A 46,124-nucleotide genomic window follows, 5' to 3' on the forward strand; every position below is an offset into this window, starting at 1 on the left:
ACGGGCCGGGCGGGGCTTGGGGACCGGCGGGCCGGCCACCGGCCCGCCGGGAACGGGGGTGTCTACCGTGCGGTGCACCATCAGCCAGGCGGTGGCCTGGTCGGCCGGGAGGGCGGCGGACACCAGCCACCCCTGCACCGCGTCCACCCCTAGCCCGTGCAACTGCTCCCAGGTCTCGTCGTCCTCGACGCCCTCGGCGACCACGGTCAGCCCGAGCGAGTGCGCCAGCTCGACCGAGCAGCGGACCACGGCGGCGTCGTGGTCGTCGGCGACCATCCGGGAGACGAAGGAGCGGTCTATCTTCAGCTCGCCGACCGGCAGGCTGCGCAGCCGTACCAGCGAGGAGTGCCCGGTGCCGAAGTCGTCCAGCGACATGCCCACGCCGTACCTGCGCAGCTCGGCGAGGGTGTCGGCGGCTAGCCGGGAGTCGTCCAGCAGCAGCCGCTCGGTGATCTCCAGTTGGAGGGCGTGCGCGGGGACCTGGTGCCGGTCGAGGTGGGCGGCGACCCGGCCGGCGAAGCCGGGGTTGAGCACGTCGCGGGGCGAGACGTTGACCGCGACCTGGACCTGGAGGCCCTGGGCCCGCCAGGCGGCGAGCTGGCCGACGGCCGCCTCGAGCACGTAGTCGGTGAGCCTGGGCATCAGGCCGCTGGACTCGGCCAGCCCGATGAACTCGTCCGGCGGCACCTTGCCCTGCCCGGGCCGCTCCCAGCGCAGCAGGGCCTCCAGGCCGACCACCCGGCCGTCGAAGGCCACCTTGGGCTGGTAGTGCAGCAGCACCTCACCGGTCTCCAGGGCCCGGCGCAGGTCGCCGAGCAGGCCGATCCGGTACGGGGTGTCGATGTCGCGGGCCTCGTCGTACTGCTCGACGCCGCTGCGCCGGTGCTGGGCGTGGCCCATGGCCACGTCGGCGCGGCGCAGCAGGGCCTCGGCGTCCTGCGCGTGCTCGGGGTAGACGCAGACCCCGGCGCTGGCCTCCAGGACGAGCAGCAGGCCGTCGAGCCTGATCGGCGCGGCGAGTTCGGCGATCAGCGCCTTGGCCACCCGCTCCAGGGTCTCCGGGCGGCCGACGCCGGGCAGCAGGACGGCGAACTCGTCGCCGCCGAGCCGGGCGACCACCGGCCGGCCGCCGTTCTGCATGGTCGGCGGGAGGCTGGAGAAGACGTCGTCCGGGTCGTCCCGGCCCGGATGCCCGCCGTGGTGGTGGGAGCCGGTGCGGAGCGCGCGGTGCAGCCGGCGGGCGATGTGGACCAGTAAACGATCGCCTGCGGTATGCCCGAGCGCGTCATTGAGCGATCGGAAACGGTCCAGATCGAGCAGGATCAGCCCAACGCTGTAGTCCTCCTCGCCATCGTGCTCGGCGATCGCCTCCTGGGCCGCCAGCAGCAGCGCATGGCGGTTCGGCAGATCGGTGAGCGGGTCGGTGAGCTGGTCCCGGGCGCGGTCTCGGGCCATCCGCCAGGCGGCGACCAGCACGGCCAGCGGCACCGCGAAGAGCGGCAGCAGCTCGGGCTCGTACCGGTAGACCAGCACGGCCAGCGGTATGAGCGGCGCGGCGCCGGCCAGCAGCACGCCGAGCAGCAGGACCGCACCCGCCACCCCCTGCGGCGGGCGTGTGGGCGCACCGCCGGTCGTACGATCCATATGCCCTGTCCTCCGTCGGGCCCGCCCCGTCAGGCCGCCTTTCGGTGCGGCACCTGCTGGTGCCGGTGGGCGCCAGTTGACGGGGCGTCCCCTGCGGAACCGGCCTGGAAGTCCGGTGCCGCCAACCCCTGCTGACACTCTGTTGCGCACCAGGGTATGCCGGTGTACGCCGGGAGGGCGGACTTTCGGACATCCCTGAGCGCGCCACCCGTCGATGGATGCCACTCAGTGACAGAATGCCCTCTTTCCTGAGCAGGAACCCGGGTGACGCGACATCAGGACGGTAACGGAGGTCAGCTCTCCGGGGCCTCCTCGGCCGGGGAGGCCAGCCCCAGGTGCGCCCGAGCGGCCTCGGGCCCCTGGTCGAGCAGGACCGCGAAACCCGCGTCGTCCAGCACCGGAAGGCCGAGCTGGACCGCTTTGTCGTACTTGGAGCCGGGGTTGTCACCGACCACAACGAAATCTGTCTTCTTCGAGACAGACCCCGTCACCTTCGCACCGCGTGAGGTCAGTGCCTCCTTGGCGCCGTCCCTGGTGTGGCCGGCCAGCGTGCCCGTCACCACCACGGTGAGGCCCTCCAGCGGACGCGGCCCCCTGGCCTCGGCCGCCTCCTCGGTGAAGCGGACCCCGGCGGCCCGCCACTTCTCCAGGATCTCCCGGTGCCAGTCCTCCTCGTACCACTCCCTGATGGAGCGGGCGATGATCGGGCCGACCCCCTCGGTGGCGGCCAGCTGCTCCTCGCTCGCCGCGAAGACCGCGTCCAGGTCACGGAACTCGCGGGCGAGCGCCTGGGCGGCGACCGGGCCGACGTGGCGGATCGACAGGCCGTTGAGGTAGCGCCAGAGCGGGCGGTCCTTGGCCTTGTCGAGGTTCTCCAGCAGCAGGCCGGCGGTCTTCTTCGGCTCGCCCCTGAGATTGGCGAAGAAGGTGACCACCTTCTCCTTGCCCGTCCGGTCGTCCAGCTTGGGCATGCCGGACTTCTGGTCGCGGACCATCACCTTGATCGGGAGCAGCTGCTCCTGGCTGAGACCGAAGATGTCCCCCTCGTTCCCGACCGGCGGCTCGGCGGGCTCCAGCGGCTGGGTGAGCGCGGTCGCCGCGACGTAGCCCAGGCCATCGATGTCCAGCGACTCGCGCCCGCCCAGGTAGGCGATCCGTTCGCGGATCTGGGCCGGGCAGCTACGGGCGTTGGGGCAGCGCAGGTCGATGTCGCCCTCGGACATCGGGCGCAGCTCGGTACCGCACTCGTGGCAGTGCGAGGGCATCACGAACTCTTCCTCGGTGCCGTCCCGCAGGTCCTCCACCGGGCCGAGGATCTCCGGGATCACGTCGCCCGCCTTGCGCAGCACGATGGTGTCGCCCAGCAGCACGCCCTTGGCCTTGACCACCTGCTGGTTGTGCAGCGTGGCGTACTGCACCATCGAGCCGGCCACCTTGACCGGCTCGGCGAGCACCGCGTACGGGGTGGCCCGGCCGGTGCGGCCGATGCCGACCTGGATGCTCGCCAGCTTGCCGGTGACCTCCTCCGGCGGGTACTTCCAGGCGATCGCCCAGCGCGGCGACTTGGAGGTGGCGCCGAGCCGGCCCTGCAGGGCGATCTCGTCCACCTTGACCACCACACCGTCGATCTCGTGCTCGACCGAGTGCCGCCGCTCGCCGTAGTGCTTGATGAACGCCCTTACCTCGTCGAGGGTTTCGACCACCTCGTTGTGCCGGGCGGTGGGCAGGCCCCAGTCGTGCAGCAGCTGGTAGGCGTGCGACTGGCAGTCGATGTCGAAGCCGGCCCGGGCGCCGATGCCGTGCACCACCATGTGCAGCGGACGGGACGCGGTGACCAGCGGGTCCTTCTGGCGGAGCGAACCGGCCGCCGCGTTACGGGGGTTGGCGAACAGCTTGACCAGGGCCTGCGGTCGCCTGCCCTCCTTGGCGCGCTGCTCGTTCTCCTGTCTGCGCCGCTCGTTCTCGGCAGCGAGCGAGGCGTTGAGCTCCTCGAAGGCCTCGGTGGGCAGGTAGACCTCGCCGCGGATCTCCACCAACTCGGGGATGTTGTCGCCCCCCAGCTGGTGCGGGATCTCCTTGATGGTGCGGACGTTGGCGGTGATGTCCTCGCCCACCCGGCCGGTACCCCGGGTGGCGGCCTGGACCAAGCGGCCCCTCTCGTAGGTGAGGTTGACCGCCAGGCCGTCCACCTTGAGCTCGCACAGATAGTGGTACTTCAGGCCGTCGAGCTCCCGGGCGACCCGCTCGGCCCAGGCGGCCAGCTCGTCGTCGTCCATCGCGTTGTCCAGGCTGAGCAACCGCTCGCGGTGCTCGACCTTCGCGAAGCCCTCGGCCGGCGCGCCACCGACCTTCTGGGTGGGCGAGTCCGGGGTGACCAGCACCGGGTGCTCGGCCTCGATCGCCTCCAGCTCGCGCATCAACCGGTCGAACCCGGCGTCGCTGATCGTCGGCGCGTCCTGCTCGTAGTAGCGGACGCGGTGCTCCTCGATCTCGACTGCCAGCTCGGCGTGCCGCTTGCGCACCTCCACCGGCACGTCCTCCCAGCCCTCGACAGCCACCACGCCGCCCTCCTACGTCTCAACTACCGTGCTACTCCGGGTTGTCCACCAGGCTCTGCGCCGCCTTCACACTGAGTGACAGCGCCCTGCGCGCGTACCCGGGAGAGGCCCCCGCCAGCCCGCAGGTCGGTGTCACCAGCACCCGGCGGCCCAGCAACTCCGGAGCGAACCCGAGCCTGCGCCACAACGTCCTGACAACCTGGACACTACCGGCCGGGTCCGACAATCCCGCGTCGGTGGACGGCACCACACCGGCGAGGATCGCCGTGCCCGCCTCCACCGCCTCGCCCAGGTCCTCGTCCTCACGCTCCGTCAGCAGCGAGAAGTCCAGTGACACCCCGGCCACCCCGGCCCGGCGCAGCAGCGCCAGCGGCACCTGCGGGGCGCAGCAGTGCACCACCACCGGCACGTCCAGGCCGCGGACCAGGCCGCGCAGCTGCTCCTCGGCCACCTGCCGGTCCACCGCGCGCAGCCGCTGGAAGCCGCTGGCGGTCTTCACCGCGCCCGCCAGTACGGCGGGCAGCGAGGGCTCGTCCAGCTGCAGCACGGGCCGCGCGCCCGGCACCCGCTTGCGCACCTCGGCCAGGTGACGGCGCAGTCCCTCGGTGAGCGACTCCGTGATGTCCCGGCAGGCACCAGGGTCGGAGAGCGCCTTCTCGCCGTGCCTCAGCTCCACGGAGGCCGCCAGCGTCCACGGGCCGACCGCCTGCAGCTTCAGTGCACCCTGGTACCCCTGGGTGAACTCCTCCAGGGCGTCCAGGTCCTCGCCCAGCCACGAGTACGCCCGCCGGGTGTCGCGGCCCGGCCGGTCGACGAACCGCCACCCGCTCGGCTCCACCTGCGCGAACAGCTCGACCAGCAGGCCGGCGCCACGGCCGATCATGTCGGCGCCGGGCCCCCGCGCGGGCAGCTCAGGCAGGTACGGCAGCTGCTCCAGCGCGCCTACGGCGGTCTTCGCGGCCTCACGGGCATCGGTGCCTGGCATCGATCCGACGCCCGTCGCGGCGCCGATCAGCTCGGGAAAGGAGTACTCGCTCACGAGCACGAGCCTAGGCCAGGAACCCGGAGCCGTTCAGACCCGCCCGCGGCCGCGCGGGCCTACCGGCCCGGACGGACCGTGATGTCGGTGATCTCGGCGTCGCGCGGCAGGTCGAGCGCGGTCAGGACGGCGGTGGCCACCGACTCGGGGTCGATCCAGCGGGAGGCGTCGTACTCCCTGCCCTCCTGCTGGTGCACCGAGACCTGCATCGCGGTCGCCGTCCGCCCCGGGTACACCGAGGTGACCCGCACCCCGTGGCCGTGCTCCTCCTGCCGCAGCGAGTCGGCGAGCGCCCGCAGCCCGTGCTTGCTGGCCGCGTACGCGCCCCAGTTGGCGTTCGCGTTCAGTCCGGCGCCGGAGTTGACGAACACCACGTGGCCCTTGGCGAGCCGCAGCGAGGGCAGCAGCAGCCGGGTCAGCTCGGCGGGTGCGACCAGGTTGACGTTCAGCTGCTCCTGCCAGGCCTTGACCGGCAGTTCGCCGATCTCGCCGAGCTGGACCACACCGGCGATGTGCAGCAGCGAGTCCAGTTCGACCGGCAGCTCCTGGTGGCCGAACGCCCAGGACAGCTTGCCCGGTTCGCCCAGGTCGCCGACCAGGGTGCGGGCGCCGGGGAAGCGCCCGCGCAGTTCGGCGGCGCGCCGGGCGTCGCGGGCCAGCAGCCACAGCTGCTCGCCGCGTTCGGCGAGCCTGGCGGCGACGGTGGCTCCGATGCCGGAGGAGGCGCCGGAGATCAGGTGTGCACCCATGGCAGGGCTCCTTGCTGGTGTTGGAGGTCAGGCTTCGAGGTGGGCCAGGGCCTCGGCCGGATCGGCGGCGAAGTGGATCAGCTCGGCGAGCGGGCGGGGCAGGAAGCCCTCGACGTCCATCCGCTCCAGCTGGGTGCGCAGCCCCTGGTAGAAGCCCTCGGTGTCGAGCACCACGACCGGCTTGTCGTGCAGGGCGTGCTTCTTCAGCTCCAGCACCTCGGTGACCTCGTCCAGCGTGCCGAGGCCGCCGACCAGCACCACCACGGCGTCCGCGCGCTCCAGCAACCGGGCCTTGCGCTCGGCGAGATCGCGCGTCATCACCAGCTCGTCGGCGCCCTCGTAGGACTTGTGCGCGAGCAGCTGGACCGAGATCCCGACCAGCCGGCCGCCGGCCTCCTTGACGCCGTCGGCGAGCAGCCCCATCAGCCCGGCGTGCGAGCCGCCCCAGACCAGGGTGTGGCCGCGCTCACCGAGCAGGCGGGCGAACTCGGCGGCCGGGGCGGTGTAGCGCTCGTCGAGGGAGTACGCGGAACAGAAGACGGTGATGTTCATCTGATACCTCCGAGCAACCCGGGGGGCCACTCATCGTGATGGGTTGGTCACACTGACGCGGAGCGACGACCGGGCTTCGGGCCGGTCTGCCGCCGGGCTGGCGGGAAGTCAGGTCTGTGGAGCTGGTGCAAGACCGATGGGCGGCACGGCGTCCCCTGCCGGTGGTCCAGGTCGGCAACCGGCCGTGAAGCAGAAAGGCCGACCCGCGAGGGTTGGGATCCTCCAGCCTCAGCCGGAGGCTGATGTCGAAGTGGTCACCAGGTGCACCACCTCGCGGACCCGCCGGGCACAGGGGTTTCGTCCCGCGCCCGGCGGCGGCGTGTCACACGTCGACGGGGCGCCGCTCGGTGGTGGCGATGGTGGCCGAGCCGACCACCCGGGTGCCGTCGTAGAGCACCACGGCCTGACCGGGCGCGATCCCCCGGGCCGGGGCGGCGAGGCGGACGCGCAGCTCGCCGCCGGTCATCTCGGCGGTCACCGGGACCTCCTCGCCGTGGGCGCGCAGCTGCGCGGTGTACTCACCCGCACGGACCGGCTCGGCCCCGCACCAGCGCGGCTTGATCGCGGTCAGCGCCAGCACGTCCAGCCCCTCGGCCGGGCCGACCGTGACGGTGTTGTTCACCGGCGAGATGTCCAGCACGTAGCGCGGCTTGCCGTCGGCGGCCGGGCGGCCGATCCGCAGGCCCTTGCGCTGCCCGATGGTGAACCCGTACGCGCCGTCGTGCTCGCCGAGCTTGGTGCCGTCGGTGTCGACGATGTCGCCCTTGGCGGTGCCGAGGTGGCGGGCCAGGAAGCCCTGGGTGTCGCCGTCCGCGATGAAGCAGATGTCGTGGCTGTCCGGCTTCTTGGCCACCGCCAGACCGCGGCGCTCCGCCTCCTCGCGGATCACGTCCTTGGTGGTGTCTCCGAGCGGGAACATCGAATGGGCGAGCTGGTCTGCGGTGAGCACGCCGAGGACGTACGACTGGTCCTTGGCCATGTCCACCGCGCGGTGCAACTCCCGCTCGCCGGAGGGGAGATCGACGATCCTGGCGTAGTGGCCCGTGCAGACCGCGTCGAAGCCCAGCGCGATCGCCTTGTCCAGCAGCGCGGCGAACTTGATCTTTTCGTTGCAGCGCAGGCAGGGGTTCGGGGTACGGCCCGCGGCGTACTCGGCGACGAAGTCGTCGATCACGTCCTCGCGGAAACGCTCGGCGAGGTCCCAGACGTAGAACGGGATGCCGATCACGTCGGCCGCGCGGCGCGCGTCGCGGGAGTCCTCGATGGTGCAGCAGCCGCGGGCGCCGGTCCGGAACGACTGCGGGTTCGACGAGAGCGCCAGGTGCACCCCGGTCACCTCGTGCCCCGCCTCGGCGGCTCGGGCGGCGGCGACGGCGGAGTCCACCCCGCCGGACATCGCGGCCAGCACACGCAGTCGACGGCCGTCATTGGGACCAGTGGGGGCGCCAGGGAACTCAGTCATGATGCACCCAAGCGTACGTGCTCGCGCACCCTCGGGGGCGCGGGGGAACTACCCGCGACCGAGGGAGCGGCCTGCGCCGAACCCCGGCGGGCACGCTGACGCGCCAGGGGCGCGTCAGCGCCGCGCCGCGGCCGCCAGACCGGCGTTGCGGGCGCGCCGGACGGCCGGCTCGATCGCGCCGAGCAACGCCGTGACGTCGTCCAGGGCCGAGGTGTGGCCGAGCGAGAACCGGAGCGAGGCCCGCGCCAGCGCCGGCTCGGCCCCCATCGCCAGCAGGACGTGGCTCGGCTGCGGCACCCCGGCCGAGCAGGCGGAGCCGGTGGAGCACTCGATGCCCTGGGCGTCCAGCAGCATCAGCAGCGCGTCGCCCTCGCAGCCGGGGAAGGAGAAGTGCGCGTTGGCGGCCAGCCGCCCCTGGGCACTCGGGTCCCCGTTGAGGACGGCGTCGGGTACGGCCGCGCGCACGCCCGCGATCAGTTCGTCCCGCAGGCCCGCGACGAACTCCGCGTGCTCCTCCCGCCGTTCCACCGCGATGGCCGCGGCGGCGGCGAAGCCGGCGGCGGCGGGAACGTCCAGCGTGCCGGAGCGGACGTCGCGCTCCTGGCCGCCACCGTGCAGCAGCGGCACCGGAGTTGCGCTGCGGGACAGCAGCAGCGCGCCGACCCCGTACGGGCCACCGATCTTGTGCCCGGTGATGGTCAGCGCGTCCAGCCCGGACTCGGCGAACGAGACCGGGACCTGGCCCAGCGCCTGCACCGCGTCGGCGTGCATCGGGATGCCGAACTCGCGGGCGACGTCGGCGAGTTCGGCGATCGGCTGAATGGTGCCGACCTCGTTGTTGGCCCACATCACGGTGATCAGCGCCACCGACGCAGGGTCGCGCTCGATCGCCTCGCGCAGCGCCTCGGGGTGCACCCGCCCGTAGGGGTCGACCGGCAGGTACTCGACCTGCGCGCCCTCGTGCTCGGAGAGCCAGTGCACCGCGTCCAGCACCGCGTGGTGCTCCACCGGGCTGCACAGCACCCGGCGCCGCGACGGATCGGCGTCCCGCCGGGCCCAGTACAGGCCCTTCACCGCGAGGTTGTCCGATTCGGTACCGCCCGCGGTGAGGACGATCTCGCTCGGCCGCGCCCCCAGCGACAGCGCCAGCGACTCACGGGACTCCTCCACCACCCGCCTGGCCCGGCGACCGGCGGCGTGCAGCGAGGACGCATTACCGACGACCCCGAGGTGTGCGCTCATGGCGGCGATCGCCTCGGGCAGCATCGGGGTGGTGGCTGCGTGGTCGAGATATGGCATAGCGCAGTCCAGTGTAGGGGCATCCCCGCAACCTTGATCCCGACGCCCGCGTGCCGGAGGCGATTTGACCGTTGCACGCCCGGGAACGCGCCGTTAGCCTCCTGCCCACTGCCGGGGGCACTGAGGGGTGGGCGGAATGTCTCAGACGGTCGACCGGGCGTTGACGATCCTCGCCTCGCTCGGCGACGGGCCCGCCTCGCTGGAGCAGGCGGCGGCCCGGATCGGAGTCCACAGATCGACGGCGCTGCGCCTGCTGCGCACCCTGCAGGAGCACGGCCTGGTGCACCGCCAGGCGGACCACCGCTACCGGCTCGGCGGCCGGATGTTCGCGCTGGCCCGGCAAGCGCTGGACGGGATCGACGTCCGCCAGGTCGCGGCGCCCTACCTGGCCGCGCTCAACGAGCGGTACGGGCACACCGTGCAGCTGGCGGTGCTGGAGGAGGGCGAGGTGCTCTACCTGGACACCGTGGAGAGCCACCGTCCCGGGCGTCCCTGCTCCTGGCCCGGCCCGGCCGGGCGGATCGGCTGCCGGGTGCCCGCGGTGTCCACGGCGGTCGGCAGGGTGCTGCTTGCCGACCTGCCGGAGGACCAGCTGACGGCCTACCTCGAACTCGTGGACCTTCCCGAGCACCCCCTGGGCGGCATCCGCTCCGCCGGGGAGCTCCGGAGCGAGCTGGCCGCGGTCCGGCGCCAGGGGTGGGCGATGGACCGGGGCGGGCACCGGGAGGCGGTCGGCTGCCTGGCCGCCCCGATCGTCGGCACCGAGGGCCGGGCGATCGCGGCCTGCGCCGTGCTGGCCCCGGTGGGGCCGGCCCCGACCGGCGAACCGGGCCGTCTGCTCCCCGAGCTGCTCTGCACGGCCGAGGCGATCTCGCTGGCGTACGGCGGCTCGCCTACTCCTCGCTGGTGCGAGAACCGTTGCGGTGCCAGGCACGCGGCGCGCGCCAGCCGTACTTGAGCGCCAGCATCCGCAGGCCGAAGGCGGTCAGCGCGGCGGCCGAGGCGGTGGCGGTGCTCAACCGCCCGATCGATATCAGGATCGCCACCAGCGCGGCGCCGACCAGCGCGGGCACCGCGTAGATCTCGCGGTCCCAGCGCAGCAGCGAGGGCGTCTCGGTGGCCAGGACGTCCCGGATCACGCCGCCCCCGGCCGCGGTGAGCATGCCCAGGGCCACCGCTGCGACCGAGCCCAGGCCGTAGTCGTGCGCCTTGGCGGTGCCGGTGACGCAGAACAGGCCGAGGCCCAGCGCGTCCAGGGTCTGCACGCTGCGGTTGATCCGCTCCACCTGGGGGTGCAGGAAGAACACCACCAGACCGGCCACCAGCGGGGTCACGAAGTACCCGAGATTGGTGAACGCGACCACCGGTGTGGCCCCGATCACCAGATCGCGCATGACCCCGCCGCCTAGTGCGGTCGCCTCGGCGAGCACACAGATGCCGAAGATGTCCATGTTCTTGCGAACGGCCAGCAGGCCGCCGGACAGGGCGAAGACGAAGATGCCGACGAGGTCCAGCGCCTGCTGGACACCGGGCGGGAAGAGCTGCGAGGTCACCGTCAATTCTTACCTGGGCCGGAACCTTTTCTCGCACACGCTCTCGACCAGGGCACCCGAGGCAGCGGCCCGGCGCCCGGGCCCAGGGGCCGGGGACGCCTTCCGGCGGGGCCGCGCGGGGAGCCCCGCGACCCGGCGGCGGGCCGTCGCGCGGCTCCCCGCGCCCCTGAGCAGCCCTGATCGGCGGGGTCCCGGCCCCTTACTCGGGCGAGCTCTCCGGGAAGTGGCAGGCCACCTGGTGCCCGGCTTTCGCCGTCGCCAGCGGTGGCTCCTGGCTCGCGCAGACGTCCTGGGCCTTCCAGCAGCGGGTGCGGAAGCGGCAGCCGCTGGGCGGGTTGATCGGCGAGGGGACGTCGCCGGTGAGCAGGATGCGCTCGCGGCGCTCCTTGCGGCGCGGGTCGGGCACCGGAACGGCGGACATCAGGGCGTTGGTGTACGGGTGCATCGGCGCCCGGTACAGCGAGTCCCGGTCGGCGATCTCGACGATCCTGCCCAGGTACATCACCGCGACCCGGTCCGAGACGTGCCGGACCACCGAGAGGTCGTGGGCGATGATCAGGTAGGTCAGGCCGAGCTCCCGCTGCAGGTCGTCCAGCAGGTTGACCACCTGGGCCTGGATGGAGACGTCCAGGGCGGAGACCGGCTCGTCCGCGACGATCATCTTGGGCTTGAGGGCGAGCGCGCGGGCGATGCCGATGCGCTGGCGCTGGCCGCCGGAGAACTCGTGCGGGTAGCGGTTGTAGTGCTCGGGGCTGAGGCCGCAGAGCTCCAGCAGGTCCTGTACGGCCCGCTTCACCCCGTGCTCGGTCTCCACCTTCTGGAGCCGGAACGGCGCGCCGACGATGGTGCCGACGGTGTGCCTGGGGTTCAGCGAGGAGTACGGGTCCTGGAAGATCATCTGGATGTCGCGGCGCAGCGGACGCATCGCGTTCACCCCGAGGTGGGTGATGTCCGTGCCCTCGAACTCGATGGTCCCGCCGGTCGGTTCGGCGAGGCGGGTGACCAGTCGGCCCATGGTGGACTTGCCGCAGCCGGACTCGCCGACCACGCCGAGGGTCTCCCCGGCGTTCACGGTGAAGTCGATCCCGTCCACGGCCCGCACCGCGCCGGTCTGGCGCCGCAGCAGGCCCTTGGTGATCGGGAAGTGCTTGGTCAGGCCCGTCACCTTGAGCAGCGGCTCACGATCCGGGGCCGGCTCGGGCGCGGTGACCTCCGCGCTCTGACTGTCCGTCATCGGTGTTTCTCCTGAGGGATGGTGCGGGCTCACAGCCGGGGCGCGATCTCTTCGGTGAAGATCCGGTGCCGTTCGCCGGCGGACAGGTGGCAGGCGGCGAGGTGTCCCGGCGCGGCCTCGGTCAGCACCGGGAGTTCGCTTTTCGACCTGCCACCGGTCAACTCCGCGTACGGGCAGCGCGGGTGGAAGGCGCAACCGGGCGGCACGTTGATCAGGCTGGGCGGGGTTCCCCTGACCGGGACCAGCCGGTCCTGGAGCTCGCGGTCGAGCCGGGGCATCGAGCCGAGCAGGCCCCAGGTGTAGGGGTGTTCGGGCGACTCGAAGAGGGTGGCGGCCGGGCCCTTCTCCACCGGCTTGCCGCCGTACATCACCAGGATGTCGTCGGCCAGTTCGGCCACCACGCCCAGGTCGTGGGTGATGATGATGACGGCCGAGCCGAACTCCTGCTGGAGGTCGCGGATCAGGTCCAGGATCTGCGCCTGGACGGTGACGTCGAGGGCGGTGGTCGGCTCGTCGGCGATCAGCAGCGAGGGGTCGTTGACCAGGGCCATGGCGATCATCGCGCGCTGGCGCATCCCGCCGGAGAACTGGTGCGGGTAGTCGTCGACGCGCTTGTCCGGCTGGGGGATTCCCACCCGGGCGAGCATCTCGACGGCGCGCTTCCTGGCGTCCTTCTTCTTCACCTCGGGGTGGTGGACCTGGTACGCCTCCACGATCTGCTGCCCGACCGTGTAGTACGGGTGCATCGCGGTCAGCGGGTCCTGGAAGATCATCGACATCGCGCGGCCGCGCAGCCGGCGGACCCGGTCCGGGTCGGCGGCGACCAGTTCCTCGCCGTCCAGCCAGATCTCGCCGCTGATCCTGGCCCGCTTGCTGCGGTGCAGGCCCATGATGCCCAGCGAGGTGACCGACTTGCCGGAGCCGGACTCGCCGACGATGCCGAGGGTCCTGCCGCGCGCCAGGTCGAAGCTGACCCCGTCCACCGAGCGGACCAGGCCGTCGTCGGTGTCGAAGTGGATCCGCAGGTCTCGGACGGACAGGAAGTGCTCGTCCGAGGGCTTGGCCGCACCGGCCTTGTCGAGCAGCTCGGTCATGACAGCCTCACCCGGGGGTCGACGGCGGCGTACAGGAGGTCAACCAGCAGGTTGCAGATGACGACGAAGAAGGCGGCGACCAGGGTGACCCCGAGGATCCGCGGCAGGTCGTTGTCGGAGATCGCGGAGACCGCGTAGAAGCCGACGCCCTGGAGCGAGAAGACCTGCTCGGTGATCAGGGCACCGCCGAGCAGCAGGCCCAGGTCCATGCCGAAGATGGTGAGGATCGGGGTGAGCGCCGAGCGCAGCCCGTGCCGGACGACCACCTTGCGCTCGACCAGGCCCTTGGCCCGGGCGGTGCGGATGTAGTCCTCGCTCATCGTCTCCAGCATTCCGGCCCGGGTGAGCCGGGCGTAGAGCGCGGAGTAGAGGAAGGCCAGCGAGACCCAGGGCAGCACCAGGTTGCGGGCCCACATCAGCGGATCGTCGGTGAAGTTGACGTACTGCAGGTTGTCGAAGATCGGCCACTGGAAGCTGAACAGGGTCAGCAGCAGCGCACCGGTGAAGAAGATCGGCAGCGAGACGCCGGCCAGCGCGACGCCCATGGAGAGCCGGTCGAAGACCGACTTGGGCTTGAGGGCGGAGATCACGCCGGTGGTGACGCCGGAGACCAGCCAGAGCACCGAGGCGCCGATGGCGAGCGAGACCGTCACCGGGATCCGGGAACTGATCTGCGGCCACACCTCCTGGTGGTTCTTGAAGGAGTAGCCGAAGCACGGCACGTGGCAGGTGGCCGCGTCGGGGCCGAACTTGTAGTCCGCGCCGGCCACCAGGCCCTTGAGGAACCGCCCGTACTGGACGTAGATCGGCTGGTCGAAGCCGAGGTTCTGCTTGACCACGGCGATCGCCTCGGGCGTGGGGCTCTTCCCGATGTACTGGGCCGCGAGCTGGTCGGTGGTCTCCCCGGCGATGCGGGGCAGCAGGTAGAAGATGCCGAAGGTGACGGCGCTGACGACCAGCAGCAGCACCACGGCGGCAGAGGTCCTGCGGATGATGTAGGCAAACACAGTTGGGCGGCTCCGACGGCCCGCCGCCGCCCGTGGCCCGTGGGTGTCACGGACGGGCGGCGGCGGGTGCCGCTGCCTTCACCTGCCTTCGATGGTGTGGAGCCAGGCTCTTACTTGTCGGTGCCGATGTTGAGGTAGTCGTACTGACCCGAGAACGCGGCCGTGGAGACCATGTTGGTGGCGCCGGCCGGCCGGTACAGGAAGACCTTGCCGTAGGTCAGCGGCACGTAGGCCGCGTCCTCCATGGTCTTCTTGTCGATCGCCGCGTAGTCCTTCTCGCGGGCCGACTGGTCGGTGTTGGTGGCCGCGTCGTCGATCAACTTGTTGACCTCGGGGTCGTTCAGCTGGGCCAGGTTGCTGTTGCTCGCGTCCTTGATCGCCCGGCCGTCGGTGATCTGTTGCAGGAAGCCGTAGCCGGTCGGCCAGTCGGCGCCCCACTGCATCATCATCAGGCCGACGTTCTTCTCGTTGATGAACTTCGGGACACCGGCGTAGTCGGTGAAGTACTTGCCCTGCGGGTACTGCTGGATGTCGACGTTGATGCCGACCTTCTTCAGCGCCGCCTGGATCGAGGTCGCGGCGGCGATCTCCGGGCCGCGCTCGGTACGGGCGGTGATCGTGGTGGAGAAGCCGTCCGGCTTGCCGCAGGCCTTCAGGGCGTCCTTGGCCTTGGCCTCGTCACCCTTGTTGCCGTCGGTCGCGTAGAGGTCGAAGTCCTGGTGGCCCGGGATGTCCGGGGGCAGCATGGTGCTGGCGATGGTGCCGCGGATCGGCCCGCCGAGCGCGGTCTGCACCGAGACCTTGTCGATCGCGTACTCGACGGCCTTGCGGCAGTCGATGTTGTCGAACGGCGCGACCTTGGTGTTGATCGCGGCGTAGATCAGGCGGCCGCCGAACGAGTTGTCGGTCTGGCCCTTGAGCTTCTGGTCCTGCAGGACCTTCGCCTGGGTCTGCGGGTCCATGCCGAGGCCGACCAGGTCGACCTGCGCGTTGCCGGCCATCAGGTCCTGGTCGACGGTGGCCTGGTCGATGTTCATCTTGACCACGACCTTGTCCGCGACCTGCTTGCGGATCGGGTCGGTCTTCGGATCCCAGTTGGTGTTCGGCACCAGCGTGAGCTGCTTGCCGTCCTCGTACGACTCGAACTTGTAGGTGCCGGAGGAGACCACGTGCTTGACGTAGTCGGCGCCGGTGTCCTTGGCCTGCGGCACCGGCACCGTCTCCGGGGCGCTCACCAGGTAGTCGAAGTCGGCGAAGGGGTGCTTGAGGTGGAAGACGATGGTGGTGTCGTCCGGCGTCTCGATGGACTTCAGGTCGCCGCTCTTGTCCTTGTAGGGGCCCTGGTACGGGGTCGGGTTGTCGACCAGGAGCTCCTGGAAGTACACCGGGCCGTTGGCGTTGACGTCGGGCGCGTAGTTGGCGCTGCGCTCGATCGCGTACTTGACGTCCTTCGCCGAGATCGGCGTGCCGTCCTCGTACTTCAGCCCCGCGCGCAGCTTGTAGGTCCAGGTGAGCCCGTCCGCGCTGGGCTTGCCGAGGGACTCCGCCAGGTCCGGCACCAGCTTGTCACCCGAGGCGCCGGCGGCCGGCTGGAAGGTGGTCAGCGGACGTCCGTACAGGCGCGAGAAGTTGTAGATGTACGTGTAGTAGGTGTTGCCCGGGTCGAAGGAGTCCGGCGTACCGCGCATCTCGTAGGTGACCGTGCCCCCCTTCTTGTCCGAGGCGTTCACGATCCCCTTGGTGGCGGCGTTGGCGGCGCCACCACCGGAGGAGGAGCCGGAGCCGCCGCCCTTGGAACCGCCGGAGCAGCCCGTGACGACCAGGACCGCCGCGGCGGCCGCCGCGGTCAGCATGGCGGTGCGAGACCTGCGCATGGGTGAGATCAACCCCTTGGTGAATGGTGTCAGTTGAGGTGGTCTGACGCGTGGTCAGTTGCTCTTGGGATCCAGGGCGTCTCGCAGTCCGTCGCCCAGCAGGTTGAAGGCGAGAACGGTGATGAAGATCGCCAGACCGGGGACCACCATGTACTGCGGGTCCACCTGGTAGTACTTGATCGCGTCGTTGAGCATCCCGCCCCAGGACGCCTGGGGCGGCTGGATGCCGACGCCGAGGAAGCTCAGCCCCGCCTCGAAGAGGATGTTGGTCGGGATCAGCAGGGTCGAGTAGACCAGGATCGGGCCGACCAGGTTGGGCAGCAGCTCGCGGAAGAGGATGAACGGGCCGCGGGCGCCCAGGCTGCGGGCCGCGTCGACGAACTCGCGCTCGCGCAGCGAGAGGGTCTGGCCGCGCACGATCCGGCCCATGTAGGGCCAGTTGAAGAAGCCGATCACGAAGATCAGCACCGCGATGTGCAGCGGCAGGCCGTTCAGCCCGAAGGCGCCGCCCTGCAGCGAGGCGGAGATCGCGATGGCGAAGAGCAGCAGCGGGAAGGCCAGGAAGGTGTCCATCACCCGGCTGATCACGGTGTCCACCCAGCCGCCGTAGTAGCCGGCCACCACTCCGAGCACGGTGCCGATGGCGTTGGAGAGCACGGTGGCGCCGAAGGCGACCAGTAGTGACACCCAGGAGCCCTCGATGACGCGGGAGAGCAGGTCACGGCCCTGCAGCGGGTCCAGACCGAGCGGGTGGTCGGCGCCCATCCCGCCCCAGTCGCCCATCGGCAGACCGCCCAGGTCGGCGTCCAGCAGGTCCTGGTGGAGAGCGTTGGGGTCCAGTCCGAAGAGGGACTCGATCGGCTTCGCCAGCACGGCGAGCAGGATCAGTAGGATCACCACGATGCCGCCGGTCACGGCCGCCTTGTCCCGCTTGAAGCGGGTCCAGGCGATCCGGCCGAGGGAGCGGCCCTCGATCCGTTTCACCGACTGGGCGGCGGGCTCGGCACCGGGTTCGGCGTCGATGGTCTCGTTCGGTGCGGTCATGGTCAGTTGGGTTCCCCTCGCCGACGGTGGCCGGCCCACGGTGCTCCGGCCGTAGCACAAGACCCCGGACCCGGTCCGGGCCCGGACTGCGTACGAGGTCCGGTTGGCGCAACTGGTGCTAGGTAACGGTGCGTCGGGTACGTCGGTGCGGTGCGGTTGACACGGCGGTGCGGCGGGTCTGCGGTGCGGTTGACACGGCGGTGCGGCGTTACGGCGGTGCAGTGATGCGGCGGTGCAGTGATGCGGCAGTGCGGCGTTACGGCAGTGCAGTGGTACGGCGATGCGGCGGTACGTCGGTGCGGCGTTGCGAAATCGACTGCTGCGGTATGTGGTTCAGTACGCCGGCGCACAGGGGGTGGTCAGTGCCCGGGTGATGCGGAGACTGCCTCCGCGCGGGAAGAACATCGCGCGGATCATGCGTGCGGCTTGCGCATATGCCTTCGTGGGGCGGTCTGCGTGCGCTGCACTGCGCAGACTCTCCGTCATTCGGACAGGCTTGCGCCAGCCCTGACCACCGAAGGATGCCAAGCTGTGATCTGCGGGCATGCATCGCCGACGGGCGCGAATGAGGCTCTTCATCTGGACGAAACATTCCCGTCCGTGCCCGAACTGACATTTCGTCGACCGTCGGGTCGGCGCCCCGGCCCACCCGCACGGAACCCGGCCTCAGCGGGTCGGGTAGCCCTGCCAGGCGTCGCGGTCGAAGAACGGGCGGGCGCAGGCGCGCAGCCACATCGCGACCGGGTCGTAGTCATCGGCCATCAGCACGGTGGAGACCGCTAGCCCCTCCGGCACATGGGCGGCCGCCCGCTGCACCAGGGCCCGGGCGGCCTCGACGGCGGGCGGCGAGGTGTCGTACAGGTCCAGCCCGATCGCCAGGTACGGTCCGCCGAGGGCCGGCTGCACCCAGGCCCGGCGCAGCGAGCGCAGCGGGCGCACCTCGGCGGCCTGTTGCTCCAACACCGCGTAGAACTGCGGTGCCTGCACCTGGGGTTCGCCCAGCTGGAGCGGCCCCGCGGGCAGCCGGTCCAGTCCGGCCGCGATCCGGCGCAGGTCGGCCCACGGGACGCCGACGCCGCCGCCCGGCACGTGGGGGTTGAGCCACAGGCCCCAGCGGGTCCGGTAGAGCGCGTTCGCGACCTCCAGCCCGGAGATCACCTCATGGCCGCGGGCCCAGCCGCTCGCGGCCAACTGCTCGGGCGAGGTGACGGCGGGGGCGTAGCCGTGCCCGCCGATGTCCATGTTCCCGTACTGGGCGTCCGGGCTGCCCGGCGTGCCGTGCCAGAGCAGCATCCACACCTGGCCCTCGGCCAGGGCGCGCAGCAGGTTCTCGTACGCCTCCCAGCGCTCCGGTGCGACGTCGCGCAGGACACGCTCGATGGCGGCCGGATCGGCCGCCGGACGTGCGGTCGGGGGCTGGCCCCAGCCCGGTACGCCGCCTGCCACTGTGCCGTTCATGCGCCCGCCTCCGGCCGGGCGCCCCGGGCGAGCGCTCCGGGCATGGCGGACGTACGCGTCCACCGCCCCCTGGCCTGGGGTGCCCCGATGCCCTGCTCGCTCACGTCGGGCCCTCTCCGTACTCGTCCGCCGGCACGCGCTGCCGCTGCTCGGACAGCGGGCCGCTCACCCGACCGTACGCCGCTGCCGGGCAGCAGCCTATGGGGCGGCGCCGACGGACTTGACACCACCGCCCCTTACTCGCCAGTCGGGTCAGCCCCGGACGTAGAACGGCTGCACCCGGGTGAGCAGCCACTCCACCACCGGGTCGGCGACCAGGTCGAGCAGCACCAGGTGGACGCCGTACGGCAGCGTGGCGGTTCCCAGCGCGCGGCCGAGCGCCTCGTTGGCCTGTGCCGGATCGGTCGGCAGGTCGGGGTCGAACTGCACCCCGACGAACAGCGCCGGAGCGTCACCCTCCACCGAGGCGCAGGCCCGACGCGCCGTCAGCACTCCGGGCAGAGTCGCGAGTTCGGCGGCGGCCGCGGCCAGGAAGGCGTACGGCTCCTCGTGCGGCTCGGGTTCGCGCAGCGCCACCTTGGCGCCGTCCGGCTGCCCCTGCCAGCGGTCACCCTGGGGGCCGCGCCGCAGCTCGCCGACCCCCTCGGGCGGGATCGGGATGCCCACCGGAGCCTGGGGGTTGACCGCGATCCCGACCCCCAACGGCAGCCCCCGGGCGAACTCCCAGACCGGGGCGATCGCGAACGGCATCCCGGGGGCGTGCCGCAGGAACACGTCCTGTGAGGAGAAGACCGGGACGTACGGCGCGCCGGCCAGCTCGATGGTCGGCAGGTCCAGCGAGGCACCCTGCGGGTCGGCGCCGGCCGGCAGCGGGATCCACACCTGGCTGCGGGCCAGCACCTCGACCACCCTGGCGGTCGCGCCGGGCTCGCCGAGCGCGGCGGTGAGCACCTGCTCCAGCTCGTTGGCGGGCCAGCCGCCGCCCGTCGGGGCCGTACCGGGCTCAGCCCATGCCTGCGTCTCGCCAGCCGGGTAGCTCATCGGCTCCTGCCCCTCCAACCTGACCGGGTGCTGCCCCGGTCTCCACCGCTGCCAGAAGGGTAGCGGGAGGCGGTCCGTCCCCGATGCGCCCCCGTACCGCAAGGGTGAACCCGCCCCACCTGGGGAGGAGATGTCCGACCCCTCTCCCCCTCGGCCCGCCCGGCATGCCATGATGAGCCGCGCTCATACGCAGCGCCCAATTTCATACTGGCCGTTCGAACCCGCGCGGGAGAGTCCGGAGTGCCCCGCACGGGCACGGGCCGGCGCCGAAGGAGCAAGTCCTCCCCGGAATCTCTCAGGCACCCCTACCGCACGGGCGAGGCAGATCTGGAAAGTGGACACGGCCGCGCCGTGCGCCCACCCACGGTGCAAGCCGCCATCCTTGGTTAGCGGTGAAGCTCTCAGGTTGTGACGACAGACGGGGAGACTCCACCCCCGTGTGCCCGTACGCAGGTCAACCGCCTGAGTGCCCCAGCCAAGGAGTTCCGCCGTGTCCCTCCGTCACACCGCGCTCGACGCCCTGCACCGCTCCCTCGGTGCGACCATGACCGACTTCGCCGGCTGGGACATGCCGCTGCGCTACGGCAGCGAGCGCGAGGAGCACATCGCGGTCCGCACCAGGGCCGGTCTGTTCGACCTGTCGCACATGGGCGAGATCACCGTCTCCGGCCCGCAGGCCGGCGAGCTGCTCGACCACGCACTGGTCGGCTTCATCTCGGCGCTCGGCGTGCTGCGCGCCCGCTACACCATGATCTGCCGTGAGGACGGCGGCATCCTCGACGACCTGATCGTCTACCGCACCGCGGAGGACGAGTACATGGTGGTCGCCAACGCCTCCAACGCCCAGGTGGTGCTGGACGCGCTCACCGAGCGCGCGGCCGGCTTCGACGCCGTGGTCCGGGACGACCGGGACGCCTACGCACTGCTCGCCGTCCAGGGCCCGGAGGCGAACGCCATCCTGGCCTCGCTCACCGACGCCGACCTGCCGGGCCTGAAGTACTACGCGCTGCTGCCCGCCACGGTGGCCGACCGTCAGGTCTGGCTGGCGCGTACCGGTTACACCGGCGAGGACGGCTTCGAGGTCTTCTGCGCCCCCGGCGACGCCGAACACCTGTGGAACGCGCTGAGCGCGGCCGGCGCCGACAGGGGCCTGGTCCCGTGCGGCCTGTCCTGCCGGGACACCCTGCGCCTGGAGGCGGGCATGCCGCTGTACGGGCACGAGCTCTCCACCGAGCTGACCCCCTTCGACGCCGGGCTCGGCCGGGTGGTCCGCTTCGACAAGACCACCAACAACGGCGAGTTCGTCGGCCGCAAGGCGCTGGAGCAGGCCGCCGCCGAGGCCGAGTCCAAGGCGCCGCGCAAGCTGGTCGGGCTGGTCTCCGAGGGCAAGCGGGTACCGCGCGCCGAGTACTCGGTGGTCGACGCCGAGGGCACCGTCATCGGGCGGATCACCTCCGGCGCCCCCTCCCCCACCCTGGGCAAGCCGATCGCCATCGCGTACGTGGACGCCGCACACGCCGCGCCCGGTACGGCAGTTGCGGTGGACGTCCGCGGCAAGCACGAGCCGGTCGAGGTCGTCGCGCTGCCCTTCTACAAGCGCACCCGCTGAGCCCCCGGCCCACCCCGGCCGTCTCATAACCCCCGCCTGTCCGGTCCGCTCAGCGGACGGCTTCGCCCTACCCTCTTGCGATCCTGGAGAATGACGCCATGAGCAACCCCACGCACCTGCAGTACAGCAAGGAGCACGAGTGGCTGACCGCCGCCGACGAGGACGGCGTGTCGACCGTCGGCATCACCGAGCACGCGGCCACCGCGCTCGGTGACATCGTGTACGTCCAGCTCCCGGAGGTCGGTGACACCGTCACCGCGGGTGAGTCCTGTGGAGAGCTCGAATCCACCAAGTCGGTCAGCGACCTGTTCTCGCCGGCCACCGGTGAGGTCGTGGAGATCAACCAGGCCGTCATCGACGACCCGGCTCTGGTCAACGGCGAGCCCTTCACCGGCGGCTGGCTGTACAAGCTCCGCGTCACCGCGACCGACGAACTGCTCGACGCCGCCGGGTACGACGCCTTCATCGGCGCCTGACCCTTCCGGCCCTTCGGGGCGGCGGCCGCAGCGCGGCGGCCGCCCCACGCCTCCTCAGGTCCCCTGCCCCGCCCCACAGGAAGACCCATCTCCATGACGGTTCTGAACCAGTCCCTGCACGCGCTCGACCCCGAGATCGCCGCGGCGGTCGACGCCGAGCTGCACCGTCAGCAGACCACCCTCGAAATGATCGCCTCCGAGAACTTCGCCCCCGTGGCGGTCATGGAGGCCCAGGGCTCGGTGCTGACCAACAAGTACGCCGAGGGCTACCCCGGCAAGCGCTACTACGGCGGCTGCGAGCACGTCGACGTGGTCGAGCAGATCGCCATCGACCGGATCAAGGAGCTGTTCGGCGCCGAGCACGCCAACGTCCAGCCGCACTCGGGCGCGCAGGCCAACGCCGCCGCGATGTTCGCGCTGATCCAGCCGGGTGACACCATCCTGGGCCTGAGCCTGGCCCACGGCGGCCACCTGACCCACGGCATGAAGATCAACTTCTCCGGCAAGCTCTACAACGTGGCCGCGTACCACGTGGACGAGAAGACCGGCCTGGTCGACATGGCCGAGGTCGAGCGCCTGGCCAAGGAGCACCAGCCGAAGCTGATCATCGCCGGCTGGTCCGCCTACCCGCGCCAGCTGGACTTCGCCGAGTTCCGCCGCATCGCGGACGAGGTCGGCGCGCTGCTGATGGTCGACATGGCGCACTTCGCCGGCCTGGTCGCCGCCGGTCTGCACCCGTCCCCGGTCCCGTACGCGGACGTGGTCACCACCACCACCCACAAGACCCTGGGCGGCCCGCGCGGCGGCGTGATCCTCTCCAAGGCCGAGTACGCCAAGAAGATCAACTCCGCGGTCTTCCCCGGGCAGCAGGGCGGCCCGCTGGAGCACGTGATCGCCGCCAAGGCCGTGGCCTTCAAGGTCGCCGCCTCGGAGGAGTTCAAGGACCGCCAGCGCCGCACCCTGGAGGGGGCCAAGATCCTGGCGGAGCGCCTGCTCCAGGACGACACCGCCGCCGCCGGCGTCTCCGTCCTCTCCGGTGGCACCGACGTCCACCTGGTCCTGGTCGACCTGCGCAACAGCGAGCTGAACGGCCAGGACGCCGAGGACCGGCTGCACGAGGTCGGCATCACCGTCAACCGCAACGCCGTCCCGAACGACCCGCGCCCGCCGATGGTCACCTCCGGCCTGCGCATCGGCACCCCGGCCCTGGCCACCCGCGGCTTCCAGGCCGAGGACTTCCGCGAGGTCGCCGACGTCATCGCCGAGACGCTGCTGCCCTCCTTCGACGAGGAGAAGGCCGTCGCGCTCCGGGCCCGCGTCACCGCGCTGGCCGCGAAGTACCCGCTCTACCCGGAGCTGTAGGCCTCCCCTCGGGAGCCATCGGCAGCCCGCCTTCCTGGAGGCCGCGCACCCTATCCGCGCGGCCTCCCGGGTGACCGGCCTCACTCCACCGCCGTCACCTGGAACTCCGGGGCACCGCGCACACTGGACGGTGAGCGCGGTGCCCCGACCCGTGTACCGCCAGCAAGTCCTTCCACGAGACCCAGACAAGGACGTCCACCGTGGCCATCAGCGTCTTCGACCTCTTCTCCATCGGCATCGGCCCGTCCAGCTCGCACACGGTCGGCCCGATGCGGGCGGCCCGGATGTTCGCGCACCGCCTGAAGTCGGAGGGACTGCTGGCCCGGACGGCCTCCGTCCGCGCCGAGCTGTTCGGCTCGCTCGGTGCCACCGGCCACGGCCACGGCACCCCCAAGGCCGTGCTGCTCGGCCTGGAGGGCAACTCCCCCCGCACCGTCGACGTCGACAGGGCCGACCTGGACGTGGAGCGGATAAACGCCGAGAAGCGCCTGCTCCTGCTGGGCGACCACGAGATCCCCTTCGACCCCGGCACCCAGTTGATCCTGCACCGCCGCCGGTCCCTGCCCTACCACGCCAACGGCATGACCCTGGCGGCGTACGACGCCGACGGCGTCCCGGTGCTGGAGAAGACCTACTACTCGGTCGGCGGCGGCTTCGTGGTGGACGAGGACGCGATCGGCGCGGACCGGGTCAAGCCGGACGACACCGTGCTGCGCTACCCCTTCCGCACCAGTGAGGAGCTGCTGCGCCTCACCCGCGAGACCGGCCTGTCCATCTCCGGCCTGATGCTGGAGAACGAGAAGGCCTGGCGCAGCGAGGCCGAGATCCGGGCCGGGCTGCTGGAGATCTGGGCCGTGATGAAGGAGTGCGTCGCGGCCGGCATGGCCCGCGAGGGCATCCTGCCGGGCGGGCTCAAGGTCCGCCGGCGCGCCGCCGCCGGGGCGCGGGCGCTGCGCGCCGAGGGCATCGGCCCGGCGAACGCGATGGAGTGGGTGACCCTCTACGCGATGGCCGTCAACGAGGAGAACGCCTCCGGCCAGCGGGTGGTCACCGCCCCCACCAACGGCGCGGCGGGCATCATCCCGGCCGTCCTGCACTACTACCTGAACTTCATCCCGGGCGCCGACGACGAGGGCATCGTCCGCTTCCTGCTGGCGGCCGGTGCGATCGGCATGCTCTTCAAGGAGAACGCCTCCATCTCCGGCGCCGAGGTCGGCTGCCAGGGCGAGGTCGGCTCCGCCTGCTCGATGGCGGCCGGCGGCCTGGCCGAGGTCCTCGGCGGCACCCCCGAGCAGGTCGAGAACGCCGCCGAGATCGGCATCGAGCACAACCTGGGCCTCACCTGCGACCCGGTCGGCGGCCTGGTCCAGATCCCCTGCATCGAGCGCAACGGCATGGCCTCGGTCAAGGCCGTCACCGCCGCCCGGATGGCCCTGCGCGGCGACGGCCGGCACCACGTCTCCCTCGACAAGGCGATCAAGACCATGAAGGAGACCGGCGCCGACATGAAGATCAAGTACAAGGAGACCTCGCGCGGCGGCCTCGCGGTGAACGTCATCGAGTGCTGACGCCCGCACCGCACTGAGACACCCCTGCCGAAGTCCCCGGTCCGCCCCCTGCCGGCCGGGGACTTCCGGCCTCATGGCCCCTCTGCTCAGCCAAGTGCCACTCGTCAACCAGCGTTGCCACCAGGTAGCACCTGGTGCCACCACCGTCCACGCTGATGGCATGACAGTGCAACCAGAGATCACTCAGCGGGATCTGCGCAGCAGATCGCGCGAGATCATGGATGCCGTCGAGGCCGGGCAGTCCTTCACGGTCACCCGCGACGGGCACCGAATCGGGGAACTTATCCCGGTCCGCCGCCGCAGGCGCTTCGTTCCTCGCGCGGAGTTCGCCGCGATGTCGCGCAGCGCGCCGGACATCTCCCTCGACGCGTTCCGTGCCGACCAGGACGCCACGGTCGAGCAGGCACCGGACGACCCATATGCGCGCTGAGCACTAACGGGGCCTGCTCGACACAACATCATGATCCTGCGCCGGTGGGTCGACCCGAGCGAACTTCCCGCCGAAATGGCCATCAGCGCGATCACGCTGGCCGAGTTGTCCGCCGGACCGCACGAAGTGCGGAGGAACGACGAGGCTCAGTTGGTCGCGCGGTCATCGGTTGTCCGCCGGGGCGGGTTGTGGGGCCTCGGAGGGCGAATCGCTCGGAGGGAGGCCGAGTTCGAGCCAGACGGTCTTGCCGATCCCGCACTCGCGGGGGTGGGCACCCCAGGCGTCGGCGAGGGCGGCGACCAGGGCGAGGCCCCGGCCGGACTCGTCCTCGGGTGCCGCCCGGCGCGGCTTCGGCATATCGCTGCTCGCGTCGGAGACCTCGACGCGCAGACGGTCGGCGTACCGGACGCAGCGGGCGGCGATGTGGCGGCCCCGGGGAGTGCGGGCGTGCCAACAGGCGTTGGTCATCAGCTCGCTGAGCAGCAGCACCGCCATCTCGGCCGTCTCGGAGGGGAGTTGCCAGGCGGCAGCCTGGTCGCGCAACAGGCTGCGGGCGCGGCCGACGCTGCGGAAGTGGCGCGGCAGGCGCCACTCGGCCTCCGGGGGCGCGGTGACGAGAGCTCTGGGCGAGGCGGGGCGCACGGTCATCAGGGTCCTTGGGACTCACAGTTGGCACTGGACGGGCCGTCGGATGTCATCCGGAAGGGGCGGATTCCGTCGATCGGCCCTCCTACGATCCCGTCACGGTCTTACTCTCAGGAGGCGCGGCGCGGGTACGGAGCGTGTTCGTACCGTCGCCGTCCCGAGAACAGGGAGTACGGGGTGACCAGCGAGGCGACTCCGCCACCGATGGCGTGGCGGTACTGTGGCAACCAGATCAAGCTCTGGCGCGAGCGGGCGGGCGTGACCCGCGAGGAGCTCGGCAAGGCCGCCGGATACGAGTACGAGACCATCAAGTCGATGGAGCAGGGGCGACGGAAGCCCATGCTGCGGGTGCTCCAGGTCGCGGACGAGATGTGCGGCGCAGGCGGCCTGTTGACCGCAGCGGCGGACTACATGAAACCGGAGAAGTTCCCCCCGCGCACGCAGGAGTTCATGGCGGCCGAGGACGACGCGATCGCTCTCCAGTGGTACGAGACCCTGCTGATCCCGGGCCTCCTGCAGACCGAAGACTACGCACGAGTTCTGATGAGCGACTTCTGCCCACCCCTGGACGATGAGACCGTCGAGGAGCGGGTGGCAGCCCGGATGCAACGACAGGAGAAGCTGACACGCAGACCGCCAGCGCTTTTCAGCTTCGTAATCTACGAGGCGGCCCTGCGGACCGGTGCGGGCGGCGCTGCGGTGATGAAGCACCAACTCCAGCACCTCGTGCAGGTAGGCAAGTTGCGCAATGTCTCGATTCAGGTACTTCCCACAAAGACGGCTGTCCAAGTCGGCCTCGACGGACCGTTCGTCCTGTTGGAGACCTCCGAGCACGAGCAGCTTGCTTATGAAGAGGGGCACGCCTCAGGTGCGTTGTACGGTGACCCGAAGAAGGTCAGTGCCTTCACTCAGCGCCATGGCATGATCCGCATGCAGGCCCTCAGTGTTGAGGAATCGGCGCGATTCATCGGCAAGTTGGCGGAGGAACTATGAGCACCCAACTGGTGTGGCGCAAGTCCAGCTACAGCGGCGGCGAGGGCGGCGCCTGCGTCGAGGTAGCCGCCACCCCCCACACCATCCACGTCCGCGACTCCAAGGACAAGGACGGCCCGCAACTGGCCTTCTCCCCCACCGCCTGGGCCGAGTTCGTCGCGTACGCCGCCCGGCAGAGCGTCGACTAGCCACTCACTCCCCCACCGGAATTCGCTGGCCAGGGCACGCCGCACCCGGCTATAGAACTGCCATGACCACCTGGCACATCGCCCCGGAAGCCTTCGACACCCCCGACGCGACCGCCCTGCGCCGCGACTACTACGACGAGGTCGCGAGCCGCTACTGGAAGCGGCCCGCGACCTCCCAGGAGATCGACCAGGGCCTCACCGACGACGGTGTCGAACTGCTCACCCCGGCCACGGGGCAGTTCGTCGTCGGCCGGTACGGCGGCGAGGCGGCCGCCTGCGGCGGGCTGCTGATGCTGGACGCCGAGCGCGCCGAGCTCACCCGGATCTACCTGCGCCCCGCCTTCCGTGGCCGGAACGGCGCGGGCCCGCTGCTGGAGCTGCTGGAGAGCGAGGCGCGCCTGCTCGGCGCCTCGCAGATGGTCCTCAACACCCGGCTCGACCTGGTCGAGGCCCGCGCACTGTACGTCCGCCACGGCTACGCCGAGATCCCGGCGTACTGCACGGGTCCGTACGTGCAGATCTGCTACGCCAAGGACCTCAGCCCGGCGGGCTGACCCCCGGTGGGCCGCCCCATGGAGCACCACCACCGCGCGGTCCGGCCGCCCCGGCCGCAGACTGCTTGGGTATCCCCGCAGAGAGGACCCGCGGTGTCCCAGACTCTCCTGCTCGCCGAGGACGACGCCGTCGAGCTGCTCGCGTACCTGGTGACGGCCGCCCGTACCCAGCTGGACGAGGCGGCCGAGTACGCCCCGCTGCGGCTGCTCACCGCCGCGGGCCGGCTGGCGGAGATGATCACCCCTCAGGCCGGCGCCGGGCTGCGGCCGTTGCTGCTGGAGGTCCGGCAGGGCTGCGTGGAGACGGCCGTCGGCGCGGATGAACCGGCGGGGTACACCGAGCGGCTGGACGCGCTGTGCCGGACGCTCGCCGCCCATCTGGTGGCCGCCCTGGACCTGGACGGGGCCGCCCGGTGAACGAGGTGCTCCGGGCCATCCGCAGCCGTCGTGTGGTGCGCGCCATGACGGCGGAGCCCGTCGAGCCGGAGTTGCTGCGCGCCGTGCTCGACAGCGCGCGCTTCGCGCCGCACGCCGGGAACCGCCGTCTGCACCACTACGTCGCCGTCACCCACCCGCCACTGCTGCGCGCGCTGCGGCTGGTCTCACCGGGGATGCTGCAGCACCCGGCTGCCGCGATCGTGGTCTGCGTCGACTGGGCCCGGGTCAGGCGTTACGGCTTCCCTGCAGCCGCCCGGGGCCCGTACGTGGACGTGGGCACCGCCGCCGCGACCATGCTGCTGGCGGCGCACGGCATCGGCCTGGGGGCCGGTCCGGTCACCTCGTTCAGCCGGGCGGCGGTGGCCATGCTGCTGGCCCTCCCTGACGAGGTGGTGCCCGAGCTGATCGTCTGCCTCGGCCACCCGGCCGCCGAGCAGCCGCCCGGGATGCGCCGTCGGGGCGGGCCCGCCTGGGACGACCTCGTCCAGTGGAACCGGGGTGGGGCCAGTGGTCGGAGCCGAACCCGTGACTGCACCCGCGGCTGAACCCACGGCGCGAGCACTCGATCGCTTTCCATGAGAGGCATGCCATTAAAGATCATTAATGAATATTCACAGGCGCCGACGTGAATTTATGCGCATACCCAAGGTTCAATAGATCGCAAACCTTCCAATCGAATTTGCTCCCGTACTGAGACCATGCGATAGTCGGACATGTCCGGACGCGCATGCGCCCGTCGACAACCCACGGCCTTCCAGCTGACCCGGTTCGGCCGTCACCCACCGCGCGGCACGCACCCCCTTGGCCAGCGCGGTGACCATGCAGGGGCCCCGACGACCGCACATCAGCGGGGCGGGGCCCCGCATCGTCCTCCGGGGCCTGCGGCCGGGCCTCAGGCCGACCGCTCGCGGATCTTCAGTTCGAGCCAGACGCCCTTGCCGCGCGGCAGCAAGTCCGCCCCCCAGCGCTCGGAGAGCGCGTCCACCAGCTTGATCCCGTGGCCGTGCTCGCTGCTGCCCGGCTCGGCCAGGACCAGGCAGGGCAGCGCCCGCGAGGAGTCGCGCACCTCCATCCGCAGCCAGCCCGGCCGCCGGCTGAGCCGGACGCTGACCGTCCGCCCGCCGGTGTGCCGGACCGCGTTGGCCATCAGCTCACCGGCGAGCAGTTCGCCGACCTCCAGCAGCTGCGGCAGCTGCCAGTCCTCCAGCACCGCGACGACGGCCCGTCTGACCACCCGGACCAGCTCCGGTCTGGACGGCAGGAAGACCTCCTGCTCGCCCGCGACCAGCTCGCAGAGCCGACTGAAGCACTCCTCCTCGAGTTGCCGAGGAGTGTGCAGCATCAGTGTCTCCGGGGCCGGAGACCGGTCGGCCGACCGGCCATCAGCAGCCAGGCCTGCTCCCGGATGTGATGCCCGTTCCGCTTCGCCCCATCCCGCCATGCGCCAATCATTGCGGAATGCAAGCGGCCGCGTACGGACAATGACGAAACGATCACTATTCATTTGGCATATGCCAGGCGCAAGTCAGCTTTGGCTAGGCCGAGCTGAGCCGGTGCCTACCACTTGCTCCAGCCGAGGTTCCAGCCGCTCAGTCCGTTGTCCGGAGCCACCTTGCCGCCGTTGGAGTTGACCACCGTGACCGGGTCGCCGACCAGCGAGGAACGGAAGAACTTCCCGGCGTTCGAGCTGTTGCTGCCGTGCTCGACGTCCTGCACCCCGATGCAGCCGTGGCTGACGTTGCGCTGGCCCATCGAGTCCACGGCCCAGTAGTTGCCGTGCACGTAGGTGCCGGAGTCGGTGAGCCGCAGCGCGTGCGGGACGTCCTTCAGGTCGTACTGCTCACCCTTGGGAGCGCTGGGCGCGGACTTCATCTCGATGTGCTCGTCCTTCGAAGAGATCACCATGATCCCGTTCCAGGAGTCGTAGCCCGGTTTGCCCGCGGTGATCGGGTAGCTGCTCACCCTCTTGCCGCCGCGGACCGTGGTCATGGTGTGCCTGGCCGCGTCGACCGTGGTGCGCTGGTCCCGGCCGATGGTGAAGGTCTGGTCGCTGTCCACCCCGCCGTAGACGCCGGGCGAGACCTGGACGTTGTTCAGCCGGTAGTGCACGGTCACCTTGGTGCCCGGCTTCCAGAACTTCTCCGGCCGGAAGTCCACCCGGTAGCTGCCGAACCAGTGGCCCTCGACCTTGCTGCCGTCGGAGGTGGTGAAGCTGATGGCCTTGTCGACGGCCGCCTTGTTCTGCACCGCCTTCCGGAAGTTGAGCGAGACGATCATCCCGACGCCGTACGTGCTGCCGCTGGTGACGTTGTCGTACGGCCCTGCGCTCTGCCGCTCGGCCGCGGCCGGCTGGGCCGCGAACGCGCCGCCCGCGCCGGCCGTCAGACCGCCGACCGCGGTCGTCAACACCAGTGCGGTGACTGCCACCCTTTGGGGCATCAACCTCATGTACCCGTCCTCCCCTGCGAGTTCGAACCGGCCGCGGCCGGTTTACCAGTTCTTCCAGTCCGTGTTCCAGCCGCTGAGGCCGTTGTCCGCGGCCACCTCGGCACCCTTGGAGTTCACCACGGTGACCGGGTCGCCGACCAGAGAGGAGCGGAAGTACTTGCCGGCGTCGGAGCCGTCGCTGCCGTACCGGGCGTCCTGCAGCCCGATGCAGCCGTGGCTCGCGTTGTAGGAGCCCATCGCGCCCACCGCCCAGGAGTTGCCGTGCACATAGGTGCCCGAGTCGGTGAGCCGCATCGCGTGCGGCACGTCGGAGAGGTCGTAGGACTCCGCCGCGGAGACGTTGCTGAGGCCCTGCGAACTCATCCTGGTGCGCTCGGCCTTCTCCTCGATGACCATGGTGCCGTTCCAGGAGTCGAAGCCCGGCTTGCCCGCGGTGATCGGGATGGTGTCGACGGTCTGGCCGTCGCGGACCACCGTCATGGTGTCCTTGCGGGCGTCGACCGTGGTCTGCTGGTCCCGGCCGATGGTGAAGGTCTGGTCGCTGTCCACCCCGCCGTAGACGTCGGGCGAGACCTCGACGCTCTTCAGCCGGTAGTGCACCGTCACCTTGGTGCCCGGCTTCCAGAACTTCTCCGGTCGGAAGTCCACCCGATCGTCGCCGAACCAGTGGCCCTTGACCACGCTGCCGTCCGATGCCTCGATGCTGATGCCCTTCAGGGCGGCGTCCTTGTCCTTCACCGCCTTCTTGAAGTTGAGCGAGACGATCATCCCGACGCCGTACGTGCTGCCGTCGTCGATGTTGTCGTGCGGGCCCGCGTCCTTCTCGGGGGTGAGGGTGCCGAAGGTGCTGTCCGCCTGGGTGCTGACGCCGTTGGCGTCACTGGCCAGCGCCGTCACCTTGTACTGCGAGGAGACCGCGAGGCCCGCCTTGGGCACCCAGCTGGCCCCGTCCGCGGATATCGCCCCGTCGACCGCCTTGCCGTCCTTGTCGGTCACCGTGACCTTGGTCAGCTTGCCGCTCGCCACCGACACCTTGAGCGCACCCGACGGCTTCACGTCGGTGGCGCCGGCCTTGGGCTCGATGTCGATCCGCGCCGCCGACACCGTCGGCTTTGGCGAAGCCGCCATCTTGGCGGCGGCCTGGTCGGAGCCGCCGCCACCCCCCGCACTGCAGGCCGCGGTGGCCAACACCAGTACCCCCGCGGTGAGTCCGCCCCGGATCCGCCTCATCTGCTCTGTCCCCCCCCTGTGAGTTGTACTGCGCCGAGACCGGCCGGCGACGGGGCCCGCGGCGTCGCGTGCCCCGTCGCCGCCCGGTCCGAGGTGCCGACGGCGCGGTCGGCCTACCAGTTCTTCCAGTCGATGTTCCAGCCGCTCAGGCCGTTGTAGGGCTTGACGTCCGGACCGACCGAGTTCTTGATGGTCACCACGTCACCGATGATCGAGTCGGCGTAGAACTTGCCCGCCGGAGTGTCGTCGCCGCCCGCGTCGCCGGGCGCGTCCCGCAGGCCGACGCAGCCGTGGCTGACGTTCTCGTGACCGAAGACGCTCGAGTCCGACCAGTTGTTGCCGTGCACATAGGTGCCCGTGTCGGTCAGGCGCAGCGAGTGCGGGACGGGGTGCTTGTACGGCGCGCCCTGCAGGCCCGGCACGGTGGAGGAGTCCATGATGGCCGAGCCCTCACGGGCCTCGATCACCATCGTGCCGTTGTAGGCCCGCCAGGACTCCGGCTCGGAGGCACCGGTACTGATCGGGATGGTCTGGACCACCTGGCCGTCCTTCTCGACGGTCATCTCGTGGGTCGAGGCGTCGACCGTGCTCTGCTTGTCACGGCCGATGGTGAAGGACTCGTCGAGGTCGCGCGCACCGTAGACGTCGGGCGCCACCTCGACGTTCTTCAGGTGGTAGTGCACCGCCACCTTGGTGCCCGACTTCCAGAACTTCTCCGGCCGGAAGTCGATGCGCGTGTCGTCGAACCAGTGGCCCTTCACCACGCTGCCGTCGCTGGCCTCGAACGTGATGTTCTTGGCCACGTCGTCCTTGTTCTTGACCGACTTCTTGAACTGCACCCGGACGATCATGCCGACACCGTAGGTGCCGTCCTTCGCCAGGTTGTCGCTGAAGTTGATGGTGTTCTCCGGGGTGAGCGTGCTGAAGCTGCTCTCGGCAGTGGCCACCACGCCCTTGTCGTCGGCGGCCTGGGCGCTGACCTTGTACTGCGAGGCGACCGCGAGGCCCGCCTTGGGCACCCAGCTGGCCCCGTCCGCGGATATCGCCCCGTCGACCGCCTTGCCGTCCTTGTCGGTCACCGTGACCTTGGTCAGCTTGCCGCTCGCCACCGAGACCTTCAGCCCGTCCGACGGCTTCACGTCGGTGGCACCGTTCTTCGGCGCGATCGCGATCTGCGCCGCCGACGCCGCCGCCTTGGACTCGGCCGTCTTGCCGCCGTCCGATGAGCCACCGCTGCCGCCGCTGCTGCAAGCCGTGGTCAGCGCCAGCGCGCCCCCGAGCAACCCGGCCACCAGGGCCCTGCGCACCGACTTCACTTTCGTCCCCTCATCACTGAATCCCAGCGGTATACACGCCGCATCCGCCCGATAAGTTGCGCCCGACACCGAGGATCGAGTCACGAAGGCACCACATCGGCCCGGCCACCCGATTCGGCGGCCGGACCCGTGCTGTCCGAACCGGCCTACCAGTTGGCCCAGCTCAGGTTCCAGCCGCTCAGACCGTTGTCCGGCTGGACCGTCTTGCCCTTGGAGTTGACCACCTTCACCACGTCGCCGACGATCGAGTCCGCGAAGAACTTCCCGGCGCTCGACGAGTCGTCCCCGCCCTTGGCGTCCTGCAGGCCGATGCAACCGTGGCTGGCGTTGGCCTTGCCGAACGCGCTGCCCCAGTAGTTGCCGTGCACGTAGGTGCCCGACGTGGTGAGCCGCATCGCGTGCGGCACGTCCGAGATGTCGTACTCGGAGCCCTTCACGTTGGAGACGGTGGCCGAGTTCATCCGGGTCACCTTCTCCTTGCTGGAGATGACCATGACGCCGTTCCAGGACGGGTTGTCGTCGTTGCCAGCCGTGATCGGGATGGTCTTGGTGCTGCCGCCCTGCTGGACCGTCATCTGGTGGGTGGCCGCGTCGACGGTGCTGGTCTTCTCCCGGCCGATCTTGAACGGCTCGTCCTTGTCCACGTCGCCGTAGACGCCGGGCGAGACCTCGACGCTCTTCAGCCGGTAGTGGATGGTCACCTTGGTGTCGGGCTTCCAGTACTTCTCCGGCCGGAAGTCCACCCGTCGGTCGCCGAACCAGTGGCCCTTCACCACGCTGCCGTCGCTGGCCTCGAAGGTGATGCCCTTGAGCACGTCGTCCTTGTTCTTGACCGCCTTGGTGAAGTTCACCGAGACGATCATGCCGACGCCGTAGGTGCCGTTGTCCGCGATGTTGTCGGTGGCGGCGGCGGTCTTCGCCGGCGAGAGCGTGGTGAAGCTGCTGGTCGCCGCGGAGACCAGCCCCGCCGAGTCCTTGGCCTGGGCGTTCACGGTGTAGGCGGTGCCGACCGCGAGCGCGGCGTCGGGCTTCCAGCTCTGCCCGTCGGAGGAAACCTTGCCGGTCACCGGCTTGCCGTCCTTGTCGGCCATCGTGACGCCGGTCAGCGTGCCACTGGCCACGGTGACCTGGAAACCGGCCGGAGCCACGTCGCTGGCGCCGTCCTTGGCCGAGACCGTCACCACGGCCGCCGAGGTCTTCGGCGCCGCCGAGGCCGACCCGCCGGCGGCGTCCCCGGAGGACGAGCCATCGGAGTTGCAGGCCGCGGTGAGCAGCAGCACGCCGCCCATCACCAGCGCGGCGCCGGCCCGCCGCCCCGCCCCGCGGACACCGCCGCGCCGAGCCGGGCCGTGGGTCATCGATATCGCGGCGCCGACCGCCTGATTGGGCTTCACTGCTGCTTTCCTCCCGGTATCCACACCGAATACACGCGTGACGCCCCCGGAAAAGTTGCACCGGGCCCGAAGATCGACCGGTCAGTGGCGGGCTGCGCAGGTCAGGATAGCTGGACCGGCTGAGTGAATCCTGGGTGGAGGTCGTGTGCACTCAGTGGACGGGCGGGGCCGCCGGACCGATCACGGTCGTCCACTGGGCCCAGGGCAGGTTCCACCCGTTGAGGCCGTTGTCGGCCAGCACCTGCACGCCCTCCTTGCCGCGCACCTGGACCACGTCGCCGACCAGCGAGTGCGTGTACAGCCAGCCGGCCGGGCCCTCGTCGTCGCCGCCCTTCGCGTCCTCCAGGCCGATGCAGCCGTGGCTGGTGTTGGCGCTGCCGAAGACCTCCTTGGGCGACCAGTAGTTGCCGTGCAGGAAGGTGCCGGACTGGGTCAGCCGCATCGCGTGCGGCACGTCCTTGATGTCGTAGTCGTCGCCGAGGCCCACGGTGTGCGAGTTCATCCGGGTCGCCTCGAACTTCTCCGAGACCACCATGGTGCCGAGATAGGTCGGGTGCTCGGAGCCGCCGGCCGAGACCGGCAGGGTGCGCAGCACCTGGGAACCCTGGCGGACGGTCAGCGTGTGGTCGTCCAGGTCCACCGTGCTGATCTGGGCCCGGCCCACGGTGAAGTGGACGTCCTTGCGCTGGATGCCGTAGACGCCGGGCGCGCCCTGCGCGTCCCTCAGCCGCAGCGACAGGGTGACCCGGGTGCCCGGCTGCCAGAACCGCTCCGGACGGATGTCCAGCCGCCGGTCGCCGAACCAGCGGCCGCGCACCGGCACCGGCGGCAGGACGTCGATCCCGATGCCCCGCTCGACGGCGACCCGGTCGGTGATCGGCCGGCTGAAGTGCAGCGAGACCGGCATGCCGACGCCCACCGTGCTGCCGTCCTCGGGGCTGAAGAACGCCGCGAAGGTGTGCTCGGGGGTGACGGTGGTGAAGGCGGTGTGGCTGACCGACCTCAGACCCCAGGCGTCCTTGGCCACCGTGTCCAGCCGGTAGGGGGTGGCCGGGGCGAGCCCGGCGTCCGGGGTCCACTCGGTGCCGTCCCGGCTGATCCGGCCGTTCAGCTGGTTCCCGCCGCGGTCGGTCAGCCGGACCGAGACCAGCCGGCCCTTCTCGACCTTCACCCTGACCGAACCGTCCAGCGGGACGTTCTGGTCGCCGTCCGCCGGGCTGGTGGTGATCACGGCGCGCGAGGACCGCGCGAAGTCGTCGGACACCGGGAGGTCGGAGCAGCCGCTGAGCAGCAGCAGCCCGAGCACCCCCGCACACCGCCCCAAGGCCCGTACCGCCGGGTGCATGCGCCGGCCCTCCCAGCTTCGGTTGTCCCGTCTCCGCCGCCCGATGCCGGTGATAACGACCGCATCGTCGGGTGGACACGAGGGAACGATTTCATTCGGCGGACGCCGGGAGGACCAGCGTAAGGAAAGAATCGTTCACGGTCCGTCACGAGACACACCGTCACGTGACACCGGCGGCCGATCAGGGAACAAGAGGGAGGCGGGGAACGGGACTCCCCGCGCTGGGAGGGTGCGGCCATGGCAGCGTGGCAGGAGCTGGGGCAGAAGGCCCGTCGACGTGCGCCCGGCAGAGCCCACCCGGGCGGCACCACCCCGCCACCCGCAACCGCCGCCCCCTGGCCCGGTAGCTGGCAGCCGCTCGGAGCCCGCTTCCGCGCCGGCCCGGCCGGACGCCGGGGCACCAACTTCGCGCTCTGGGCGGCCGGGGCCGAGGCCGTGGAACTCTGCCTGTTCGACGAGGACGGCCAGGAGACCCGGCACACGCTCACCGAGCAGACCTTCCAGACCTGGCACGGCTACCTGCCCGGCGTCCTGCCCGGCACCCGCTACGGCTACCGGGTGCACGGCCGCTGGGACCCGTGGACCGGCGCCCGCTGGAACCCGGCCAAACTGCTGCTCGACCCGTACGCCCGCGCCATCGACGGCCACTACACCAGCCACGACGCGGTCTGCACCGCCGTCCGCAACTGGCCCGAGCGCGAGGTCGCCGACACCGTGAGGGACAACCGGGACTCCGCCCCGTACGTGCCCAGGGCCGTGGTGGTCCATGACGACGACGACTGGTACGACGACCACCGGCCCAAGACCCCGTGGGCCGAGACCGTCCTGTACGAGCTGCACGTCCGGGGCTTCACCATGCGCCACCCGGGTGTTCCACCGGAGCTGCGCGGCACCTACGCGGGCCTGGCCCACCCCGCGGCGCTGGAGTACCTGGTGGACCTCGGCGTCACCGCCGTCGAACTGCTGCCGGTCCACCACCACGTCAGCGAGGACCACCTCCAGCAGCGCGGGCTCACCAACTACTGGGGCTACAACACGCTCGGCTACTTCGCCCCGCACGCCGGGTACTCCGCCTGCGGCAGCCGGGGCCAGCAGGTCGGCGAGTTCAAGCGGATGGTGCGGGCCCTGCACGCGGCGGGCATCGAGGTGATCCTCGACGTGGTCTACAACCACACCGCCGAGAGCGGTGTGATGGGGCCGGCCCTCTCGCTGCGCGGCATCGACAACACCGCGTACTACCGGCTCGACCGAAGCCGCCGCGGCTACGCCGACTACACCGGCTGCGGCAACACCCTGGACACCCGGCAGCCGCAGGTGGTCCGCCTGATCACCGACTCGCTGCGCTACTGGGTCACCGAGATGGGCGTGGACGGCTTCCGCTTCGACCTCGCCGCGGCGCTCGCCCGGGGCGGCGACGGCGTCGACATGCACCACCCCTTCCTGGCCGCGGTCTCCCAGGACCCGGTGCTCAGCCGGGTCAAGCTGATCGCCGAACCCTGGGACGTCGCCCCCGGCGGCTACCAGGTCGGCGGCTTCCCCCCGCTGTGGGCCGAGTGGAACGACAAGTACCGCGACACCGTCCGGGACTTCTGGCGCGGCGCCCGCCGCGACGTACGGGAGCTGGGCTACCGGCTCTCCGGCTCCTCCGACCTCTACCAGCGCGGCGGGCGCCGGCCGTACGCCTCCGTCAACTACGTCACCGCCCACGACGGCTTCACCCTGCGAGACCTGGTCTCCTACCAGTGCAAGCACAACGAGGCCAACGGCGAGGACAACCGGGACGGCACCGACGACAACCGCTCCTGGAACTGCGGCGCCGAGGGCGAGACGCCCGACCCCGCCGTCCGGGACCTGAGGCACCGCCAACTGCGCAACATGATCAGCACACTGCTGCTCTCCACCGGCGTCCCGATGCTCACCGCCGGGGACGAGCTCGGCCGCACCCAGGGCGGCAACAACAACGCCTACTGCCAGGACAGTGCGGCCAGTTGGCTGGACTGGTCACTGCTGGAGGACCCGGACTGGCGGGCACTGCACGACGTGACCGCCCGACTGATCCGGCTGCGGCGGGAGCACCCGGTGCTACGGCAGCGCGCCTTCTTCTCCGGACACGCGACGGTGCCCGGCGGGCAGCAGGACCTGACCTGGTTCAACGCGCGCGGACGGGAGATGACCGAGGCGGACTGGTTCGCGCCGACCGCCGTACTCGGCATGCTGCTCTCCGGCAGCGCGATGTCCGAACGGGACGAGCACGGCTGCGCGCTCACGGACGACAGCTTCCTGTTCCTGCTCAACTCCGGTCCCCAGAGCCTCCCCTTCACCCTCCCCGGCGCACCCTGGGCCACCGCCTACGAGTCCGTCCTGGACACCGCCCGCCCCGAGCTCACCAGCTGCACCCACCAGGCCCTGACCACCATCCAACTCGCGTCCCGCTCCTGCCGGTTGCTCCGCATCGACGCGGACCAGCCGCCCATGCCCGCGCGGAACGGCGCAGCCGGCACCCCGTCGCCGTAACGGTCCCGGACTAGGCCTTTCTGAATCCGAAGCCCGGTGTGACCATGGCCAGTTCATGTCGTCCGGCCCGTAAAACCAGATGAGAAGTGGCGACCGCCGCGCCTACCCTCTGCGCGATGGCCACGAACCAAACCCCCGTTCCCGTCCACCGGTCCACGGTGCGCTCACTGCTGCGCCTGTGGCCCTACGCGCGCGAGATCCGCTGGCGGATCGCCGGCTCGGTCACCGCCGCGCTGATCGCCTCCGGCAGCGTGCTGGTCGTACCACTGGTGCTCCGCGCCATCGTGGACGGCCCGATCGCCGACCACGACCTGCACGCGCTCTGGCCGCTGGCCGGAGTGCTCCTGCTGCTCGGTCTGGCCGAGGCCGGACTGTTCGGCGTCCGCCGGCTGCTCGTGGCCCGCCCGCTCGCCCGGGTGGAACAGGCCATGCGCGGCGACCTCTACGCCAAGCTCCAGCGCCTGCCGGTCTCCTTCCACGACCGCTGGCCGTCGGGGCAGTTGCTCTCCCGGGCCACCTCCGACATGTTCACCATGCGGCTGTTCCTGGCCTTCCCGCTGGTCTTCCTGATCGTCAACTCGCTGGTCTTCCTGACCGGTACGGTGCTGATGTTCACCCTGGACTGGCGGCTCGGCCTGATCACCCTGCTGCCCGCCGTACCGCTGGTGATGCTCACCCGCCACTTCGAGAGCAAGTACGCCGCCCTCGCCCGCCGCGCCCAGGACCAGACCGGCGACCTGGCCACCGTGATCGAGGAGTCCATCCTCGGCATCCGGATCCTCAAGGCCTTCGGCCGCCACCGCACCATGGCCGAGCGCTTCCGGCAGCAGGCCCGCGAACTGCGCGGCACCGAACTGGCCAAGGCCGACCAGCTGGCCAACCTGTGGGCCGTGATCGTCGGCCTGCCGGAGATCGCCCTCGGCTTCGCCCTCGCCCTCGGCGCGGTCCGGGTCGCCGACGACCAGCTCACCGCCGGCACCCTGGTCGCCTTCCTCTCCACCGCGCTCGCCCTGCGCTGGCCCGTCGAGTCGCTGGGCTGGCTGCTCGCGTACGCCAACGAGGCCGCCACCGCGACGGACCGATTCTTCGAGGTGATGGACGAACCCGAGCACGCCGACCAGCCCTCCGGCCACCCCGCCGAGGCGGACCGGGGCATCCGGTTCAGCGACGTCCGCTTCCGCTACCCGGACGCCCCCGCCGACTCCCCCGACCTGCTGTGCGGGATCGACCTGCACATCCGCAGCGGCGAGACGATGGCCCTGGTCGGGGCGACCGGCAGCGGCAAGACCACCCTCACCGCGCTGCTCCCCCGGCTCTACGAGGCCACCGGCGGCCGGATCACCCTGGACGGCACCGACATCAGGGACATCCCCCGGCAGCAGCTGCGCGAGCTGGTCTCGGTCGCCTTCGAGGAGCCGACGCTGTTCTCGGCCACGGTCCGGGAGAACGTGCTGATGGGCTCGCCCGGCGCCGACGACGACCGGCTAGCGGCCGCCCTGGCCACCGCCCAAGCGGGCTTCGTCGACCGGCTGCCCGCCGGGGTCGACACCCAGGTCGGCGAGCAGGGGCTGAGCCTCTCCGGCGGCCAGCGCCAGCGCCTGGCACTGGCCCGCGCGGTGGTCGGCGAACCCGGCTTCCTGGTGCTGGACGACCCGCTCTCCGCACTGGACGTGCACACCGAGTCCCTGGTCGAGCAGGCGCTGCGCCGGGTCCTCGGCTCCACCACCGCGCTGGTGGTGGCGCACCGGCCGAGCACCGTACTGCTCGCCGACCGGGTCGCGGTCCTCGACCGGGGCCGGATCGTCGCCGTCGGCACCCACCAGGAACTGCTGCAGAGCTCGCCGGTGTACCGCGAGCTGATGTCGGGCGCGCCGGCGCCGAAAGCCCCCGCGCTCGAAGGGAGCCCCGCCTGATGACCACCACCGTCGAACCCGCGAAGTCCGCTCCGGACACGGAGGACGTCAGCGAGGCCGACCGGCTCCCGCCGGTGGCCGAGGACGAGGGCGAGGACATCCCCGTCCCGCCCGGTGCCGCCCGCGCCCTGCTGCGCGAACTGCTCGGCCCGCACCGCGGCCGGATCGCCGTCGCGATGCTGGCGATCCTGGTCCAGCAGGCCGCGCTGCAGTCGGGCCCGCTGCTGGTCGCCGTCGCGATGGACCGGGGCATCCCGGCGCTGCGCCACCACGACAGCGGCCCGCTGGTCGCCGTGATCGCCGCCTACCTGGGCTGCGGTCTGCTGAGCACCGCGCTGCAGTGGGCGTTCATCCGCCTCAGCGGCCGGATCAACCAGGACATCCTGCTCGACCTGCGCGGCCGGCTCTTCGAGCACGCCCAGCGGCTCAGCCTGGACTTCCACGAGCGCTACACCTCGGGCCGGATCATCTCCCGGGCCACCAGCGACGTGGACGCCCTGCGCGAGTTGCTCTCCGAGGGCCTCCAGGAACTGCTGACGGTCATCCTCTCGGTCTGCTACATCACCGTGGTCCTGCTGGTGATGGACTGGCGCCTGGGCCTGGCGGCCCTGGTCTCCTTCCTGCCGATGTACCTGGCCATCCGCTCGTTCCGGCACCGCTCGCTGCGGGTCTACCGGCGTTCCCGGACGGCGTCGGCCGAACTGATCGTCAAGTTCACCGAGACCATGAACGGCATCCGCCCGGTCCAGGCGTTCCGCCGCGAGGCCGCCAACAACGAGAGCTTCGCCGCCGCCAACCGCCACTCGGCCGTCGCCACCGCGGACAGCCTGCTGGAGATGGCGCGCTACGTCGGCAGCTCCCGGGCCACCGCCAACACCTGGATCACCGGCGTGGTGGTGCTCGGCGCCTTCCTGGTCAACGACGGCAGCCTGGAACTCGGCGTACTCACGGCCTTCGTGCTCTACCTGCGGCGGCTGTACGACCCGATCGACCAACTGGCGATGTTCCTGAACAGCTACCAGTCGGCGGCCGCGGCCCTGGAGAAGATGGCCGGCCTGCTCGCCCACGAGCCCGCCGTGGCCGAGCCCGCCTCCCCGGTCGCCCTCAAGGCGGGCGGGCGGGTCAAGGGCCGCGAGGTGGCCTTCGAACAGGTCCGCTTCGCGTACCGGACGGGCAAGGAGGTACTGCCCACCTTCGACCTGGTGCTGCCCGCCGGGCAGACCACCGCCGTGGTCGGCGCGACCGGGGCCGGCAAGTCCACCCTGGCCAAGCTGCTCGCCCGGTTCTACGACCCGACCGGCGGCCGGGTCACCCTGGACGGTGTCGACCTGCGTGACCTGTCCGCCGCCGACCTCCGGCGCGGGGTGGTCATGGTGACCCAGGAGTCCTTCCTGTTCTCCGGCACGGTCGCCGAGAACATCGCCATCGGCAAGCCCGGTGCCTCCCGCGAGGAGGTCGAGCAGGCGGCCCGGGAGATCGGCGCCCACGAGTTCATCGCGGCACTGCCCGACGGTTTCGACACCGACGTCCGCAAGCGCGGCGGCCGGATCTCGGCGGGGCAGCGGCAGCTGGTGGCGTTCGCCCGCGCCCTGCTCGCCGACCCGGCGGTGCTGATCCTGGACGAGGCCACCTCCTCGCTGGACGTGCCGGGGGAGCAGGCGGTGCAGCGCGCCATGCAGACCGTGCTGGCCGGTCGGACGGCCGTGATCATCGCGCACCGGCTCTCCACGGTGGAGATCGCCGACCGGGTCCTGGTCATGGACCAGGGCCGGATCGTCGAGGACGGCGCCCCCGCCGAACTTATCGACGGACGGGGGCGCTTCGCCGACCTCCACCACGCCTGGCGGGAGAGCCTCGTCTGAGGAACCGGGCTGCCGCCCCGCCGGTGCCGGCTACCTGAGCAGGCCCGCGTCCATGCCGGCCGTCTCGGCGGGGAGGGCGACCAGGCCGGGCTCGGCCGGGGAGGCGAGCAGGCGGTGGGTGGGCAGCACGCGGACGGTGTAGCCGAAGGGACCGGTACGGGAGAGTTCGAGTGAGCCCTCGTATCGGTGCCGGCCGTCGAGGTCGGCGCCGCCGGTCGGCTTGAGCTGCAGCACGACGCCGTCGGAGATCGCGTCGGACTCGTCCACCCGCCCGGACACCACCTGCACCTCGACGTCGGCCGGATCCAGCCGGCCGAGCGAGACCTGGACCCGGAGGGTGAGCGTGGAGCCCAGCTCCTGGGCCTCGGCCAGCCCCTCGGCCTCGACGTGCTCGACCCGCACGCCCGGCCACCCCTCGCGGACCCGTGCCTTCCACTGCGCCAGCTCCCGCGCCCCGGCGCACGAGGGCTCGCCGAGCACCACCGCGCCGCTGAGCTCCCGCCGGGCCGCCGCCGCCGGCGCGTACAGCCGCTCGACGTACTCCCGGACCATCCGCCCGGCCAGGACCTTCGGACCTAGCGTGACCAAGGTGTGCCGGACCATGGCGATCCAGCGGTGCGGCAGCCCGTCCGCGCCCCGGTCGTAGAACCGGCCGGCGACCTGGTGCTCGATCAGGTCGTAGAGCGCGGCGGCCTCGAGGTCGTCCCGGCGCTCGGCCTCGGAGCTGTCCGGGTCGAGGGCGGAGCCGATGCCGTCGGCGGTCGGGATGGCCCAGCCGTTCTGGCCGTCGTACCACTCGTCCCACCAGCCGTCCAGGATGGAGAGGTTGAGGCAGCCGTTGAGGGCCGCCTTCATCCCGGAGGTACCGCAGGCCTCCAGCGGGCGGAGCGGGTTGTTCAGCCAGACGTCGCAGCCGGGGTAGAGGTGCTGGGCCATGGCCATGTCGTAGTCGGGCAGGAAGACGATCCGGTGCCGGACCGCCGGGTCGTCGGCGAACGCGACCAGCTGCTGGATCAGGCGCTTGCCGCCGTCGTCGGCCGGATGGGCCTTGCCCGCGACCACGATCTGCACCGGCCTGGTCGGGTGCAGCAGCAGCTCCCGCAGCCTGCCCCGGTCCCGAAGCATCAGGGTGAGCCGCTTGTACGACGGGACCCGCCGGGCGAAGCCGATGGTGAGCACGTCCGGGTCCAGCACGCTGGAGACCCAGCCGAGCTCGGCCTCACCCGCGCCGCGCTGGCGCCAGGAGGCGCGCAGCCGCTGCCGGGCCTCCTCGACCAGCTGGCCGCGAAGGGTGCGGCGCAGCTCCCAGATCTCGCTGTTGCCGATCCGCTCCAGACCCGTCCAGCGCTTGGCCTCACCGGTCATCAGGGCGTCCTCGGCGCGCTCCAGGCCGATCTCGGCGGCGCCGGCCTGGAACACGGCCGGGTCGATCCAGGTGGGTGCGTGGACGCCGTTGGTGATCGAGACGATCGGGACCTCGGCGGCGTCGAATCCGGGCCAGAGCCCGTTGAACATGGACCGGCTGACCTGGCCGTGCAGGGTGGAGACCCCGTTGGCCCGCTGGGCCAGCCGCAGGCCCATGGCGGCCATGTTGAACAGCTTGGGGTCGCCGCCCTCCCAGCTCTCGGCGCCGAGGGCCAGCACCTGCTCGACGGGCACCCCGGGCAGCGCGGCGTCGCCGCTGAAGTGGCGGGCCACCAGATCGCGGTCGAAGCGGTCGATCCCGGCGGGGACGGGGGTGTGGGTGGTGAAGACCGTGCCGGCCCGGACGGCCTCCAGGGCGGCGGCGAAGTCCAGACCCGGCTCGGCGGCGTCCTTCCGGTCGATCAGCTCGCGGATCCGCTCGACGCCGAGGAAGCCGGCGTGGCCCTCGTTGGTGTGGAAGACCTCGGGTTCGAGGTGGCCGGTCAGCCGGCAGTAGGTGCGCACCGCGCGGACGCCGCCGATGCCGAGCAGCATCTCCTGGAGCAGCCGGTGCTCGCTGCCGCCGCCGTAGAGGCGGTCGGTGACGTCGCGGTCGGCCGGGCTGTTGGGCTCGATGTCGGAGTCGAGCAGCAGCAGCGGCACCCGCCCGACCTGGGCCTTCCAGATGTGGGCGGCGAGGGTGCGCCCGGCCGGCAGGGCCAGGTCGACCCGGCAGGGGCTGCCGTCGCTCTCCCTCAGCAGGCTGACGGCCAGCTCGTCCGGGTCGAGCAGCGGGTAGCGCTCCAGCTGCCAGCCGTCCCTGGAGAGCGACTGGCGGAAGTAGCCGTGCCGGTAGAACAGGCCGACGCCGATGATCGGCACCCCGAGGTCGCTGGCGGCCTTGAGGTGGTCGCCGGCCAGGATGCCGAGCCCACCGGAGTACTGGGGCAGTGCGGCGGCGATCCCGTACTCGGGTGAGAAGTAGGCGACGGCGGCGGGCAGCGGGCCGCTGCGGTCGCCCAGGGGTGCGGCGGACTGGTACCAGCGCGGTCCGGTGAGGTAGTCGCGCAGGTCGTCGTGGAGGTCGCCGAGTCTGCGCAGGAATCGGCGGTCGCCGGCCAGCGCGGCCAGCCGGGTCGCCGGGACCTCGCCGAGCAGCCGTACCGGGTCCTCGCCGACCGCGGCCCAGACCTCCGGGTCGACGGAGCGGAACAGCTCCCTCGTCTCGGGGTGCCAGGACCAGCGGAGATTGAGCGCGAGTTCATGCAGCGGCTGGAGTTGTTCGGGCAGGACGGTGCGGACGGTGAATCTGCGGATTGCCTTCACGGCGTGAAGCCTAGACCCCTGCACTGAGGTGACTAGTCGTCAACTGTCGTATTGCGCACCCGTTCGGGCTATTGATGAGATCACATTCGGCGCACAGGGCCACACGGGGCGCGCGGGGGCGCGTGTCATGGCCCAGCTGCGCTCCAGGCGCATGAACAGCCGGGAACAGCTCCGTTTCCGCTGGCCGATATGCCCCTGCCTACCGTCCGAAATCACGTGCTTACCCATACGCAGGGCTTGCCGGTGGTGCGAGGATGCACAAAGGTCGTTGGTGCTGCGGGAAGTGCGATCCGGGTGGCGCCTCCCTGCTGCCCCACGGCCGGAGATCCATGCGTTGACGAACCATCAAGCGCCTTCGTAGCCCATTCGGCCTCAGCCGCCGTCCTCACGCGTGTCCTGGCTCATGATCTGCTCGTTCACGGGTGGGTCGGGTCACTCCGGGGCGTGCTCCGAGGGCTGCGCGCCGGGACGCGCGCACGGCGGCGCGGGCAGGTCTTCCAGCCGGCCGTACGTACGTCTTCCCCCACACCCACGTAGTCCTCCCGGTACTTCCCCGGCCCCGCACGGCCCGCGGGAGCTGCCGCCGATCTCGGGCAGGAGTTTGGCATGCACGGCGACACACGGGACCAGTCCATCTCGGTGGCGGGCGGCCCCGATACACCCTCAGAGGCGGAACCGCCACTGCCGTCTCCTCGTGCGGCGGCCAACCGGGACGCTGACCGTCAGACTCCTGATCAACGGACCCCGCGCGGGGCCGCCGCCCGGAAGGCCGCGACGCCTCGCGAGCCGGCGCCCCGGGCCTCCACCGCCCGTAGGGCCCCCGCCCGCAAGACAGAGAGCGACACCGTGATCGGCCGCATCCCCGTCCTTGACGTCACCCCCCTGATCGACGCCGGGCGCCGTCCGGCGAAGGCCGTGGTCGGGGAGAGTTTCCTGGTCACCGCCACCGTCTTCCGCGAGGGCCACGACGCGGTCAACGCCAACGTGGTGCTGCGCGACCCGCGCGGCCGCAGCGGCCCGTGGACGCCGATGCGCGAGCTGGCGCCCGGTACCGACCGCTGGGGCGCGTACATCGCCCCGAGCGCCCCCGGGCGCTGGACCTACCTGGTGGAGGCCTGGTCCGACCCCGTCGAGAGCTGGCGCAAGACCGCCGCGGTGAAGCTACCCGCCGGGATCGACACGGCGCTCGTCCTGGAGGAGGGCGCGAACCTGCTGGAACGCGCCGCCGCAGGCGTCCCGAAGAAGGAGGGGCGCGCGCACGTCCTCAGCGCCGTGGACGCGCTGCGCGACCCCGGGCTGCCCCCGCTCAGCCGGCTGGCCGCCGCCCTCGCGCCCGAGGTGACCGAACTGCTGGCCCGCTACCCGCTGCGCGAACTGGTCAGCGCCTCCCGACCGCTGCCGCTCCAGGTGGACCGGCAGCGGGCGCTGTTCGGGTCCTGGTACGAGTTCTTCCCGCGTTCGGAGGGCGCGCTGGTGGACCCGGACGGCAACGTCCCGCCGG

Annotated in this window: 37 protein-coding genes, 1 pseudogene and 1 riboswitch; of the genes and pseudogenes, 15 read left to right on the forward strand and 23 right to left on the reverse strand. The window is 71.2% G+C overall.

Annotated features, from left to right (window positions below; all coding sequences use genetic code 11):
• The 7 genes and pseudogenes from ACZ5ON_RS30040 to ACZ5ON_RS30070 all read right to left on the reverse strand — a co-directional run.
• Window positions 1-1,581, reverse strand: a pseudogene (locus tag ACZ5ON_RS30040) (putative bifunctional diguanylate cyclase/phosphodiesterase); the annotation flags it as partial.
• A gap of 356 nt (window positions 1,582-1,937) precedes the next feature.
• Entirely contained in the window at window positions 1,938-4,202 is a 2,265-nt protein-coding gene (gene ligA / locus ACZ5ON_RS30045) for an NAD-dependent DNA ligase LigA (RefSeq protein WP_465599365.1), read from the reverse strand.
• 31 nt (window positions 4,203-4,233) lie between these two features.
• Window positions 4,234-5,241: a methionine synthase gene (locus ACZ5ON_RS30050; RefSeq protein ID WP_465599294.1), complete on the reverse strand. Its 1,008-nt coding sequence runs from the start codon at window positions 5,239-5,241 to the stop codon at window positions 4,234-4,236.
• Between the two features lie 59 nt (window positions 5,242-5,300).
• Window positions 5,301-5,990, reverse strand: coding sequence for an SDR family oxidoreductase (locus ACZ5ON_RS30055; RefSeq protein ID WP_465599296.1), 690 nt, complete (start codon window positions 5,988-5,990; stop codon window positions 5,301-5,303).
• Between the two features lie 27 nt (window positions 5,991-6,017).
• On the reverse strand, window positions 6,018-6,542 hold the full coding sequence (locus ACZ5ON_RS30060) for an LOG family protein (protein WP_465599298.1): 525 nt from the start codon (window positions 6,540-6,542) through the stop codon (window positions 6,018-6,020).
• Between the two features lie 322 nt (window positions 6,543-6,864).
• Complete coding sequence (gene mnmA / locus ACZ5ON_RS30065; RefSeq protein ID WP_465599300.1) at window positions 6,865-8,004, reverse strand: tRNA 2-thiouridine(34) synthase MnmA; 1,140 nt, start codon at window positions 8,002-8,004, stop codon at window positions 6,865-6,867.
• 114 nt (window positions 8,005-8,118) lie between these two features.
• Complete coding sequence (locus ACZ5ON_RS30070; protein ID WP_465599302.1) at window positions 8,119-9,303, reverse strand: cysteine desulfurase family protein; 1,185 nt, start codon at window positions 9,301-9,303, stop codon at window positions 8,119-8,121.
• A gap of 136 nt (window positions 9,304-9,439) precedes the next feature.
• Here ACZ5ON_RS30070 and ACZ5ON_RS30075 point away from each other — a divergent pair, with 136 nt between their 5' ends.
• Complete coding sequence (locus tag ACZ5ON_RS30075; protein ID WP_465599304.1) at window positions 9,440-10,261, forward strand: IclR family transcriptional regulator; 822 nt, start codon at window positions 9,440-9,442, stop codon at window positions 10,259-10,261.
• On the opposite strand, the gene ACZ5ON_RS30080 is transcribed toward ACZ5ON_RS30075, so the two are convergent.
• The 8 genes from ACZ5ON_RS30080 to ACZ5ON_RS30115 form a co-directional block, all read right to left on the reverse strand.
• Window positions 10,197-10,856: a trimeric intracellular cation channel family protein gene (locus ACZ5ON_RS30080; RefSeq protein ID WP_465599306.1), complete on the reverse strand. Its 660-nt coding sequence runs from the start codon at window positions 10,854-10,856 to the stop codon at window positions 10,197-10,199. The two genes, ACZ5ON_RS30075 and ACZ5ON_RS30080, sit on opposite strands and share 65 nt — an antisense overlap.
• Before the next feature lie 199 nt (window positions 10,857-11,055).
• Complete coding sequence (locus ACZ5ON_RS30085; RefSeq protein ID WP_465599308.1) at window positions 11,056-12,090, reverse strand: ABC transporter ATP-binding protein; 1,035 nt, start codon at window positions 12,088-12,090, stop codon at window positions 11,056-11,058.
• A 29-nt stretch (window positions 12,091-12,119) separates the two neighbouring features.
• Window positions 12,120-13,184 carry an ABC transporter ATP-binding protein gene (locus ACZ5ON_RS30090; protein ID WP_465599310.1) on the reverse strand — a complete coding sequence of 355 codons (1,065 nt, stop codon included), beginning with the start codon at window positions 13,182-13,184 and terminating at the stop codon, window positions 12,120-12,122.
• Complete coding sequence (locus ACZ5ON_RS30095; protein ID WP_465599312.1) at window positions 13,181-14,191, reverse strand: ABC transporter permease; 1,011 nt, start codon at window positions 14,189-14,191, stop codon at window positions 13,181-13,183. The genes ACZ5ON_RS30090 and ACZ5ON_RS30095 overlap by 4 nt, the downstream gene beginning before the upstream one ends.
• 110 nt (window positions 14,192-14,301) lie before the next feature.
• On the reverse strand, window positions 14,302-16,065 hold the full coding sequence (locus ACZ5ON_RS30100) for an ABC transporter substrate-binding protein (RefSeq protein WP_465599314.1): 1,764 nt from the start codon (window positions 16,063-16,065) through the stop codon (window positions 14,302-14,304).
• Between the two features lie 54 nt (window positions 16,066-16,119).
• Entirely contained in the window at window positions 16,120-17,109 is a 990-nt protein-coding gene (locus tag ACZ5ON_RS30105; protein ID WP_465599316.1) for an ABC transporter permease, read from the reverse strand.
• Window positions 17,110-17,775: 666 nt separating this feature from the next.
• Window positions 17,776-18,567: an enhanced serine sensitivity protein SseB C-terminal domain-containing protein gene (locus ACZ5ON_RS30110; protein ID WP_465599318.1), complete on the reverse strand. Its 792-nt coding sequence runs from the start codon at window positions 18,565-18,567 to the stop codon at window positions 17,776-17,778.
• A 252-nt stretch (window positions 18,568-18,819) separates the two neighbouring features.
• A complete protein-coding gene (locus ACZ5ON_RS30115; protein ID WP_465599320.1) occupies window positions 18,820-19,608 on the reverse strand; it encodes an enhanced serine sensitivity protein SseB C-terminal domain-containing protein in 789 nt (262 codons plus the stop codon).
• A gap of 216 nt (window positions 19,609-19,824) precedes the next feature.
• Window positions 19,825-19,929, forward strand: a riboswitch (glycine riboswitch).
• A 169-nt stretch (window positions 19,930-20,098) separates the two neighbouring features.
• On the opposite strand from ACZ5ON_RS30115, the gene gcvT reads away from it, so the two are divergent.
• The 5 genes from gcvT (at window position 20,099) to ACZ5ON_RS30140 (ending at window position 25,053) form a co-directional block, all read left to right on the forward strand.
• Window positions 20,099-21,217: a glycine cleavage system aminomethyltransferase GcvT gene (gene gcvT / locus ACZ5ON_RS30120; protein ID WP_465599322.1), complete on the forward strand. Its 1,119-nt coding sequence runs from the start codon at window positions 20,099-20,101 to the stop codon at window positions 21,215-21,217.
• A 98-nt stretch (window positions 21,218-21,315) separates the two neighbouring features.
• Window positions 21,316-21,693, forward strand: a complete 378-nt coding sequence (gene gcvH / locus ACZ5ON_RS30125; protein ID WP_465599324.1) for a glycine cleavage system protein GcvH — start codon at window positions 21,316-21,318, stop codon at window positions 21,691-21,693.
• 93 nt (window positions 21,694-21,786) lie between these two features.
• Complete coding sequence (gene glyA / locus ACZ5ON_RS30130) at window positions 21,787-23,055, forward strand: serine hydroxymethyltransferase (RefSeq protein ID WP_465599326.1); 1,269 nt, start codon at window positions 21,787-21,789, stop codon at window positions 23,053-23,055.
• Between the two features lie 200 nt (window positions 23,056-23,255).
• Window positions 23,256-24,623: an L-serine ammonia-lyase gene (locus tag ACZ5ON_RS30135; RefSeq protein ID WP_465599327.1), complete on the forward strand. Its 1,368-nt coding sequence runs from the start codon at window positions 23,256-23,258 to the stop codon at window positions 24,621-24,623.
• Between the two features lie 160 nt (window positions 24,624-24,783).
• Window positions 24,784-25,053, forward strand: coding sequence for a type II toxin-antitoxin system prevent-host-death family antitoxin (locus ACZ5ON_RS30140; protein WP_465599329.1), 270 nt, complete (start codon window positions 24,784-24,786; stop codon window positions 25,051-25,053).
• 162 nt (window positions 25,054-25,215) lie between these two features.
• Here ACZ5ON_RS30140 and ACZ5ON_RS30145 read toward each other — a convergent pair whose 3' ends face one another.
• Window positions 25,216-25,701: an ATP-binding protein gene (locus ACZ5ON_RS30145; RefSeq protein WP_465599331.1), complete on the reverse strand. Its 486-nt coding sequence runs from the start codon at window positions 25,699-25,701 to the stop codon at window positions 25,216-25,218.
• 174 nt (window positions 25,702-25,875) lie between these two features.
• On the opposite strand from ACZ5ON_RS30145, the gene ACZ5ON_RS30150 reads away from it, so the two are divergent.
• The 5 genes from ACZ5ON_RS30150 (at window position 25,876) to ACZ5ON_RS30170 (ending at window position 28,416) form a co-directional block, all read left to right on the forward strand.
• Complete coding sequence (locus tag ACZ5ON_RS30150) at window positions 25,876-26,691, forward strand: helix-turn-helix domain-containing protein (protein ID WP_465599333.1); 816 nt, start codon at window positions 25,876-25,878, stop codon at window positions 26,689-26,691.
• On the forward strand, window positions 26,688-26,879 hold the full coding sequence (locus tag ACZ5ON_RS30155; RefSeq protein WP_465599335.1) for a DUF397 domain-containing protein: 192 nt from the start codon (window positions 26,688-26,690) through the stop codon (window positions 26,877-26,879). The genes ACZ5ON_RS30150 and ACZ5ON_RS30155 overlap by 4 nt, the downstream gene beginning before the upstream one ends.
• Before the next feature lie 62 nt (window positions 26,880-26,941).
• Window positions 26,942-27,433: a GNAT family N-acetyltransferase gene (locus tag ACZ5ON_RS30160; protein ID WP_465599337.1), complete on the forward strand. Its 492-nt coding sequence runs from the start codon at window positions 26,942-26,944 to the stop codon at window positions 27,431-27,433.
• A 93-nt stretch (window positions 27,434-27,526) separates the two neighbouring features.
• Window positions 27,527-27,850, forward strand: a complete 324-nt coding sequence (locus tag ACZ5ON_RS30165) for a DUF6092 family protein (RefSeq protein WP_465599339.1) — start codon at window positions 27,527-27,529, stop codon at window positions 27,848-27,850.
• Window positions 27,851-27,855: 5 nt separating this feature from the next.
• A complete protein-coding gene (locus ACZ5ON_RS30170) occupies window positions 27,856-28,416 on the forward strand; it encodes a nitroreductase family protein (RefSeq protein ID WP_465599367.1) in 561 nt (186 codons plus the stop codon).
• 347 nt (window positions 28,417-28,763) lie between these two features.
• Here the strand turns inward: ACZ5ON_RS30170 and ACZ5ON_RS30175 are convergent, their stop codons facing one another.
• The 6 genes from ACZ5ON_RS30175 to ACZ5ON_RS30200 form a co-directional block, all read right to left on the reverse strand.
• Window positions 28,764-29,213 carry an ATP-binding protein gene (locus tag ACZ5ON_RS30175; RefSeq protein WP_465599341.1) on the reverse strand — a complete coding sequence of 150 codons (450 nt, stop codon included), beginning with the start codon at window positions 29,211-29,213 and terminating at the stop codon, window positions 28,764-28,766.
• Between the two features lie 215 nt (window positions 29,214-29,428).
• Window positions 29,429-30,298, reverse strand: a complete 870-nt coding sequence (locus ACZ5ON_RS30180) for a L,D-transpeptidase (protein ID WP_465599343.1) — start codon at window positions 30,296-30,298, stop codon at window positions 29,429-29,431.
• 63 nt (window positions 30,299-30,361) lie between these two features.
• Window positions 30,362-31,549 carry a L,D-transpeptidase gene (locus ACZ5ON_RS30185; RefSeq protein ID WP_465599345.1) on the reverse strand — a complete coding sequence of 396 codons (1,188 nt, stop codon included), beginning with the start codon at window positions 31,547-31,549 and terminating at the stop codon, window positions 30,362-30,364.
• Window positions 31,550-31,662: 113 nt separating this feature from the next.
• The gene (locus tag ACZ5ON_RS30190; RefSeq protein ID WP_465599347.1) at window positions 31,663-32,856 is read right to left on the reverse strand and encodes a L,D-transpeptidase; all 1,194 of its coding nucleotides are present in this window, start codon (window positions 32,854-32,856) and stop codon (window positions 31,663-31,665) included.
• A 155-nt stretch (window positions 32,857-33,011) separates the two neighbouring features.
• A complete protein-coding gene (locus ACZ5ON_RS30195; protein ID WP_465599349.1) occupies window positions 33,012-34,259 on the reverse strand; it encodes a L,D-transpeptidase in 1,248 nt (415 codons plus the stop codon).
• A gap of 151 nt (window positions 34,260-34,410) precedes the next feature.
• Window positions 34,411-35,604 (reverse strand): L,D-transpeptidase, encoded by a 1,194-nt coding sequence (locus tag ACZ5ON_RS30200; RefSeq protein ID WP_465599351.1) that lies wholly within the window; start codon window positions 35,602-35,604, stop codon window positions 34,411-34,413.
• 237 nt (window positions 35,605-35,841) lie between these two features.
• Here ACZ5ON_RS30200 and glgX point away from each other — a divergent pair, with 237 nt between their 5' ends.
• From glgX to ACZ5ON_RS30215, 3 genes are all read left to right on the forward strand, one after another.
• Window positions 35,842-38,118 carry a glycogen debranching protein GlgX gene (glgX, locus tag ACZ5ON_RS30205; RefSeq protein ID WP_465599353.1) on the forward strand — a complete coding sequence of 759 codons (2,277 nt, stop codon included), beginning with the start codon at window positions 35,842-35,844 and terminating at the stop codon, window positions 38,116-38,118.
• A gap of 116 nt (window positions 38,119-38,234) precedes the next feature.
• A complete protein-coding gene (locus ACZ5ON_RS30210) occupies window positions 38,235-40,031 on the forward strand; it encodes an ABC transporter ATP-binding protein (protein ID WP_465599355.1) in 1,797 nt (598 codons plus the stop codon).
• Complete coding sequence (locus ACZ5ON_RS30215) at window positions 40,031-41,893, forward strand: ABC transporter ATP-binding protein (protein ID WP_465599357.1); 1,863 nt, start codon at window positions 40,031-40,033, stop codon at window positions 41,891-41,893. Before ACZ5ON_RS30210 ends, ACZ5ON_RS30215 begins: the two co-directional genes overlap by 1 nt.
• Window positions 41,894-41,923: 30 nt before the next feature.
• Here the strand turns inward: ACZ5ON_RS30215 and glgP are convergent, their stop codons facing one another.
• Window positions 41,924-44,623: an alpha-glucan family phosphorylase gene (gene glgP, locus ACZ5ON_RS30220; RefSeq protein ID WP_465599359.1), complete on the reverse strand. Its 2,700-nt coding sequence runs from the start codon at window positions 44,621-44,623 to the stop codon at window positions 41,924-41,926.
• A gap of 846 nt (window positions 44,624-45,469) precedes the next feature.
• On the opposite strand from glgP, the gene ACZ5ON_RS30225 reads away from it, so the two are divergent.
• Window positions 45,470-46,124 (forward strand): maltotransferase domain-containing protein (locus ACZ5ON_RS30225; protein ID WP_465599361.1); only part of this gene is annotated, 655 nt, incomplete at its 3' end.

The sequence above is a fragment of the Kitasatospora sp. NPDC032150 genome (assembly GCF_055579945.1).

Bases quoted from the DNA above. Each gene is read 5' to 3' on its own strand.
- ACZ5ON_RS30100 (WP_465599314.1), bottom strand. From the start codon at position 16,065: ATGCGCAGGTCTCGCACCGCCATGCTGACCGCGGCGGCCGCCGCGGCG.
- ACZ5ON_RS30105 (WP_465599316.1), bottom strand. From the start codon at position 17,109: ATGACCGCACCGAACGAGACCATCGACGCCGAACCCGGTGCCGAGCCC.
- ACZ5ON_RS30140 (WP_465599329.1), top strand. From the start codon at position 24,784: ATGACAGTGCAACCAGAGATCACTCAGCGGGATCTGCGCAGCAGATCG.
- ACZ5ON_RS30210 (WP_465599355.1), top strand. From the start codon at position 38,235: ATGGCCACGAACCAAACCCCCGTTCCCGTCCACCGGTCCACGGTGCGC.
- ACZ5ON_RS30090 (WP_465599310.1), bottom strand. From the start codon at position 13,184: ATGACCGAGCTGCTCGACAAGGCCGGTGCGGCCAAGCCCTCGGACGAG.
- ACZ5ON_RS30215 (WP_465599357.1), top strand. From the start codon at position 40,031: ATGACCACCACCGTCGAACCCGCGAAGTCCGCTCCGGACACGGAGGAC.
- ACZ5ON_RS30060 (WP_465599298.1), bottom strand. From the start codon at position 6,542: ATGAACATCACCGTCTTCTGTTCCGCGTACTCCCTCGACGAGCGCTAC.
- gcvH (WP_465599324.1), top strand. From the start codon at position 21,316: ATGAGCAACCCCACGCACCTGCAGTACAGCAAGGAGCACGAGTGGCTG.
- ACZ5ON_RS30055 (WP_465599296.1), bottom strand. From the start codon at position 5,990: ATGGGTGCACACCTGATCTCCGGCGCCTCCTCCGGCATCGGAGCCACC.
- glyA (WP_465599326.1), top strand. From the start codon at position 21,787: ATGACGGTTCTGAACCAGTCCCTGCACGCGCTCGACCCCGAGATCGCC.
- glgX (WP_465599353.1), top strand. From the start codon at position 35,842: ATGGCAGCGTGGCAGGAGCTGGGGCAGAAGGCCCGTCGACGTGCGCCC.
- ACZ5ON_RS30175 (WP_465599341.1), bottom strand. From the start codon at position 29,213: ATGCTGCACACTCCTCGGCAACTCGAGGAGGAGTGCTTCAGTCGGCTC.
- ACZ5ON_RS30160 (WP_465599337.1), top strand. From the start codon at position 26,942: ATGACCACCTGGCACATCGCCCCGGAAGCCTTCGACACCCCCGACGCG.
- ACZ5ON_RS30070 (WP_465599302.1), bottom strand. From the start codon at position 9,303: ATGCCATATCTCGACCACGCAGCCACCACCCCGATGCTGCCCGAGGCG.
- ACZ5ON_RS30145 (WP_465599331.1), bottom strand. From the start codon at position 25,701: ATGACCGTGCGCCCCGCCTCGCCCAGAGCTCTCGTCACCGCGCCCCCG.
- mnmA (WP_465599300.1), bottom strand. From the start codon at position 8,004: ATGACTGAGTTCCCTGGCGCCCCCACTGGTCCCAATGACGGCCGTCGA.
- ACZ5ON_RS30185 (WP_465599345.1), bottom strand. From the start codon at position 31,549: ATGAGGCGGATCCGGGGCGGACTCACCGCGGGGGTACTGGTGTTGGCC.
- ACZ5ON_RS30085 (WP_465599308.1), bottom strand. From the start codon at position 12,090: ATGACGGACAGTCAGAGCGCGGAGGTCACCGCGCCCGAGCCGGCCCCG.
- ACZ5ON_RS30075 (WP_465599304.1), top strand. From the start codon at position 9,440: ATGTCTCAGACGGTCGACCGGGCGTTGACGATCCTCGCCTCGCTCGGC.
- ACZ5ON_RS30110 (WP_465599318.1), bottom strand. From the start codon at position 18,567: ATGAACGGCACAGTGGCAGGCGGCGTACCGGGCTGGGGCCAGCCCCCG.
- ACZ5ON_RS30115 (WP_465599320.1), bottom strand. From the start codon at position 19,608: ATGAGCTACCCGGCTGGCGAGACGCAGGCATGGGCTGAGCCCGGTACG.
- ACZ5ON_RS30155 (WP_465599335.1), top strand. From the start codon at position 26,688: ATGAGCACCCAACTGGTGTGGCGCAAGTCCAGCTACAGCGGCGGCGAG.
- ACZ5ON_RS30200 (WP_465599351.1), bottom strand. From the start codon at position 35,604: ATGCACCCGGCGGTACGGGCCTTGGGGCGGTGTGCGGGGGTGCTCGGG.